The sequence below is a fragment of the Rosenbergiella sp. YN46 genome, assembly GCF_036620675.1.
Lineage (GTDB): Bacteria > Pseudomonadota > Gammaproteobacteria > Enterobacterales > Enterobacteriaceae > Jejubacter.
In genome coordinates this window covers 1-42,467 of sequence record NZ_JAZHEE010000035.1, presented here as the reverse complement: position 1 = coordinate 42,467, position 42,467 = coordinate 1, and the positions used below count along the sequence as shown (strand labels likewise).

Genomic DNA, 42,467 nt, shown 5'->3' with positions numbered 1-42,467 from the left:
ATCTCCTTCGTTGGCAGAATTGAGTATGCCGGAAGATCTCTAAATGTGAATGGTTCGATTATGCGGGATACTTACAGGACGAAGGACGTCAGGCGCAGGCGGCGCTGATTGCGCTGGCGACTTACCCGGAACTGAAAAATATTATCCTGGTCGATGAGGATGTCGATATTTTCGACAGCGACGATATTCTGTGGGCTATGACCACCCGAATGCAGGGCGACGTCAGCATCACCAATATTCCGGGAGTCAGGGGCCATCAGTTGGATCCCTCCCAGATGCCGGATTACAGCCCGTCGATTCGCGGGCAGGGCATCACCAGCAAAACGATTTTCGACTGCACGGTTCCCTGGGCGCTGAAATCCCGGTTTGAGCGGGCGCCGTTTATGGAGGTCGATCCCCGCCCCTGGGCGCCGGAATACTTTAAAAAATAACCGCCGCCGTTAATACAAAGAGCCCGCATGTATCAGATCATGCGGGCTTTTTTATCTCTGGCTCAGGCAGAGGTCAGATCTTTAATCTTCTCGCTGCCGCCATTATTCTTCACCGAGGCAATCCCCGTCTCCCGGGACTGAGCCGAGGCGTACATCTGGCTGGTGCCAATCACCTGATGGTTGGCGGCTTTCAGGTTAAAGTAGAATTTGCCGTTGCTGGCTTCTTTCTTCTCGTAACGCTCATCCTGCGGGCTGTTGGTCTGAACGGATTTAATCCCGTTTTCAGCCGCGCTTTTGGTGGTGTACAGCTCGCTGGTTAGAATGATTTCGCCGTTGCCCGCTTTTAAAACAAACCGGAACTGATCGTTGCTGCTTTTACTTAATTCAAACCATCCAGACATGTGAACTCCTTGATATAAGCCAATGACGCAAACAGTTTGCGATTGTCCTTAACCAGTATGCACAGAAAACGACCCGCTTCCACTGTCATCATATCCTTAACTGTCTGAAAAACATCGGCCACAGCTATAATGCGCCTTCTGCGGCTTTCCATCCTTCATCCCGGGTCAGGATTAGCCTCAGGCACGTTGTGATGCAGCAGTAGCTCCCCAACCTCAAAGCGCTCCCCAGATCAACGCGGCGATACCGCCAAACAGCAGCCACTTAATCAGATAATAGACAGGCTTGTTCCACTTCTTAAGGCGCTTGCCCACCCGTCGTATCGAATAGATATATTTAAAGGCTCGATTAATACCACCCACCCGGTCACTATCGCTGTTGGGCGCCGCTGCTGCGCTCATCAGATGACGCCCCAGCCAGTGGTTAACAGCCTGGGCCCAGCGGTAGCGCATAGGACGCTCGATATCGCAGAACAGAATCAGGCGATTTTCCCCGCTGTTGTTTTCCGCATAATGGATGTAGGTTTCATCAAACAGCACGCTTTCCCCGTCACGCCAGCTATAGCGCTTGCCGTCTACCTCAATAAAACAGCGTTCGTCATTGGGCGTCGCCAGCCCCAGGTGGTAACGCAGGGAACCGGCGTACGGATCGCGGTGGCGCGGCAGACGGCTGCCGTCCGGCAGCGACGCGAACATAGCGGCTTTAATGGAAGGAATCGTCTTCAGCAGCGCCGTAGTTTTCGGGCACAGTTCATGCGCAGACGGATGCGCCTCTTCATACCATTTCAGATAGAAGCGTTTCCAGCCGGTTTTAAAGAATGAGTTAAATCCGGCATCGTTATATTTATCGGATGCTTTAATCTCCTGAAGAGCCATCAGATGTTGACCTTCCTCACGAATTTCCCGCCAGTTATCCTGCAATACTTTAAGTTGCGGAAAGGTTTCCAGCGGTAGATAAGGCGTGGTCGGCACCCGGGAGAAAAGATACATAAACCCATTCAGCGGTGCGGTAAATGTGGAGTGATCGGATAGCTGGCGCCAGAATTTATAACGGACGCGCCCCCGATAGTGCACATACAGAACAGAGACTATAAAGATAAGCAGGATGACATACTTCATTGTTAATTCGCCAAAGTCATTCAGTTACAAGCCAGCGTTATAATCCATGCAGACGAGCTCTTAATGGCCCGATTAAGCGCAAATATCATAGCGTCAAAAACCTTTCTGTAACATACGCGTAGCATTTATACCGCACTAACGGCATAAATGAAGATAAGCAAATGGCGCCAGTCGCGCTATACCAGGAGGGTGGCGTTATCACAAAACAGAGGAGAACAATGATGTATCAGATTGGCGATATAGTGCAGCCGCGCACCGGCGGACCAAAACTAAAAATCATCGAGATTCATGACGATCAGGTAGTCGGCGTCGCAACCACCGATGAAAACGCAGAAAAAATTACCCTGAAGGCCGCCGATGTCACCCCCTATACAGAAGAGGGTGATTTCGGCGTCTGTTAAATAAGCGGCTCCTCTCCCGGTAAGGGAGAGGAATGCTTTCAAATCAGGAAGTCGTCCAGAGACTTGCCTGATTCAATAGCCTGAGCGATAGCTTTCGGCGTACGGCCCTGACCGGTCCAGGTTTTTTCGCTGCCGTCCAGGTCGGTATAACGATATTTCGCCGGACGCGCGGCACGTTTTTTACGCGGCGCGTTATCGAGCTCTTTAATCAACTCATTCGGATCAATACCGTCAGCCTGCATCAGCTCAACCCAGGTCTTTAACTTCTCTTCACGTTCCGCAATCTCCTGCTGGCGAGCGCTCTCTTCCTCGCGGCGTTCTTCAGTCACCATGCGGAATTTTTCCAGGATCTCTTCGAGAAGCTCAATAGAGAATTCACGCGCCATTGCACGTAGCGTACGGATGTTATTGAGGTTTTGTAATGTTAAAGACATATATCTCCCACAGTATCAGGCAAGGATTGAAAATAAACGGCGCCATAAGGTACTGGATTGGAATTTATATTGCCAGTCACAGCTACTCAACCGCATAAACTTTCAGCAGTGACGCCGCTATATCGATATATATAGTAACCTAACTGAATATTATTTAAACCCCAATGGGATTCATCTGTCATATTAACCTGCCTGTAACTCTGGTTATTCTGTGAATTTCGCATCATTCCGGCATCGTTAAAAGTGGCTGAAAACACCGATAAAACAACTCCCGACATCAGAAACAATATCATTTCCGGTGCAGCAAAAATGCGCTCAACAATAATAAATTGCAGGCGATGTACATGTGGGGAATAATGCCCGAAGAAACCTGAATAGCGTCTTTAACTCGATGACATGAGCGGCTCTGGGATTAACCTGGTATTTACAACAAATCTACATTTACGACGGCATTGTCGCCGATTTATGCGCCCTTACGGATAAACCAGCTCACAGTCCCTGAAAACCCAACAGGTTGATATTGAAGAAATTATATCTATCAGGCCGTCAAAAATGGCGAAAACAGCACCTTTTGATCCGTCGTAAAAAACTTTGTACCTCAAAGCCTCGCAAATAAAAACTTCCACCTGGTTATCAGGCCAAAAATTAGTGATATATTCCATTCAAATGGCACAAAAGCAACAGATAAAGCCATTAAAAAACCAATCAGGCAGAAATTAACGCTACAAAGAGAGGCCAGCGTGATATTTAAAACGTCGCACCTGCGCCATGCAGCCGCAGACACCTTCGCGATGGTGGTCTGGTGCTTCTTTACAGGGATGCTTATTGAGATCTTTATTTCAGGAATGGCCTTCGAGCAGTCGCTGTCGTCCAGGCTGGTATCGATTCCGGTCAATATCATTATCGCCTGGCCCTACGGACTTTGGCGCGATGCGGCAATCCGCTTATCCCGCCGGTTTACTGCCGCCCGCTGGGGGAAAACCCTGGCCGATGTGCTGGCTTACGTCAGCTTCCAGTCGCCAGTGTATGCCGCTATTCTCTGGTCAGTTGGCGCACAGCCCGCGCAGATCCTTGCAGCGGTCAGTTCCAATATCATGGTTTCCATGCTGATGGGCGCCGCCTACGGTATTTTTCTGGATTACTGTCGGCGCCTGTTTCGGGTTTCTGGCAACGAGCGCATCGGAGCCAACGCCTGATCGCTGAAGAGAGTTTTCGGCCTTAACCAAACAATCCGGCCAGATAGCGTTCCAGCGCGATGCGGGAACTAAAACCGTGAGGAATACCGTAGTGTTCTTCCGCATCGCCGCCCAGCCACAGCGGGAATTCATGGTAGTGGTTGCAGGTTTTGATTTCCGAGGACGGATCGGCAAGCGCCAGGCTGCGTTCTTTCAGAGCCGGATGGATAACCAGCGCGGTACGCCCCATACGCGCCTCGCGATTGACATAAACATAGTTGTCGCCGCGGCGATAACCATAGGCCTTATTAGTGACAGCCTCCATGGTAAATCCCGCTTTTTCCAGTACGCGCGCTACCTCATCGGGTCGTAAATACATAGTTTTTCCTCGTCATCTTTGTACCGCAGCGCAACCTTACATGATGCTCCCGGCATACGCTTTCGGAATAATCCATAACAGCCCTCTCCACGGGAAAAATGCAATTTGGGGCGTTTTTCTCGGGAATCGAACCGGGGGATTTACCAAGTTTAGCAGAAAAAATCGCCGCTGACGGGCAAAGCGCGGCCAGCCAGGGTAACAGAATTTTTCAGCAACAACGTTTCGGGAGATCCGGCTACGCATCCGGGCCTGTCTGGCGAGAGACGATAATAAAGAGAAACGAAATGCCCCACCAAAATCAGGACAAATGCCGTCTCTTTCATCAAGCCGTCCGCTGAGCCGGATTTTCTACAACAAAGCCTGGCGCAGTCGCGTCGCCAGCTCTTCCGCCTGGCGGGCGTCAGTAATATTGGTAAAACTCAGTATCAGACCGCCTTTACCCCTGCTTTCCAGGCGCCAGGTGCCCAGGGCCTCTACCGCCAGTCCGGCCTCCCGCGCTCTGGCTGCCGCTCGCCGATCGTCCCCCGCTACTGGCACCAACAACTGAATTCCCCCGGCCTGCGGTGCGACCTGGAAGCCCTCGCCAGTCAGTGCCCGCTCCAGCCAGCGACGACGGCAGGCATAGAGCTGGCGCATCTTTTTCAGATGGCGCCAGAAATGCCCTTCTCTCATAAAGTCGCTGATGGTCTGTTGAATCAGCGGCGCAACGGTGCAGGGTGTCAATGCGCACTGTTCAGCAAAAGCCTCCGCCACCTCTTCCGGCACCACCAGCCAGGCGCAGCGCAGAGCCGGAAACAGGGTTTTACTGAAAGTTCCGGCGTAGATGACGCGACAAGGCGCGTCCAGGCTTTTCAGCGGCGGTAACGGCCGTCCCAGATAGCGAAACTCGCTGTCGTAATCATCTTCGATGATCCAGCTTTTCCGCTGTGCGGCATGGGCCAGCAGCCGTCGGCGACGATCCGCGCCCAGGGCCACGCCCAGCGGGCTTTGATGAGCAGGCGTCAGCAACGCGAAACGGGCATCCGGATAGCGAAGAATGGCTTCATCAACGTTCATTCCATTACCGTCCACCGGCACCGGATTCAGCCTCAATCCGGCCTGCTTCAACACGGGATGGATAAAAGGATAGCCGGGATCCTCCACCCATATTGCGTCCCCGGGCCGCGCCAGCGTACGCAACAGCAGGCTCATAACCGCAGGATACCCGGCAGCGACGAACACCTGCTCCGGGCGGCAGTCAATACTGCGCGAAAAACGCAGCCAGTCGGCAATAGCCTGACGCAGCGCGCGTTCTCCGGCCGGATCCGGCAGTGCCAGATCGAAGCGGCTCTGCTGGCGCAGGCGTCTGCCCATCACTCTGGCCCATAGCCCTCTGGGAAATGCGTCCAATGCCGGAAGACCGGGCTGGAATGGCAACGGTGCCTGATGTCGATTCCCCTGCCCGGCAGGGGAACGCCCGACAGGTCGGCTGGAAAGCGCTGCGCTGACAAAGGTACCCGAACGGCTACGACGTTCCAGCCAGCCCTGAGCCACCAGCTCCCCGAGCGCATTTTCCACTGTGCCCCGGGAAACGCCCTGCTCCTGAGCCAGCACGCGGCTGGATGGCAAACGGGCGCCGGGAAGCAGCTCGCCGTTTTCAATAGATTGCCGAAGCTGTCCAGCCAGCCGCCGGTAGCGCGGCACGAATGGCAAGGAAGAACTGGTCTGCATTTATACTCTCTTTCTGGCCCTCTTTTACAGACCATTATAGTGCTACCTTCTTCCGACCACATAAGGAGGAAAAGATGAGCACACTACGCCAGCCCTACCGCGAACTTTCACCAGAAGTGAACAAACAGATGGTTGCTGCGCTGATGGCACTGGAGAAAGGCCCGCTTGACGGCCGTCTTATCGATCTGATCTTTCTTCGGGTATCGCAGATTAACGGCTGCGCATACTGCCTTGAATTACACAGCAGCGCGCTACGCAAACGCGGCGAACAACAGACCAGGCTCGATGCGCTGGCTGGCTGGCGGGTCAGCCAGCGTTTTAGTGAAAAAGAGCAGGCGGCGCTGGCATGGGCCGAAGCGGTCACTCATATTGCGCAAAGCGGCACCGGCGACGAGCTCTATCATCCGCTGGAGCGACATTTCAGCCCCCAGGAAATCAGCGAGCTGACCCACGCTATCGCCCTGATGAACGCCTTTAACCGCCTGGCCGTCAGCATGAGAATGTAGTCGCTGCGCCAGTTTCAGACACTGATACAACCACGCCCCTGATGGGGCGTTCTTTATGGCTAAAACACCATATATTGAGCGGTTGAAAGTTTTAATATCTACATCTAGTATTTAATCATCAGACAACAGACGATCCTGACGACCTAAAGGTCGCCGCTTTGTCACTTTAAACGGAAATACGAATCATGCGCATTACTATTTACACTCGTAATAACTGCGTGCAGTGCCATGCCACGAAGCGCGCCATGGAAAGCCGCGGTTTCGACTTTGAGCTGATTAATATCGACCAGCATCCAGAAGTAGCGGACGGCCTGCGCGACCTGGGATATCGCCAGTTGCCGGTGGTGGTCACCGACAGCGCAAGCTGGTGTGGATTTCGCCCCGATATGATAAACCGGTTGCGTATGCCGATAAGCAGCACGGCGGGCGCATGACTTGCCTGGTGTACTTCTCCAGCCTTTCGGAGAACACCCACCGCTTTATCCAGCGCCTTGGGTTACCGGCGCTGCGCATACCAGCAGATGAAAACCAGCGCCTGCACGTCAGCGAGCCCTATATCCTGGTCACCCCGACATACGGCGGCGGCGGCGCCAAAGGCGCCGTGCCCCGCCAGGTAATTCTGTTCCTGAATGACGAACGCAATCGCGCGCTGCTGCGCGGCGTTATCGCCGCCGGTAACCGCAACTTTGGCGCAGCATATTGCCTGGCAGGCGACGTCATCGCCCAAAAATGCCGCGTTCCCCTGCTCTACCGCTTTGAGCTGCTGGGAACCCCACAAGATATCGACAACGTGCGTAAGGGAGTAACCCAATTTTGGCTACCACAGACCTCCTCTCTATAACCCCGGAAATGCCTGACTACCATGCCCTTAACGCCATGCTCAATCTCTATGATGAGCAGGGGCGTATCCAGTTCGACAAAGACCGCCTGGCGGTAGAGAGCTACATGCGCCAGCATGTTGAACCGAACAGCCGCCACTTTCCGGATACCGATGCCCGGCTGACCGCCCTGGTGGAAGAAGGCTATTACGAAGCCCGGGTGATGGAGCGCTATTCGCGCGCTTTTATAGTTGAACTGCTGGAACAGGCCCACGCCAGCGGCTACCGATTCAGCACTTTTCTGGGCGCCTGGAAGTTCTATAACAGCTACGCGCTGAAGAGCTTTGACGGCAGCCAGTATCTGGAACACTTTGCCGATCGGGTCTGCATGGTCGCCCTGGCCCTGGCCCAGGGGGACGAGGCGCTGGCGCGCCAGCTGACGGATGAAATTCTGAGCGGCCGCTTCCAGCCTGCGACCCCCACCTTTCTGAATGCCGGCAAACAGCAGCGCGGCGAGATGGTCTCCTGCTTCCTGCTGCGTATTGAAGACAATATGGAATCCATTGGTCGCGCCGTGAACTCGGCGCTCCAGCTTTCTAAACGCGGCGGCGGCGTGGCGTTCCTGCTGTCGAACCTGCGCGAATCCGGCGCCCCCATTAAGCGTATAGAGAACCAGTCATCGGGCGTAATTCCGGTAATGAAGATGCTGGAAGATGCCTTCTCCTATGCTAATCAGCTTGGCGCCCGCCAGGGCGCGGGAGCCGTCTGGCTTCACGCCCATCACCCGGATATTCTGCGTTTTCTGGATACCAAACGCGAAAACGCCGATGAGAAGATCCGGATCAAGACTCTGTCGCTGGGGGTGGTGATTCCCGATATCACCTTCCGTCTGGCGAAGGAAAACCAGCAGATGGCGCTGTTTTCGCCTTACGATGTGGAGCGTCTGTACGGTAAGGCGTTCGGGGATATCAGCATCTCGGCGATGTACGACCAGCTACTGGCGGACAGCCGGGTGCGCCGCAAAACCATCAGCGCCCGCGCCTTCTTCCGAACCCTGGCGGAGATCCAGTTCGAATCCGGCTATCCCTACATCATGTATGAGGATACGGTAAACCGCGCCAGTCCCATTCCCGGTCACATTAATATGAGCAACCTCTGCTCGGAGATTCTGCAGGTTAACGTCGCCAGCGAATATCATGACGATCTCAGTTACAGCAAGGTGGGGCGCGATATCTCCTGCAATCTGGGGTCGTTAAATATCGCCCACGCCATGGATTCGCCGGATTTCGCTCTGACGGTAGAAACGGCAGTGCGTGGCCTGAGCGCGGTTTCCGATATGAGCCATATCGACTCAGTCCCCTCTATCGCAGCGGGCAACGCGGCTTCCCATGCCATTGGTCTGGGGCAGATGAACCTGCACGGCTATCTGGCGCGGGAAGGTATCGCCTATGGTTCAGAAGAAGGGCTGGATTTCACCAATATCTACTTCTACACCGTTACCTGGCACGCGCTACGGGCTTCTAACCAACTGGCCAGAGAGCGCAATGAACGCTTCGCCGGTTTTGAGGCTTCCCGCTATGCCAGCGGCGACTGGTTCCGCCCCTATCTGGAACAGCGCTGGCGGCCAAAGACCGATAAGGTGGCGGCGCTGTTCAACCGGGCCGGTATCACCATTCCCACTCAGGAGATGTGGCGGCAGTTGCGCGACGACGTGATGGAATGGGGGCTGTATAACCAGAACCTTCAGGCGATTCCGCCCACCGGCTCTATCTCTTATATCAATCATGCGACCTCCAGCATTCATCCTATTGTGTCGCGCATTGAGATTCGTAAAGAGGGCAAGACCGGGCGCGTCTACTACCCCGCCCCCTTTATGACCAATGAAAACCAGGCCCTGTGGCAGGATGCCTGGGAAATCGGCCCGGAAAAAATTATCGACACCTATGCCGAAGCCACCCGCCACGTGGATCAGGGGCTGTCGCTGACGCTGTTCTTCCCGGATACCGCCACCACCCGCGATATCAACCGGGCGCAGATCTACGCCTGGAAGAAAGGCATTAAAACGCTGTACTACATCCGCCTGCGCCAGATGGCGCTGGAGGGCACAGAAGTCGAAGGCTGCGTCTCCTGCGCGCTGTGAGGAATCAACAATGAGACATTTAACCCGGGTTTCCGCCGTCAACTGGAACAAAATTCAGGACAGTAAGGATCTTGAAGTCTGGAACCGGCTGACCAGTAACTTCTGGCTGCCGGAAAAGGTGCCACTGTCCAACGATATCGCCGCCTGGCAGGGCCTGACACCGGCCGAGCAGCAGCTAACGATCCGGGTCTTTACCGGCCTGACGCTACTGGACACCATTCAGAATACCATCGGCGCCCCGACGCTGATGGAAGACGCGATTACCCCTCATGAAGAGGCGGTTTTTTCCAATATCAGCTTTATGGAAGCGGTTCACGCCCGCTCATACAGCTCTATCTTTTCCACCCTGTGCCAGAGCCGGGAGGTGGATGCCGCTTATGCCTGGAGCGAAGAGAACGAAGCGCTGCAAAATAAAGCGCGCCTTATCCTGGAACAGTATGCGAGCCCACACCCGTTGAAGAAAAAAATTGCCAGCGTGTTTCTGGAGTCATTCCTGTTCTACTCCGGCTTCTGGCTGCCAATGTACTGGTCAAGCCGCGGCAAACTCACTAACACCGCCGATCTCATTCGTCTTATCATTCGCGACGAAGCCGTGCACGGTTACTATATCGGCTACAAATATCAGAAGGGGCTGGAGAGCACAACGCCAGAGCAGCGCGATGAACTGCGCGACTTCGCTCTGGAATTCATGATGGCGCTGTATGAAAACGAGCTGACCTATACCGAAACGCTGTACAGCGAGCTGGGCTGGGGGGACGAGGTGAAATCCTTCCTGTGCTACAACGCCAACAAAGCGCTGATGAATCTGGGCTACGAAGCGCTGTTTCCGCCGGAGATGGCGGAGGTGAATCCGGCGATTATGGCCGCTCTTTCCCCGAATGCTGACGAAAACCACGACTTTTTCTCTGGTTCAGGCTCTTCATACGTGATGGGAAAAGCGGTCGCCACCGAGGATGAAGACTGGGATTTCTGATTCATTTTTGTTTTTTATTGAATAACCAATTAATAAAAAACAGCGCCCGGATTATTTCATCCGGGCCATTAAAAACCATGCCAAAAGTATTTATTTACCACTCTAAATATCGCAAAAAATTATGCCTTTTCCATCATCAATAAATTGGCAATTTCCTGCTCCACATCACAAAAAATTCCTTCTCGATTATCCATCACAAAGCCTTATCCCACGGCAAATCCCCACCAATAAGCGCATTCTTATTCATAAAATCCGCATGGCTTGAGGGTTGCCACAGAATCTGAGTATGTTAGGGTATAGTCTGAGTTTTATTTCACCAGGAATTTCAATATATTCAAATAAGAAACAGGAACACGCTATTGCATGGCAATTAAATTAGAAGTCAAGAATCTATACAAGGTATTTGGGGAACATCCCCAACGAGCCTTCAAATATATAGACCAGGGTTTCTCAAAAGAGCAACTTTTAGAGAAAACGGGGCTTTCACTGGGCGTTAAGGACGCCAATCTGACCATTGAAGAAGGCGAGATCTTCGTCGTTATGGGGCTTTCCGGCTCGGGAAAATCCACCATGGTACGCCTTCTCAATCGCCTGATAGAACCTACCCGCGGCCAGGTGCTGATCGATGGCGTCGATATCGCCAGAATATCGGAATCTGAACTTCGTGAGGTGCGCAGAAAAAAAATCGCGATGGTCTTTCAGTCCTTTGCGTTAATGCCTCATATGAATGTCCTTAATAATACGGCATTTGGTATGGAACTAGCCGGCATTCCCCAGCAGGAACGTCAGGAAAAAGCCCTGGACGCCCTGCGTCAGGTCGGGCTGGAAAATTATGCCCACGCTTATCCGGATGAACTTTCCGGCGGTATGCGTCAGCGTGTCGGTCTGGCCCGCGCCCTGGCGATTAATCCCGACATTCTGTTGATGGATGAGGCATTCTCGGCGCTCGATCCCCTGATTCGCAGCGAAATGCAGGATGAATTAGTTAAACTTCAGTCCAGACATCAACGCACCGTGGTCTTTATTTCCCACGATCTTGATGAAGCGATGCGTATTGGCGATCGCATCGCCATTATGCAAAACGGCGAGGTGGTTCAGGTCGGGACGCCGGATGAAATTCTGAACAACCCGGCTAACGATTACGTGCGCACCTTCTTTCGCGGCGTGGATATCAGCCAGGTCTTTAGCGCCAAAGATATCGCCCGCCGGACGCCGCGTGGCCTGCTGCGCAAGACCACCGGCTTTGGCCCGCGCTCGGCGCTAAAGCTGCTCCAGGATGATGCCCTGGAGTTCGGCTACATTATCGAGCGTGGACAAAAATTTCTTGGCACCGTCTCTATCGATTCTCTGAAACGCGCCCTGGCAGCGGGGCAGGGACTGGATGAAGCGCTGCTCGACTCTCCGGAACCCGTGACGGCGGAAACACCGCTCAGCGAGCTGCTTACGCCCGTCGGCCAGGCCCCCTGTGCGGTGCCGGTCGTTGATGAGGCACAGCAGTACATCGGCATCATCTCCAAGGGGATGCTGCTGCAGGCATTAGATCGGGAGGGGGCAAACAATGAGTGAACAAACTAATCCGTGGGGTAGCGCCGGGGCCAGCGAACAGGCCGCAGATGCCGCAAACCAGGCCCCGAATAACGGCGGCGACGCCGGTTCCGCCGCCGATGCCTGGGGCGCCCCGACGCAAACACCACAGGACGGCGGCGGCGCCGACTGGCTGCATAGCGCTCCCGCGCCGCAGCCGGAACACTTCAACATCATGGATCCGTTCCATCATACGCTGATTCCGCTGGACAGCTGGGTCACCACCGCCATCGACTGGGTGGTCGTCCATTTCCGCCCGGTTTTTCAGGGGGTCCGCGTGCCGGTGGACTACATTCTCAACGCCTTTCAGCAGTTGCTGCTGGGTATGCCGGCGCCGGTAGCTATTCTGCTTTTCGCCGCGATCGCCTGGCAGATGTCGAGCCTGAGCATGGGCGTCGCGACCCTGATATCGCTGATCGCCATTGGCGCTATCGGCGCCTGGTCTCAGGCGATGATCACCCTGGCGCTGGTGCTGACCGCGCTGCTGTTCTGCGTGGTGATAGGGCTGCCGCTTGGGATCTGGCTGGCGCGCAGTCCCCGGGCCGCGAAGATCGTACGCCCGATACTCGACGCCATGCAGACGACGCCAGCCTTCGTCTATCTGGTGCCGATCGTCATGCTGTTCGGCATCGGCAACGTGCCGGGGGTGGTGGTGACCATCATCTTCGCCCTGCCCCCTATCGTACGCCTGACGATCCTCGGGATTAATCAGGTGCCTGAAGATCTGATAGAAGCTGCGCGGTCGTTTGGCTCCAGCCCGCGTCAGATGCTGTTCAAGGTTCAGTTGCCGCTGGCAATGCCTACCATTATGGCCGGGGTCAATCAGACGCTGATGCTGGCACTGTCGATGGTGGTGATCGCCTCGATGATTGCGGTCGGCGGCCTGGGCCAGATGGTGCTGCGGGGAATCGGCCGTCTGGATATGGGCCTCGCCTCGGTGGGCGGTGTGGGGATCGTGATCCTCGCGATTATTCTTGACCGTCTGACCCAGTCCATCGGTCGCGATGCCCGTAGCCGCGGCAGCCGTCACTGGTATCACACCGGTCCGGTAGGTCTGCTGCTGCGTCCCTTCAGCAAATAAGCGCCGGGCGGCGTCAGCGCCGCCCGCCCTGCTCCAACAAACAAAAGGAATAACGATGAAACATTCTGTCCTGTTTGCCACAGCCTTCGCTACTCTCGTCTCTACCAGCGCCTTCGCCGCCGATCTGCCAGGCAAAGGCATCACCGTAAAACCGGTGCAGAGCACCATCACCGAAGAGACCTTCCAGACCCTGCTGGTCAGCCGGGCGCTGGAAAAGCTGGGTTACACCGTCGATAAACCGGGCGAAGTAGACTACAACGTCGCCTATACCTCCATCGCCTCCGGCGACGCTACCTTCCTGGCCACCAACTGGCAGCCCCTGCACGACGATATGTACAAGGCCGCGGGTGGAGACAATAAGTTCTATCGCAAAGGTACCTATGTGACCGGCGCGGCCCAGGGGTATCTTATCGACAAAAAGACTGCCGATAAGTACCACATTAAGAGCATCGATCAGCTTAAGGATCCCAAAATTGCCAAACTGTTCGACGCCAACGGCGACGGTAAAGCGGATATGACCGGCTGTAACCCGGGCTGGGGCTGCGAAACGGTGATCAACCACCAGCTTAAAGCCTTCGGTCTGGAAAACACCGTGACCCATAACCAGGGAAACTACGCGGCGATGATGGCCGACACCATCACCCGCTACAAAGAGGGCAAACCGATTCTGTACTACACCTGGACGCCGTACTGGGTGAGCGATGTGCTGAAGCCGGGTAAAGACGTGGTCTGGCTGCAGGTGCCTTTCTCCTCAATGCCCGGCGAGCAGAAAGATATCGACACCAAACTGCCGAACGGCACCAACTATGGCTTCCCGGTAAATGTGATGCATATCGTCGCCAACAAGGCCTGGGCTGAGAAGAACCCGGCCGCCGCGAAGCTGTTCTCGATAATGAAACTGCCGCTGGCCGACATCAACGCCCAGAACGCGCTGATGCATGACGGTAAATCTTCCGAAGCGGATATCCAGAACCACGTCGACGGCTGGATAAAAGCCCACCAGGCGCAGTTCGACGGCTGGATCAAGCAGGCGCTGGCCGCCCAGAAGTAACGGGAGTCCGGGATAAAAAAGCCCCGCGTCGGTGACGATCGCGGGGCTTTTTTATGGTTCATCGCAGATTGTCGTGAAGCTTAAGTTACCGGCGGCGGCCCTGGCTTCCGGGTAAGTATGTCGCGCAGGAGAAGGTTCCGATCACCTGAAGGTGATTTTTTATCTGTCGGTTGCGGAACCGGTGAATTCACAGTGAAGCTGTTGCCTGAAGTGAACGGAACAGCCCGCTGCATCACATATTTTGCCAGGTGGCCTTTCAGATGCAGGCCGGGGCGGCGGTTGTAGTACGTGGTCATGCCGGTTGGGCTATTTTTGCGATTATGCCGTGTGCCGGGGGGAATATGCCGCGCTGGCGAAGGTTCCGTTCACCTGAAGGTGATTTCTCTTATGTCGGTTGCGGAACCGGTGAACGGGCCAGGGGCTCAAATGCCGCCCCTGACAACCCGGCTTTCCGGCGTGAAAATCGCCGCTGTCGCGGGCCCCTGCGTATTCCCGCCAGCCGGACGGGTCGGGCGTGACGGCACCTCCCTGTGCCGCACGCCCTCAGCCCGACGTCCTGTCGGGCTGACCCTGGCCACCGGGAATACTCCGGCGATTTTCAGGCCGGAGAATGTCACCACCTTTTATCATCTGCCTGGATTAATCAGAGCCGGTATCATTTAAAAAAACAGACTGAAGCGATGAGGGGGTTACATCCCGGCTTAAAAAACGCCGTAGCGTTCACGAAGGGCCGGAGGAGCGACAGGATGTCGCGACAGGGCAAGGTCGCCATGGATGGCGACTCTTGCCCGTTCCGAAAAGCCCGGCGTGATAAGCGAAGGGGCCCGCGTCAGCGGCGTTTTTTACCGCCGGGGAGCCCGGGTCGCCAGGGGAGCGGCGACTGAGCCCCCTGGCCCGTTCACCCGCGGTGGATTAACAGAGAAGCAGTGACGCAAAGTGAACGGAACAGCCCACTACATCGTCATATTCTGCCGCTTTTGTTCTGAAACCGGGCGCCGGAGCTGCCTGTCACCCTCACCCCAGTCCTCTCCCTGAAGGGAGAGAGAGTTTCCCTGGCCCACCACATCGTCATATTCTGCCGCTTTTATTTTGAAACCGGGCGCCGGAGCTGCCCGTCACCCTCACCCGGCCCTCTCCCTGGAAGACGAGGGAGTTTCCTGGCGATGAACCTTTTTTATTCTGTCGAACGACATCGTGTTTCACCCTTATCGCGCCAGGTAGCGACACAGATAAGCTACCGGCTCCGCCACCTGCAGGTGGAAACCGCTGCGTGCCGGTATGGTGAATACTGCGCCGGAGCCAAAAGTCTTCCAGGCCGTCTCGCCAGGCAGCAGCACCTTTAACGCGCCGCTGACCACGGTAAACTCTTCCGGCCGGGCGGTATCAAACGTATATTCCCCCACCGACATCACGCCCACGCAGGCTTGTCCGGCGCTGGCGCTGGTAAAGCCGATGGACTTCACTTTCCCCAACAGATAATCATTACTGTCAAGCATAAAGCCTCCTCCGTTGCCCCTGCAAGACTATAGTTGCCAGGGCGATTCCCTGCCACAGCGCTTAAACCAACAGCTCTGAAGCCAGCCGCGCCAGCAGCATATGCGACAGTAGCACCGGCACATCCAGCGCTCGCTGCAACAGGTCGCGATGATGCTGATGAAACCCCAGGCTGTCGAGCACCAGCACATCGGCTCCGCGCTGTACCAGTTCCCTTCCGGCACCGACCAGGGCGCTGTCGTCGCTCAGGGAGGCCGCCGGCGTATACAGCGGCGCATTTCCCAACTCACGCCATTTTTTCTGCTGGAACGACAGCAGCTCTGGCGTTGGCAGCAGGATCCCCACCTGATGCCCTTCAACAATAGAGGCCACCAGCGGCGGAATCAGCCGATCGGGCACCAACAGCATGGCGTTATGCGCGCAGAGGCGGGTATAGCGGCCATTGCCCAGCACCAGAATGACGTCATAGTCCTGATTATCCAGAACCTCGATCACTCCCTGTAGCGCCTGTTCGACCTTATTGAGCGAAAGCTGCACCAGCCCTCCATCCCTGAGCAACGTCAGCACGGTCTCTTCGCCAGGGGCGGCGCCGTAATCCTCCAGCGCTTCCTCGCGGGTCAACCGCCCTAACAGGCTGATATGCGTAATTTGTTGTTCGGTGATATGTTCGGTTAAAAGTGGCGTGACCTCACCCACCGGCACGACGCCGGCGGTGACAATCGCCAGGGATGTGTTCATCTTGCTCGCCTTTATATTGCCAACCACTACTTTTCAGATACGGCCGCCGGCGCGCACCCGCCGACAATCGCTTATAAATTAACCAAAAAGCGTAGCACGCTACGGAAAATGTTTCGTTAAAAAGATTAACGAAATGTCAACCGTTGCGCTTTAAGCACTGAATTCATAAGCAAAAGCAGGTGTACAAAAGGTATGAAAACGTGCGGCACCGGGCCGCACGTGGAAGGTCATAAAAATTAGCAGGCGTCAGCCAACTGCAACGCGCACAGAATCTGCGCCACCACCTGCTGCGGAGGCAGGCTGGCGTCGACGACATGGTGGGCGGCCTCGCGATAGAGCGCATCGCGGGCGGCCAGTACCTCGGCCACTTCATCGCTAATTGCACGGCCAGTCAGGGTCGGGCGCTGCCCCTCTTCCGGGAAGGCTTCCAACCGCCGGGCCAGTTCAGCCACCGGCGCTTCTAAATAGATAACCACGCCGTGCTCACGCATATAGCAGCGGTTTTCTTCAGCCAGCACCATGCCGCCGCCGGTGGCGACCACCAGTCCGGGCGCCGTCACGGCCTGCAGCGCCTGTGATTCCCGACGGCGAAAACCGCCCCACCCTTCAAGCTCCACGATCTGCGTGACGCTCATGCCCGCGTTGTGCTGCAGCCAGTGATCGGTGTCGGCGAAGCGGTAGCCAAGCGTCAGAGCCAGCTCGCTACCCACCGTGGTTTTACCACAGCCGCGTGCGCCGACTAAAAACAGGGGTTGTGTCATGGGGGGGAAATCCTCTCTGCGTCATCTTGTCGGCCCAGGCTGGTGACTGGCGTCAAACAGGGATCATATCAGTTGGCTAGTACAGAGAAAAGTGTAACTCAAAAATTACAGTGCAACCCTATGCGTACACCTTCAGATAAAAGAGAAACCTGGTCAATCTATTATCTGTAAACTTTCTGTACCAAATTGCAGGCCCACCTTACCGAATGTGGGCCCCGCTCTCAACCTTTTCCTGATACAGGAAGATGAGATGACCGTTAACATTTTTCCGCAAACCTTTACCCTGTCACCCGTTTACAGTTCGCTATTTTACGGCACACTGGTAGCCACAGTGTGAATGACAGAGCCAGGAAACTATGCAATCAGAAGAACAACGCCTGATCGATGGGCTTTTTGATCGCCTGCAGCAGGCGCAGAATAACAGCGCTGCGCGTGATGGCGCGGCAGAGTCCCGGATTAACGAGCATCTGCAGCGTCAGCCTGCCGCCCCCTACTATATGGCCCAGACAATCCTGATTCAGGAAGCGGCGGTAAAGCAGCTCAACGCCAGGATTCAGGAGCTGGAGTCGAAAGTGAGCGAGCTTGAGCAGGCCAGGCCGGCCAGTGGCGGTTTCCTGGCTGGTTTGTTTGGTGGCGGCCAGCAGAGCGCTCCGGCACGCCAGAGCGCCAGCGCTCGTCCCTACGACGGCAGCGCCCCCATTCCCGGCGCCAGCCACTATCAGAGCGCCGCACCGGGTGGCTATTCCCAGCCGGCGGCGCCTCAGCCCCAGGCAGCACGCGGCGGCGGCTTTATGGCCGGCGCTCTGCAAACTGCCGCAGGCGTGGCGGGCGGCGTGGTGCTGGGCAATATGCTGACTGGCATGTTCCAGCATTCCCGGCCGCAGGAGATAGTGAATATCATTAACGAACCTGACCCGACGCAACAGACCAGCGACGCAGCCAGTACGGCGGCCGATAGCCTTGCAGGCGACAACGCTCAGAGCGACGACGCATTCCAGGACGCCAGCTTTACCCAGGATGACGGCGGCGGCTGGATGGACTTCGGCGGCGATGATTTCGGCGCTGACGGTGACTTCGGCGGCGACGACGATAGCTGGATCTAACGCCCCCTGGCCGCCAGTAACCATTTGTCCAGTTCAGCGGCAAACAGCTGGCGGTCACGCGGGCTGAGCGTTGCCGGCCCGCCGGTCTGTACGCCGCTGCTGCGCAGCGTTTCCATAAAATCGCGCATCGTCAGACGTTCGCGAATGGTCGCCGGGCTGTAGCGTTCACCACGCGGATTAAGCGCCGCAGCCCCCTTTTCCAGCACCTCAGCGGCCAGCGGAATATCCGCAGTAATCACCAGATCCCCCCTGGCGCAGCGGCGTACAATCTCGTTATCCGCCACGTCAAATCCCGAAGCCACCTGCAAAGTACGAATCAGCGGTGAAGCCGGTACTCTGAGAGCCTGGTTCGCCACCAGCGTCACGGGGATTTTCGTCCGCGTCGCCGCGCGATACAGCACCTCTTTAATCACATTCGGACAGGCATCCGCATCCACCCAAATTTGCATCTTATTCTCCAGGTTCCGCTGATATAACTCTTCATTGTGTCTATTATGCGCCCTCCCCCTACATCGTCGGAGCAAGCTGCGATACTCTATCACTACTTGAGAGACAAATGACGGAGTGATGCTGTGGATAAGAAAATCGGTTTTATTGGTTGCGGCAACATGGGCAAGGCTATTCTGGGAGGCATTATCGCCAGCGGTCAGGTCTCCGCTGGTCAGATCTGGGTCTATACGCCAACGCAGGAAAAAGTTGATGCCCTACGCGAGCAGTTCGGTATCAACGGGGCGCAGAGCGCACAGGAGGTGGCTCAGATCGCCGATATCGTTTTCGCCGCCGTCAAACCCAATATCATGCAGAAGATGCTGACCGATATTGCTTCCAGCCTGAATAAGGACTCTCTGGTTATCTCCGTCGCCGCAGGCGTCACGCTCGATCAGTTGGCGATGACGCTGGGTCACGATCGCAAGATTATTCGCGCAATGCCGAATACCCCGGCCCTGGTCAATGCCGGCATGACCTCCGTGACGCCAAACGCGCTGGTGACGCCGGAAGATACCGCCGATGCGGTAAACCTGTTCCGCAGCTTCGGCCAGGCGGAAGTAATTCCGGAAGAGATGATTCACCCGGTGGTGGGCGTCAGCGGTTCAGCGCCGGCCTACGTGTTTATGTTTATTGAAGCCATGGCCGATGCCGCAGTGCTTGGCGGCATGCCCCGCACCCAGGCCTATAAGTTTGCCGCACAGGCGGTGATGGGATCGGCGCGTATGGTCATGGAAACCGGAGAGCACCCGGGCGTGCTGAAAGATATGGTATGTTCGCCAGGGGGCACCACCATTGAGGCAGTTCGCGTGCTGGAGCAAAAAGGGCTGCGCTCCGCCGTCATCGAAGCGATGGAGCAGTGCATGGAAAAATCCCGTCAGATGAGCAAATCCTGACAGAATAGCGATTTTCCAGACAAAAACGCCCCGGCAATGGCCAGGGCGTTTTATTATCACACGCGTATTACGCTTTTTTCAGGCAGTTGCTCATAAAGCTCTTACGCGCATCGCCGCTCAGCGATTTTTTTGCCGCATCGGCATTACAGCGCTTCATTTTTTCCTGCTGCGGCGTGAGTTTTTTCCCCGTCGTCGCGTCTTTCTTCAGGCACTGGCTCATAAAGCTTTTACGCTCGTCGCCCTTAAGACTTTTCGCGCCCGCCTGCTGATTGCAAACCGTCATCCGCTGCTGCTGCGACATGGGCTGTTTTTCCGCAGCCTGAGCGCTTACGCCACAGGCCATACCAATAACCATCATTGCCATAAACAGTTTCTTCATAACGCGATCCTTTTTTATTGTGCGCGTTAAATAGTGGCCTGACATTAAGAAAAAAGCCAGCGAAAAGAGATTACCGGGCAGGCCGTTTGGTATCCTGGCATTATCCGACTCGCGCCAGCAATAACGGCCACGCCACTTTCCCCGGAGCGCTCTTTGTGAAATAAGAGCGTACCATGATAGAAATAGCGAATGACGTTATTATGACAGCTGGAAACGATTAATTAGGCTGGTTCAGGATGCCTGGCTGAGGAGTCTCTGCAAGTGATGCTGCAATAATTCCGGTGTGTAAGCGTTTGCATTCATGTTTTTCCGGTAACGCTCGACCTCTGTCTCAACATTATCGACGAGCGTCTGACGCTCCGGCGCTTCAAGGCCCCCCAGCAGCGCCATAATAACCACTTCAATAGCCCCAAGACGGGCGGCGATATCGTTTGTCTGCGCCTCTTTCTCGGCCAGATTAACTAATAGCTCGGCAATTAAGTTTTTCATGAGATGATTCCCACGAGGATTCTTTAACACCAACTTAACACTCATACAGGATAAATCCCAGAGGCTGATAGCATATTTTTTTCAGGTCACTGAGAGAATGTGCGAGACTGCAAAGAATTCGTGACAGCGAAACGTTTTCACTGTCGTTTTCCACAATTACTGACCATTTTTGTCAGGAAATAAAAGTGCAATTTATATATCAGTTAGTCATCGCCTTATATTGTTTTTGACGCCACCCTCTGCTGTTTCAGGGCTCGTCCCAGCGGCCACAGATTAACTAACACTACCAGCGCCGTGGCAATAAAGACCCAGCGATAGCCCGCCAGCGCGGAAACACCGGCGCCCATTAGCGGCCCGGCGACGTTGCCCAAATACATAAAGGACTGGTTGTAACCGAAAATACGTCCTGTCACCTGCTCACTAACATTTCTGACCAGCAGCGTCTGCACCGCGGGCAGCATTGCCCCATCGGCAAAGCCAAGCAGAAAACGCAGCGTCGCCAGTTGAACAGGCGAGGTGACAAAGGACATCGCAAAAAACAGTACCACCGCCACACTCAGAGTCGCCACCAGAATATGCGCACTACCGATGCGGTCCCCCAGCCGCCCCAGGCGCGGCGCGGAAATCAGCGCCGAAATACCGGGCACGGCGGCAATCAGGCCGCTCATAAAGGCGATATTGTTACTGTCCGGCGCCATATCCTTAATAAACAGCGCCAGAATCGGCCCCACCGAGCCATTGCACAGCTGAATCACCATGGTGGTGACAAACAGGCTGATAATCAGCTTCGGATAAGGCAGCGTGGCAAACACCGCCTTGCCGTTCAAACGTTCGCTTTTCTCCCGGGTCGGACGCGCGCCTTCGTGAATCAGCAGCAGCGTCACCGTAAAACTCACCAGCAGCAGCCCGGCCGTCACCAGAAAAACGGTGCGCAGACCCAGATGATCCGCCATAAAGCCCCCCAGCAGGGGGCCTGCTATCACACCGCTAATCTGGGCTGTGGACAGCGTACTTAACGCCCAACCGCTACGGTCGCGCGGTACCTGCGATGCCACCAGCGCCATGGCATTGGGAATATAGCCGGACGTCAATCCCATCAGCCCACGCAGCAGGAATAGCTGCCAGACATTGCTGGCGAAGGCCTGGAGTAAAATCGCCACCGCCATACCGGCGGACGCACGCAGCAGCATCAGCTTACGCCCTTTGCGATCCGCAAGGCTGCCCCACATGGGCGAGACGATGGCCGAAACGAGGAAAGTGATGCTGAACGTCAGACCAGACCAGAGCGAAAGCGCTTCATGGGAAGTCACCCCCAGTTGAGCGACGTAAAGTGGCAGAAACGGCAGAATCTGGCTGATGGCCAGGCCGGTAAAGAAACAGCCGAACCAGACCGAAATAAGGTTGATCTTCCACTTTTCCATCTAAGGGGGCTACTCAGCAAGTCAAACGTCAATCAGGGAGAGAGGAAAGCGTAACAGAAATCGGATAGCCGGATGGCGCACCCAATGCCCTGCCCTCACTCCATCCGGGGTCAGGCGATTTTATCATACAAACCGATTAACGGCATAAACCGAAGCCGCGAACCCCAAGGTGAAAGTGGTCGGCATGGGCAGCGTTAAACTCCGGCCCCAGAGAATTACCGAAATACGGACAGCCCTGATAAAACAGTTCCCGCAGTACCTTGCCGCGTCGCTCACCTTCCGACCAGTGCTTCAGAATTGTGAGACGTTGCCCGTCGGCAAAACGAAAGCCACGCACGTCCAGCGCATCGGCGCTGGCATGTTCGCTGCGTCGCCCTTCGCTGCGATGATAGATATTGCGGCAGGCGTAACTGCCGATGTGATCGATACGCGTCAGAGCGCTGCCCTGTAACCGACGGGCCAGCGCCGCTCCCCGCTGATGCCAGAACATGGCGCTGCGCAGTGCCAGCGAACAGCTGGCCAGAAAAGGGCCGCTTAACGAGACAGGGCCGAAATTCGCCACTCTGACCCGGTCGCGTAGCGGACATTCGCCGCCGCCGTCCGGCTGGTGGCGCCAGCTAATGATGCCACTGGCGCGCGCCCTCTTCAGCAGCGCAAAACAGCGCTGCGGCTGTGATTCCAGCCCGCGCAGCTTATAACGGGTCACCATGGTGGGAGGGGAATCCAGCGTCAGCGGCGCCCATGGATTGTAATGTGCAGGGATCGCACCGATGCCCCACCAGGCGAACGTCGCCGCCAGCAACATAAAAATCAGGAAGCCTCCCCATTTTGCCATGGCATAACCTGGCTCTTCGCATAGAGAATAATCAGTATAGAAGCTTAAAGCAGGAAGCTGATGAAGCCCTGCGGGGAGCATGCTATTTTGTCTGCTTTGCACCACTTTCTTATAGGGTTTCTGACATGGCAAAACTGCGAGTGGGTATCGTGTTCGGCGGTAAATCGTCTGAACATGAAGTGTCGCTACAGTCGGCAAAAAATATTGTCGACGCACTGGATAAAACGCGCTTTGAACCGGTTCTGTTAGGAATGGATAAAACAGGCCGCTGGCAGTTAAATACGCCCGACAGCTGGCTGAATCACGCCAACGATCCCAGGCATATCGCCCTGAATCCTTCGGATCGCCGTCTGGCCCTGCTGCCCGGGAGCGAAGCGCCTGCGCTTATCGATACGCACAGCGGCGAAACGCTGCCGGTGGACGTTATTTTCCCGATAGTACACGGTACGCTCGGAGAAGACGGTTCCCTGCAGGGGATGCTGCGTATGGCGAATCTGCCGTTCGTCGGCTCCGATGTGCTCGGTTCCGCGGCCAGTATGGATAAAGATGTGACCAAGCGTCTGCTGCGCGACGCCGGCATCAAAGTGGCCCCCTTCGTGACCCTGAAACCCGGAACCCGGGGCAGCGTCGACTTCGCCGCGCTCAGCCAGCGCCTTGGGCTGCCCATGTTCGTCAAACCCGCCAGCCAGGGCTCCTCGGTTGGCGTCAGCCGCGTCACCTGTGAAGCAGAGTACCTGCCAGCGCTGGATCTGGCGTTCCGCTTCGATACCAAAGTGATTGTCGAACAGGGGATTCAGGGACGTGAGATTGAGTGTGCCGTGCTCGGCAATGACCAGCCCCAGGCCAGCACCTGCGGCGAAATCGTCGTCAGCGCTCAGTTTTACAGCTACGATGCCAAATATATCAGCGACAGCCAGGCCGATGTGGTGGTACCCGCCGAGCTGACGCCGGAAATCAATGACCGCATTCGTGCGATCGCCGTCCAGGCCTATCAGGCGCTGGAGTGCTGCGGCATGGCCCGGGTGGACGTTTTCCTGACCCCGGATAACGAGGTTGTCGTTAATGAGATCAACACGCTGCCGGGTTTTACCAACATCAGCATGTATCCCAAGCTGTGGCAGGCAAGCGGCATAAGTTACCGTGATTTAATCAGCCGCCTTATAGATCTGGCGCTGGAGCGCCACGCTCAGCACAGCATGCTGGAAAGCGCTGTAACCCCCTGACCGCAATCGGCTGACGGGGGCCCCCGTTAGTCGTTAGCCAACGCGCGCCACATGGTTTCAAAACCGATGCTTTTCACTTCGCTGGCTCGTTCAGGATCGCGGCTGGCGAAGGCGATGGTGGTTTCCGCCAGCGCCATAAACAGCCGATCGCCAAAGGTACGGTAGGTGTCGCTGCGAAAAACCGGCCTTATCTGCTGTTCGCACAGATCGTTAAGTTCCGGGAACAGTTCATCGGCCTGGCGGCGGATAACATCGTCTATCTTATCACTCACTTCCAGCTGGCAGATGGTTCGGTATGCGTCCGGGCACTGCATCCCCCAGTCGATATAGCTGTTCCAGATATTGTTCAGCAGGACTTTAGGGTGCGAATTCTGAAGATCCAACTCGCCCAGGATCCGCCGACACAGCAGCTGCTTCAAATGCAGATAGAGGGCCCGCAGCAGTTCGTCCTTGGTGGCAAAGTAGCGAAACAAGGTCCCCTCAGCCACCCGGGCGCCGCGCGCTATTGTGGCCGTCGAGGCGCCGATGCCGGAATGGGCAATAGCAACGGTCGCCGCCTCCAGCAATGCCTGTTTCTTATCTTCACTTTTTGGACGAGCCACCCGATTTACCTCCTGTGGATTTGAAATGTCGCGAATTGAAGCACGGCTGATGACCAGACCGCAACCACAACCCGTGCCTGTTAAAATGTCCTTGACGAGAAATCACTCGCCAATATAATGAGTGTTTACTCACTCATATTCAACTTATTACCAACACAGGATAAAAATCTGTGAATAGTCTGGCAGTTGGTAATGAAAGTTTTCACAATTAGCGCGGTGATTATGATGTCGATAGCAACAACAGCTGGAATGACACTCAGCTTCGCCCCCGGTTTTGGTCGGGCGCCCGACGGCGCCCATCAGGCGCTACTGGCTCGTTCACCGAATTTTTATGATGGCCAGTTCCATAACGCCCTGCCGACACCGATGCTGACCGGCGATAAAAGCCGACTCCGCCTGCTGCTGGAAATGCTGTTGCGCACAAAAGATGGGCTGCGCCCCGATACCCCGCTTCCTTATATCCATACCGATCTTCAGCGCCTGGATCCCCGGCACGATCTTATCGTCTGGCTGGGCCACTCCTCCTGGTATCTGCAACTGGGCGGTAAACGTATTCTTATCGATCCGGTATTCAGCGACTACGCCGCCCCGTTCTCTTTCGTGAACAGGGCATTTTCCCGCGCCCTGCCATGGCAGGCGGAAACCATGCCCGATATCGATACGCTGATTATCTCTCACGATCATTACGATCATCTGGACTACGCCACCATTAAAGCGCTGTTGCCGAAGATCCGTCAGGCGCTGGTGCCGCTCGGCGTGGGTTCACACCTGCGTCACTGGGGCATGGCCCCTGCCAGAATTATAGAGTCCGACTGGCAGCAGAACTGGGCTTTGTCCGATTCGCTAAGCGTACACGTGCTGCCCGCACGCCACTTTTCCGGTCGCGGCCTGAAGAGCAACCAGACGCTGTGGGCCAGCTTTCTGTTCGCTACGCCGGATCGCACCGTTTACTACAGCGGCGACAGCGGTTACGGACCGCACTTTAAAGAGATCGGCGAACGCTTTGGCGCTATCGACATCGCCATTATGGAAAACGGTCAGTACGACCCGAGCTGGAAACATATCCATATGATGCCGGAAGAAGCGGCACAGGCCGCCAGCGACCTGAACGCCCGCGCAGTAATTCCCGCCCACGCCGGTCGCTTCGTGCTGGCAAATCACGAATGGAACGATCCGTGGCGGCGCCTGGCCGCCGCCGCCGCAGAACACCCCTGGATGCTGCTGACGCCGCTGATGGGGGAAATCATCCGGGCTGACCACCAGCAGCCGTTCACCACCTGGTGGCAAAAATAATAACGTCGCACCTGCCGCAAAAAAGGGAGAGAAACTATGTCCATTCCGCATCAGGTCATTGAAACGCTGATCGACTGGATCGATGACAACCTGCACCAGCCGTTACGCATTGATGACATCGCCCGCCACGCAGGTTATTCCAAGTGGCACCTCCAGCGTCTGTTCCTTCACTACACCGGGCAGAGTCTGGGTCGCTATATCCGCGAAAGAAAACTGAAAATGGCGGCTCGCGATCTGCGCACTACCGATGAGAAGGTGTTTGATATCAGTCTTAAATATGGCTACGAGTCGCAGCAGACCTTTACCCGTATCTTCACCAAGACCTTCCATCAGCCGCCGGGAGAATACCGGAAACAGGCCCCGGTTCAGCGCTGCCAGCGCTGAACCGGGGCCTGAATGCGGAAAATCTCAAATATCACTGTCGGGAAGGAAAAGTTAAAAAAATGTGAATTGGAGCGAGATTCGATATTCCAGGAGCATTCTGTACTGCAAATTACCAGCAATCCGATATTGACAATCCTTATGACCTGCCACACTGACCAGTACGGGTTACATCCCACTTTCAGGATAGTTCCCCCGGAGGTTATATGGCAGACTTTACTTTATCGAAACCGGCGGCGGTGACCGGTACGAAAGGGAAAGGATCTCCCCTGGGCAACGTTGCCTACGCGCTCTTTGTGCTGTTTGTTTTCTGGGTCGGCTCACTGCTGCTCGATGCGCTTATCCAGGCGCCAGGCGTTTTTGAACATCTGATGCAAAACAGCGATACCGCTCGCCCGCAGATCGAAATGGGGCTGGGCGTTGGTAGCCTGTTCGGTATCGGGGTGTTCGCCCTCGGCGCCCTGATCGTAGGCGCCTCGGTTACGGCTCTGCGCCTGCGGCGTCGGCATCTGCGTCGTTAGCGCGCCATGCAGCGAGCCCGACGCTCGTCCACCCGTTTAGCAAACCACGCCGTGGTCAGATTACGGGTAATCTTCGGGCTTTCCAGCGCAATTCCCGGCAAAATAGCCCGCGGCAGTTTTCTGCCGCTGCGCTTTTCAGCCAAAGCAAATACCTTGCCGTAAAGCGCTTCCTCCTCAAATTCCAGTGTATTCCCCCGCTTCAGCGCCCGATGGATTTCGCTGTTACTCATCTCCAGCTGCGACGCCAGTCGACGCACCGCCAGCTCGGTTTTACCCGGCTCATCGCTGTCATAGCGAATCAAATCCCCATCCAGCGCCAGCTTAACGCCGGTAGCTTTACTCACCGCCTGCTGGAAAGCGGCATTGCGGCTGGCGTACCAGCCGGCATTAAAGTCGGCGAAACGATAGAGCGGTTTGTCATAATTGGCCGGATAGTTTAGCAGGTGGTAAGTACCGAACCACAGGCCGCCGCGTCGGGTAAACACCTCCTGGCGCACGGTACCGGCTATCTTCCACGGATAGCCGTCCTGATGCTGCTCAGCGAAAGCGATGCTGACCTGCATCGGGCCGCCGGTATGTACCGGGTTCAGACTCCCGAACAGCTTCTGCCCCAGCGGCACCATATCGATAAAATCATCAAATATCGCGCTCAGTTCCCCTTCGCTCTTCACGCGATCCAGGCGTTCGGCGTAGCTCTTTCCGCTCGGAGACTTCACCGACAGCGCCGCCCGCACCATAAACTCCGGCACGTAAAGCTTGCCGGCGCGCCGATAGATCTCCTGCCAGGCTATCTTGCTGAGATTCGGCACGCTGGGATCGCTTTGATACGTGGATTCCTGCGCCGCTACCGCCAGCACTGAACAGACGTTCTCTTCCGTGGGCGCCAGCCCCTGACTGGAAAAGGCGGTGGCAATATCCTGCGCCCAGCCGTCGCGATCTTGTACGCTGGCTGGCATTTTCTGGCGCACGGTAGCGGCAACATCCACCGGTTTTACCCCTTCCGGCAGCGGTTGCGCGCTTTTATTGCTACAGCCCGCCAGCGCCAGCGCGACCAGTACACCAATGGCGGGCAGGGCCTGACGTCGATGATTTCCCATAAACTTCCTTCCCAATTACGGCTTCGCTGCCAGGAGCCTGCCATCATGCCGCTGCGTCGTCAACGTTAGCGCACTCAGGCTTCCTGAATCATCTGCGACTGCGGCACATCCAGATGGTGCTCGAAGCTACGCAGACGCTTGTAGATAGACATCAGTTCCACAAGGGTAGTCCAGGAAAGAATCAGGTACTGAAACGCCTCCCGAACCTGGCCGAATACGTTGAGGATCTGGGTCATCAACCCCAGCGTAATAGCCCCCGCGGCAATCGACGGAAACAGCACGATCAGGCCGAAGACGTTATCCAACTGCATATAGAGAATGCGGGCGATATTAAAGTACATATAGTGGAAATAGAGCCGAAAGTAGTTACGCCGCACCGAATGGAACAGTTCCCCCAGGGTCGGCGGCGTGGCGCGCGTGGGATCGTCCTCGCCATAGACCAGCTCCTTACGGTAGGCCGCTTCCACCCGCTGGTTATTGAATTCCAGACCGGGCAGTTTGATCCCCACCAGTGCCAGCAGCGCGGTGCCTACCAGAGCCCAGAGCACGCCTGCAACCACCAGCGGATAGGGAATCTGTCCTACTATCGGCAATTCTTTAATGTGCGCAGAGAGCGCCACCAGCACCGGCAAAAAAGCGAACAGCGTCACTACCGCCTTCAGCAACTGGCTGCCAACATTTTCCAGCGTGGTGGCGAAACGCATGGTGTCTTCCTGGACACGCTGGGCCGCCCCTTCGATATGACGCAGCCGCTGCCAGTGCGCGGTATAGTACTGGTTCATGGCGGTACGCCAGCGAAAAACGTAATGGCTGACAAAGAAGTTATTCAGCACCGAAACCACGACGGCTATCAGCGCAATTCCCAGGAAAACGCCAATCTCACTGTAAAACTGGTTAATCCGCACCTTACCCGGCGAGGTCAGCGCCTGCTGGATGAGATCGTAAAATGGCGCATACCAGGCATTCACCGCCAGCCCCACCTCCACCAGAAACCAGGTGACGAAGACGATAAGCGAACTTCCCGTTATCGACCAGTACTGCCAGCGATGCGGCGCCCGGATAAACCAGAATCCGGCAAACAGCGCAGTACACGCCCAGTAATAGCCGTAAAACAGCAGATAGCTGCCCGACCAGAAACGGGCAGCGCTAACAGGAACCTGTTCGCTGGCGCCAACAGCGTGATTAAGCCAGTGTTCGCCTCCCAACTGCCAGAACAGGATGGTGAGTAGCATCCAGACAAGCGCTGAAGAGAAGAACAGCGCCGGACGCGGAAAAAAGGATTTAAACATCAACAAGACTCCAGCATAAACGCAAATTGCCTTATCGGCAGCGCAGGCGTCCCGCCTGCACGAGCGACCAGACTGACAAAAGATAACGTGAAGTCAGTCACAATAATGCCAGAATCTTGTATCAAACCATGAAGCAGGTTGACGATAAACAGAAGTACAGTTTAAGTCCTTCCCTGTAAAAGGGGCCCGACGGCCATACCTGACCTGTAAAGTCCCTTCCAGGGCATCTTTTCGCCAGTAACACCGATGCAGGCCACATCCTGCCATGCGCAGGAAAAAAAGTTACCCGTGAAATGCCAGGTTACGTTTTTTTTTCACGCGATAACACGTGCCATCGCTGGCAGAGCCCTGCATCATGGTATAAACACCAATAGCCTTACCGTAAAAATTGCATACACAATGGATGAATCGCGTGAAACATCGTTTTCTCACTTTCGCCGCCATCACTTTAGCGGCACTCCCCATTATTAGCCGGGCGGCACAGGCGCCGGATCCGCTGTTCACCGCCGATATTGCCGAACGCTATGCCAACCATATCTTCTATGGCAGCGGTGCCACTGGCATGGCGATGGTGGTGATTAACGGCAATCAGCGCGTTTTTCAGAGTCTGGGCGAGACCCGCCCCGGCAATAATATAAAGCCGCAGCTCGATTCAGTTATCCGCATCGCCTCGCTGACCAAACTCATGACCAGTGAAGTGATGGTCAAACTGCTCGACCAGGGCGTGGTGCGGCTCGACGATCCGCTCAGTAAATATGCGCCGCCGGGCGCACGGGTGCCCACTTATCACGGCGAGCCCATCAGACTGGTCAATCTGGCGACCCACACCAGCGCCCTGCCCCGCGAGCAGCCTGGGGGCGTTTCGCCGCGCCCGGTGTTTATCTGGCCCACCCGCCAGCAGCGCTGGAACTGGCTGGAATCGGCCAGCCTGAAACACGCTCCCGGCAGCCAGGCCGCATACTCCAACCTGGCCTACGATCTCCTGGCCGATGCCCTGGCGCGGGCGTCAGGCAAGCCGTATCCCAGACTGTTCAACGAGCAGATAGCCCGCCCACTCGGGATGAAGGACACCACCTTTACCCCTTCGCCGGATCAGTGCGCGCGTCTGATGATTCCTGAACGCGGCGCCAGCCCCTGCAACAATACGCTGGCGGCCATCGGCAGCGGGGGGATCTACTCCACTCCGGACGACATGATGCGCTGGATGCAGCAGTTTCTGTCCTCTGACGTCCATTCCAGAAGCAGTCAGGCGGATCGTATGCAGACGCTTATCTACCAGCGCAGCCAGTTTGCTAAAGTCATTGGTATGGACGTGCCAGGGCGCGCCGATGCACTGGGGCTGGGCTGGGTCTATATGAAGCCGAAAGACGGCAGGCCGGGGATTATTCAAAAGACCGGAGGAGCCGGTGGCTTTATCACCTATATGGCGATGGTGCCGGAAAAAAACGTCGGTGCCTTTGTGGTAGTGACCCGCTCTCCCCTGACCCGTTTTGTGAATATGAGCGACGGGATTAACTCTCTGGTCAGCGAACTCAGTGGCGGTGATACATCGCAGCCGCAGCCGGTACTGACCCGTACCGAAATTAATCCCGCAGGTGCGGTTAGTCAGAGCGCATCGCGCTAATCCTGTAACCGGCGCCTCAGGGTGCCGGTTACGCGCGGGAAAGCATCTGGCGACAAATTCTGCGGCGGTTTAACCGCAAGTTATGTTCTCATACGGATAATGTGGTCACTTATAATCATTGCCGCATTATCAAACTGCGCGGAGTCACTATGAACCAATGCGATGAACAGGTCCTGCTGCTGGACGACAACCTGCGCATCATCGGCACCGAAGCAAAATCCCGGGTGCACACCAACCACACCCCGCTGCACCTGGCCTTTTCCAGCTACGTTTTTAATCAGCGCAATGAACTGCTGTTGACTCGCCGCGCCCTGGGCAAAAAAGCCTGGCCCGGCGTATGGACCAATTCGGCCTGCGGCCACCCCATGCCGGGCGAAGCGATGAGCGACGCCGTCAGGCGCCGCTGTCACCAGGAGCTGGGGTTGGCCATTTCAGCGCCGCTGCTTATCGATAACGATTTCCGTTATTTCGCCGTCGACGCCAGCGGTATTATCGAAAACGAATACTGCCCGGTCTGGTTTGTCCGCACTGAAGCCGAGCCGCAACCCCGCCCTGATGAGGTGATGGATTACTGCTGGCTACCCGTCGATCGCCTGCTGGCTGGCGTTAGCGCCATTCCCGCTGCCTACAGCCCCTGGATGGTCGAGCAACTGGCGCGCCCGGCCATCCTCAATGCCCTGGCCTCTCTCTCTTTCTGACTCCCTTCTCCCCGACTGACGGCACAATCCGACACCAGAAAGCCGCAAGACGGGGTGGCGCTGGCGCGAATAATCACTATCATTGTGCGCTCCATAACCCGTTGAACGTGAAAGTCCAATGACCCAGAAAGATCGAGGTATCAGCCCCTCGCTGACGCTGCTTATGTCTGTCGCGACCGGCCTTGCCGTCGCCAGCAACTATTATGCGCAACCGCTGCTGGACACCATCGCTAACGCTTTCTCACTATCGGTCAATCAGGCCGGCTTTATTGTCACCGCCGCCCAGCTCGGTTACGCCGCCGGGCTGCTGTTTCTGGTGCCGCTGGGAGACATGTTCGAACGTCGCGGCCTGATAGTGACGATGACGCTGCTGTCCGCTGGCGGAATGCTGATCACTGCGCTAAGTCAGAGCCTGGGATTGATGATTCTGGGTACTGCACTGACCGGACTGTTTTCCGTGGTGGCACAGATACTGGTGCCCCTTGCCGCAACCCTGGCAGCCCCAGAGCGCCGTGGCCGGGTGGTGGGCACCATTATGAGCGGTCTGCTACTGGGTATACTGCTGGCGCGTACCGTCGCGGGCCTGCTGGCGGGCCTTGGAGGGTGGCGCACCGTCTACTGGGTGGCAAGCTTCCTGATGGCGCTAATGGCGGTCGCTCTGTGGCGTGGTCTGCCGCGGGTGAAGGAGCACAATACCCTGAATTACGGCCAGTTGCTGACCTCTATCTTCAGCCTGTTCGCCCGTAATCGCCTGCTGCGCACCCGGGCCATGCTGGGCTGCCTGACCTTCGCCAACTTCAGTATCCTCTGGACGTCAATGGCCTTTCTGCTGGCGGCGCCGCCATTTAACTATTCCGAAAGCGTTATTGGCCTGTTTGGTCTGGCTGGCGCCGCTGGCGCTTTAGGTGCCAGACCGGTAGGCGGGCTGGCCGATAAGGGTAAAGCCCACCTGACCACCAGCGGCGGCCTGATTCTGCTGCTACTCTCCTGGGGCGCTATCGCGCTGGGACAGTGGTCAATTCCGGCGCTAATTGTGGGGATCATCGTACTGGATCTCACCGTCCAAGGAGTGCATATTACTAACCAGAGCGTGATCTACCACGCCCATCCGCAGGCCCGTAATCGACTGACGGCGGGCTATATGACCAGCTACTTTATCGGCGGTGCCGCCGGTTCGTTGATTTCCGCCAGCGCCTGGCAGCATGCGGGCTGGAACGGGGTCTGTAGCGCTGGTGCAGTGGTTTCAGCACTCGGGTTGCTGGTCTGGTGGCACGGCTATCATCGCCAGGAAAGTGCCGCCTGATATGGCAGGCCGCCGACATTCGCAATCATGGCGACTGTTAAGGCGGCCCGTAGTTTGTTAATGTATTGACTCTATTTTTATTCAGACACAGTGCTTATTGTATTCCGGCAGACATCACGCATGGCTCACCTTTTATTTCAACCTGTTCAGGTTCATGACGTTCTGTATCCTTCAATTGCACCTTTATTCAAACATATTATCGAACCCTCTGATTATTCCTGGTTTTTCCCCTGAGGACTCCCGCTTTTTCCGGGAGTATGATGTGATGAAATTGCTGTATGGCCCGCCACTTGCGGCCTGAGCGATTATTTAAAAGCATCGTTCGTTAACCACACTTAAGAAAATAATACATTTACTTTATTTATCACCGTCGTTACTATATCGGCTGCAATTAATGAGGTTATGCCCAAATGGATAGTTCGTTTTCGCCCATAGAACAGATGCTTAAATTTCGTGCCAGCCGTCACGAAGCTTTCCCTTATCAGGAAATTCTCCTGACCCGTCTATGCATGCATATGCAGGGCAAACTGCTGGAAAACCGCAACAAAATGTTGAAGGCTCAGGGAATCAACGAGACCTTATTCATGGCGCTGATCACGCTGGAATCCCAGGAAAACCACAGCATTCAGCCAAGCGAACTGAGTTGCGCGCTGGGCTCTTCCCGAACCAACGCCACCCGCATTGCCGACGAGCTGGAAAAGCGCGGCTGGATCGAACGCCGCGAAAGCGACAACGATCGCCGCTGTCTGCATCTTCATCTGACGCCCAGGGGCCACGAGTTCCTGAATCAGGTGTTACCGCCTCAGCATAGCTGCCTGCATCACCTCTGGTCTTCGCTTTCCGACAGCGAGAAAACCCAGCTTGAGCAGATCACGCGTAAATTACTCACCCGACTCGATCAGATGGACGAAAAATCCTTTCAGCCTGAAAGCGCGAGTTAAAACCGTAATCGCAGGTACGCTGAACCCTTGTTCAGAATAATAAACAAGCTTTTTACATGCAGGCCAGCACAGCAGTGTGCTGGCCTTTATGACTAAACAGCCCGGCGTTTCGGGCTCCAATAATAAATAGAGTGGAGATAAGCATGAGCGCACATGCGGAAACTCAAACGCCACAGCAGCCGGCTGGCAAAAAAAGTAAGCGTAAAGGTGCGCTTCTTTTGCTGACCCTGCTGTTTGTGGTTTTGGCAGTGGCATATGGTATCTGGTGGTTCCTGGTTCTGCGTCATTATGCAGAGACTGACGATGCTTACGTCGCCGGTAATCAGGTGCAAATCATGTCTCAGGTTTCGGGCAGCGTCACCAAGGTATGGGTGGACGATACCGATTTTGTGAAGAAGGGCGATGTCCTGGTAACGCTCGATCCGACCGACGCCCGGGAAGCCTTTGAAAAAGCGAAAACGGCGCTGGCCAACAGCGTGCGCCAGACTCGCCAGTTGATCATTAACAGCAGGCAATATCAGGCCAATATCTCGGTAAAACGTACCGCGCTGGCCCAGGCGCAGACCGACCTTAACCGCCGGGTTCCGCTGGGTAAAGACAACCTGATAGGCCGTGAAGAGCTGCAACACGCGCGCGATGCGGTTGCCAGCGCCCAGGCGCAACTCGACGCGGCAATAGAGCAGTATAACGCCAATCAGGCGATGATCCTCGACACGCCGCTGGCCGAACAGCCGGCGGTAAAACAGGCGGCGACTGAAGTACGCAACGCCTGGCTGGCGCTGCAGCGTACCCGAATCGTCAGCCCGATGACCGGTTACGTCTCGCGCCGCGCGGTGCAGGTCGGCGCGCAAATAGGCACCAGCACCGCGCTGATGGCTATCGTACCCGCCACCGGCCTGTGGGTGGACGCCAACTTTAAAGAAACCCAGCTTGCCAATATGCGCATCGGCCAGCCGGCGACGGTAGTCAGCGATATCTATGGCGATAAGGTGGAGTACAAAGGCAAGGTAGTCGGGCTGGATATGGGAACAGGCAGCGCTTTCTCCCTGCTGCCGGCGCAGAATGCCACCGGTAACTGGATTAAAGTGGTTCAGCGTCTGCCGGTGCGTATCGAGCTGGATCAGCAGCAGCTTAAGCAGTATCCGCTGCGTATCGGCCTTTCCACCCTGGTAAAAGTGAATACCAGCAATAGCGACGGCCCGATGTTGGCGACCCAGACCCGTAGCAAGCCCGCTTACGAGAGCGACGCCCGCGAGCTGGCGCTGGCCCCCGTCAATCAGTTGATCGACAATATCATCCGCGCAAACGCGGGCTAACGCGGCGGAGGCAGCCATGCAACAACAGAAACCGCTGGAGGGAGCGCCGCTGGCCCTGATGACCATCGCGCTGGCGCTGGCGACCTTCATGCAGGTGCTGGACTCCACCATCGCGAACGTCGCCATCCCGACCATCGCCGGCAACCTTGGCTCGTCGCTGAGCCAGGGCACCTGGGTTATCACCTCCTTCGGGGTAGCGAATGCTATCTCGATTCCGCTGACCGGCTGGCTGGCAAAGCGAGTGGGCGAGGTGAAGCTGTTCCTCTGGTCGACCACCGCTTTCGCCGTGGCCTCCTGGGCCTGCGGCGTGTCCAACAGCCTGGAGATGCTGATCCTGTTCCGCGTCATTCAGGGGGTGGTGGCCGGGCCGCTGATTCCACTATCTCAGAGCCTGCTGCTCAGCAACTATCCGCCCGCGAAGCGTAACGTCGCGCTGGCGCTATGGTCGATGACCGTTATCGTGGCGCCAATCTGCGGCCCGATTCTCGGCGGCTGGATCAGCGATAACTACCACTGGGGCTGGATCTTCTTTATTAACGTCCCCATCGGGATTGTCGTGGTGCTAATGACGCTCCAGACCCTGCGCGGCCGGGAAACTAAAACCGAACGCCGTCCTATCGACAGTATCGGTTTGGGCCTGCTGGTAGTTGGCATCGGCAGCCTGCAGGTGATGCTGGATCGCGGTAAAGAGCTGGACTGGTTTAACTCCACAGAGATTATCGTGCTGACCATCGTCGCGGTAGTGGCGCTCAGTTTCCTGATTGTCTGGGAGTTGACCGACAAGAACCCCATTGTCGATCTGTCGCTATTCAAGAGCCGCAACTTCACCATCGGCTGCCTGTGTATCAGTCTTGCCTATATGCTCTACTTCGGCAGTATCGTTCTGCTGCCACAGCTGCTGCAGGAAGTCTATGGCTATACCGCTACCTGGGCCGGGCTGGCCTCGGCGCCGGTCGGCATTATTCCGGTTATTCTGTCGCCTCTGATTGGGCGCTTCGCCCATAAGCTCGATATGCGTCGACTGGTAACCTTCAGCTTTATTATGTATGCGGTCTGCTTCTACTGGCGCGCATGGACTTTTGAGCCGGGAATGGACTTCGGCGCTTCAGCCTGGCCCCAGTTTATTCAGGGCTTCGCGGTGGCCTGCTTCTTTATGCCGTTGACGACCATTACCCTTTCCGGCCTGCCACCGGAGCGTCTGGCCGCGGCTTCGAGTCTGTCCAACTTTACCCGTACCCTGGCAGGTTCGATTGGGACATCAATCACCACCACGATGTGGACCAATCGCGAATCGATGCACCACGCCCAGCTAACGGAATCGGTAACGCCCTATAATCCGAATGCCCAGGCGATGTATGACCAGTTGCAGGGCATGGGGATGAGCCATCAGCAGGCTTCAGGCTGGATAGCCCAACAGATAACCAATCAGGGGCTGATTATGTCCGCCAATGAGATCTTCTGGGCCTCCGCCGGCATCTTTATGCTGCTGCTGGGGCTGGTGTGGTTCGCCCGACCGCCATTCAGCGCCAGCGGCGACAGCGGCGGCGCCCACTAACCGTCACGAAAAAGGGAGCCTTTATGGCTCCCTCTTTGTGGTTAAGCGGCCGAAAATCAATAAATTGATTTTCCTTGTCTATTTTTCTGGTGATTATGACCGAACGCGTTCGGCCCCGGGTTTGTCATCGGTCTCTGGGAGCCTTAAAGGCTCCCTTTGTTTTGTTACAACAGCGTTAGCTTCGCGCTAGATATGCAGCTCCTGCAGTTTCTCTTTCGGCAGCGCCAGTTCATCGTTACTGTTGACCTGAACATCGCGATCGAGAATATGGCGCGCTATCTCCTGGGCTTCGTCCAGCGAGTGCATCTGGTAAGTGCCGCACTGATAAACGTTGAGCTCCGGAATCTGATTCTGTTCCTTCACTTTCAGAACATCGGCCATAGCCGCTTTCCAGGCATCGGCCACCCGCTGCTCATCCGGTGTGCCAATCAGGCTCATGTAAAAGCCGGTACGGCAGCCCATCGGGGAGATATCGATAATCTCCACCCCATTGCCGTTCAGATGATTACGCATAAAGCCGGCGAACAGGTGCTCCAGGGTATGGATCCCTTTTTCCGGCATCACTTCCTTATTAGGCACGCAAAAGCGCAGGTCAAACACGGTGATGGTATCGCCATGCGGTGTATTCATAGTCTTGGCTACGCGCACCGCCGGCGCCCCCATACGGGTGTGGTCGACTGTGAAGCTATCCAACAACGGCATCTGGTCACCTCCGATTAGTGATTTTTTTTTAAATTAACTGAACTATTCGCTTGGGCTCAAGTCTGACTATATGAAAGACGCGCATTTGTTATCATCATCCCTGTCATCAGAGATGAAAGTTTGGCCACAATGATGTGGCCTTTTTCTTTTCTAACCTTCCTGACGAGCCAGCCAGCTTGCAAACGGCTCATTGTCCGCCGCCTCAATTTCCCGCTGACGACGCCAGGACGCATCGCGTTCCTGCTCGAACTCTTTTTCGCTCAGAACCGACAAGGGTTCCTGAATCAGCATAGTACGATATTGCTCGGCCAGCGCGCGACCGGCGCCGCCAATTCCCTGCTCCAGCATCAGATCCAGGGTGCGGGCCGAGAAGGTCAACGACGGATCTTCAAAGCAGGCCGCCAGGCGATCGCACACCGCACGGTACGCATCGCCACCATCGACGGCATCCAGCGTTTCCGCCACCCGCCGCAGGTCACGGAACAGATTCTTCCCGACCTGCTCCAGCGGGAACTGCGCGGTTTCGCAGCCAATACCCAGCGTCAGCCCCGGGCGGCGCCCTTCCAGAATCACCCGGTTCCAGTTAACCCGGGTACACTGCAGTTCGGCACTGCTCATCTCCGGCGCATCCGCCAGCGCGCACCAGACCATAAACAGATCCAGGAAACGCACCTGCTGCTCGTCAACGCCAATCGGCGAGAAGGGATTTATATCCAGAGAGCGGACTTCAATATACTCAACCCCGCCGCGCAGCAGCGCGTTAGAGGGCGATTCCCCGCTGCGAGTAACTCGCTTGGGGCGGATCGGCGCATAGAGTTCGTTTTCAATCTGCAGCACATTAGTATTGAGCTGTAGCAGCTTGCCGTCTTTTTCCAGACCGATACGGGCGAACTCATCAGAAGGCGTCCTGATGGCCTGTTTCAGGCTGGCGACATAGCTGTCGAGATTGTTAAAGGTGATTCCCAGGCTGCTCTGAGACTTGTTGGTATAGCCCAGATCGCTCAAACGCAGAGAGGTGCCGTACGGCAGATAGAACATTCCGCTGTCGGTCTGCTCAAAAGGCAGCGTCTGCGGCTTGCCCTGCAGAAACGACGAGCAGATAGCCGGCGATGCGCCGAACAGGAACGGAATCACCCAGCCAAAACGGTAGTAGTTGCGAATCAGCCGGAAATAGCCCGCCGAAATCGCCGCCTTGCCGCTCTGTGCATCTTTCACCCCGTCCCGGGCCTGCCAGAAGGCCAGCGGCAGAGAAAAATTATAGTGCACGCCGGAAATGGTCTGCATCAGCGCGCCATAGCGATTCTTCAGCCCTTCACGGTACAGCGTTTTCATTCGACCAATATTCGAGCTGCCAAACTGCGCCAGTTCGATATCCTGACCGTTATCGATAAAACAGGGCATGCTGAACGGCCACATACGCTCATCGCCGATGTTACGCGCCACGTAGCGATGCACGTCGCGCATAAAGGTCAGCATATGATCGATGTCGCCATCGACCGGGGTGATGAACTCCAGGAGGGCTTCCGCGAAATCCGTCGTAATCCACTTATGCGTTAGCGCCGCGCCAAGGTGTTCCGGGTGTCCGGTGGTTGCCAGATGGCCGTCTGGCGTCACGCGCAGCGTTTCGCGCTCCAGACCGCGGTTAATGCCGCGCAGCGCCTGTGGATGGGACTCCAGCCAGGCCAGCGCCTGTGATACGTCCGGGATCAAATCGACCTCCCGCCTGTAGAAAACATTTTTATTAAGCATAATTGTACTGGTTGACGATTCGGTGCGCCGCCTGTGTCGAAGCGTCACCGGGCCTCACTCAAACAACCAATTAGTGCCACCAGTTTATCCCCTGCAGGGTGATCGCTGCCACTAACGCGTAGCGTAACGCCTTGCCGAGACATAAAAAAAAGAGCGCCGGCCCCCAGGCCAGACGCAACCATCCCGCCAGCAGACAGAGCAAATCCCCGACTACCGGAGCCCAACTCAGGAGCAGCGCCGCCGGCCCAAAGCGCTGAAGCCAGCCCAGCGCGCGCTCCCGCCAGCGCGACTGCGTCCTCAAGGGAAACAGCCGCCCTAAAATAAGATTTGTTGCTCCCCCCAGACTATTGCCAAGGGTCGCAACTGCCACCAGCATCAAAGGCGAACTTTTTTCCGCCAGCAGCAGCGCCACCAGCAGCGCTTCTGAATTACCGGACAGCAGCGTGGCGCTCAGAAAGCTGCCGCTAAATAGCGAAAACAGCGCCAGCGCGTCACTCACTGCAGACGAACATCCACCGCATCCATTCCCGCAGCGCCAGCGGCCTGAAGCCCGAAATCGGCGTCTTCGAAGACCACGCACTTCTCTGGCGGAACTCCCATCAGGGAGGCACAGCGCAGAAAGGTATCGGGCGCGGGTTTCGGACGGCTGACGTGATCGACCGCGACCACCGCCACAAAGTACTGCCGCAGACCCAGCCGGGTTAGCAGCATTTCCGCAAGGCTGCTTTCGCTACCGGTGCCGACCGCCATTGGTCGACGCCCATACCACGCTTTCACCACCTCAACCAGCGGCAGCGGGCGCACCGCTTCCGGCAACATCCGGCTAACCAGCGCCGTCTTTTCAGCCGCCAGGCGGTGAGGGTCGAGTTCGGCATGGTTCATCGCAATAATATGTCGGGCTATCTGCCAGGCTGGCGCGCCATTCAGGCTCACAACGGACTGCTCGTCAAAACGCATTCCGTAACCCTTCAGTACCTCCCGCCATGCCAGACGGTGCGTGGGTTCGGAATCCAGGATGGTACCATCCATGTCGAAAATCAGCCCTTCATAGCGATCGTACATCTTGCCCCCGCACCGAAAAATGACAGGCGGTTACTTTATCGTAAACGACCGGGGATGTCGCTAATTGCAGGTGGAATAATAACGGATGTGATGAAAGTTCAGACACGACAAACAGTCGACATACGGCTGGAAAGAGCAGGCGTTCTTGTCAGTAGGACTATGGAGAAAAGGCGAGTCGGGGTCTCGCCATTCAGCGTCAATACGGAAACATCGCCTTCCAGAGCAGCGCCTGACATCTACCGGTAAAGCAGGTGATTTACGCCAATCGCCTTTTCAGCGTTATTCCAGTAACTCAGTACTGACATCTCCCGTGGCTAAGAACTCGCTAAATGCCCGAATGACTAAAGAAAAATCCCGCGTTGTAGAGGTAGCGGCAAAAGGCTCACCCAGCATGGGAATAAATGTATTAGCGCCTGATTTATCATTGAAGGTCCTAATATCAATATCGCCATCCTCCAGATCGGTCGCCAGCAGAACCATGTAAGTCTGCACACTGGAATCATGATTATCTGAGTAAAGCGTCATCTTGTAAGGCCGTAATTCATCTTCGAGATTATTTTTTAGAATTAACTTACCGTTATGGGTTCTTAATTCTTCCAGATGATTTTTCAGGTCATCGGCCTGTGGATTTTCTATTACCAGCAACTGCGTATGCTGCCCATGGCTGAGATAAAACCCACCGAGTATCCATTTAATCATTTTATTTAACCTCTGTTAATTTTTTCATACTCTCGTCCCAGTAATACTTTTTGGGCAATTGAGTGGTTTCATCCACCGCATAAACTGTGACAGATTTTGCTCCCGCAGCTTTAGCCGCAGGAGCAATATCAGACCGGCAATAATCACAGACATCCCTCCCTGTCACGGTAATATTTAAATCCTCTCCTTTTGCCACGCCCGCATCATGAGCCTGCTGTATTACGCCTATCTCAGCATGGGCATTTGCCATATTACTATTCGGCAGTGGCAGATTACCCGTTTTGCCCTTCGCCCTCAATTTCTGCTCTTTAGCGAGAACCCTATCCTGTACCAGAGTCGGCTTATCGGCATCCGTTCTTTCGGCGGGCCTGGCGGTTTGGTTCGTATCTGTGAATGTCCTACCGTTAACCTCTAATTGGGCAGTGACCACAGCTTCATTCTCTACCGATTCCGTCGACGCTGACGTCTGAGCGATATTATTCACCATTCCGGGCGATTCAGGCACGGCATCAGCGACAGGTACTTTGCGATTACCACGGCTTATGGAAGCGATTTCGCTAATCAGCGCATCATCGTTTCTTTCACTGAATACCGGATAGCTCCTGCCTGTTTTGAGCAATCTTGACGATGTTGAACTGGGCTTTCCTCCAGAATGAGAGTAATCACGCTTTTTCACCGCAAGATTAAATGCTGCAACGATCTTTTTCGCGCCATCAAACCGAAAAACACTTTCATCGCGACAAATTAGCGCGCCGTTGTTATTAATGTAGAACAGCTCGGCGGGTAATACGGAGATCTCGTTCAGACACACCACATCACCACGTTCGATCATCGTTCTGAGCTGCGATTTCGCCTGTTCACCCTGCCGGGGTAGCGTGCCTGCAAAGGGGTGCACGGATTTCAGGTCGATATTCACAATATAGCGCTGATTCCACCTATCATCATAGGCGTAGTTCTGTTCGGCATGTCGCCATGCCGCCTGCGGGTCAAGTATTCGTTCAAAGGACTCTGGCGCCAGATCGTCCCGAAGAAGATAGATAAGTCTGTTGCCCGGTAAGCTTAATCCCATATGAACATCCCTGTTCTGTAACATTTAGTTGCATACAGAATAAAGTACAGGGCTGGAATAGTCTTAAGAAAATAACGGGGGATTTTCTGAAACCCTGTTCGAAGTGAACTCGCTAAAATCCCCCGGTTCAGTTATAGCTCCGGGCTTACCCCTTCGTGCATGGTAAGTTCCTGGTGAAGGATGATAGCGGCGTTGGCAGAGATTTTTCTCCAGAGCAAATTCTGGGCTATCAGGCTCTGTTCCGGACAACTTACGATAAGGGAAGAAAAGAGAGGAGATCCCGCTTCAGGGACAACGGATACCCGGGTTTGCCGGCATTCGTTTCGCCATATAAACCGGAATATCATGAGATGCAGCACATACGGAAAGATTACCCGGCTTTGCCTCACCCTGCCGGGCCGTCGCCTGTGGCGACGTTATCTTTCCTTTTGCCTGCGGCGGCTGCCGCGCTTCAGTAATGCCGTCATCGCTGACAGCATTATGCAATATGGTGCATCCGGAAGGATTCGAACCTTCGACCGCTCGGTTCGTAGCCGAGTAC

Annotated in this window: 47 protein-coding genes and 1 pseudogene; 25 read left to right on the top strand and 23 right to left on the bottom strand. The window is 55.9% G+C overall.

The window, feature by feature from the left end; translation table 11 throughout:
* Nucleotides 1–77: 77 nt before the first annotated feature.
* Nucleotides 78–431: pseudogene (locus V3W49_RS18685) on the top strand (UbiD family decarboxylase); the annotation flags it as partial.
* Nucleotides 432–493: 62 nt separating this feature from the next.
* Here the strand turns inward: V3W49_RS18685 and V3W49_RS18680 are convergent.
* Together V3W49_RS18680 and lpxO are read right to left on the bottom strand one after the other, a co-directional pair.
* Nucleotides 494–832, bottom strand: a complete 339-nt coding sequence (locus V3W49_RS18680) for a YegP family protein (protein WP_500147536.1) — start codon at nucleotides 830–832, stop codon at nucleotides 494–496.
* A gap of 213 nt (nucleotides 833–1,045) precedes the next feature.
* A complete protein-coding gene (gene lpxO / locus V3W49_RS18675; RefSeq protein WP_500147534.1) occupies nucleotides 1,046–1,948 on the bottom strand; it encodes a lipid A hydroxylase LpxO in 903 nt (300 codons plus the stop codon).
* A 221-nt stretch (nucleotides 1,949–2,169) separates the two neighbouring features.
* Here lpxO and V3W49_RS18670 point away from each other — a divergent pair, with 221 nt between their 5' ends.
* Nucleotides 2,170–2,349: a GDFGVC terminal motif YodC-like protein gene (locus V3W49_RS18670; protein ID WP_500147539.1), complete on the top strand. Its 180-nt coding sequence runs from the start codon at nucleotides 2,170–2,172 to the stop codon at nucleotides 2,347–2,349.
* Nucleotides 2,350–2,387: 38 nt separating this feature from the next.
* Here the strand turns inward: V3W49_RS18670 and stpA are convergent, their stop codons facing one another.
* The gene (gene stpA, locus V3W49_RS18665) at nucleotides 2,388–2,783 is read right to left on the bottom strand and encodes a DNA-binding protein StpA (RefSeq protein WP_500147533.1); all 396 of its coding nucleotides are present in this window, start codon (nucleotides 2,781–2,783) and stop codon (nucleotides 2,388–2,390) included.
* A 740-nt stretch (nucleotides 2,784–3,523) separates the two neighbouring features.
* Between stpA and V3W49_RS18660 the strand changes: the two genes are divergently transcribed.
* Entirely contained in the window at nucleotides 3,524–3,979 is a 456-nt protein-coding gene (locus V3W49_RS18660) for an L-alanine exporter AlaE (RefSeq protein WP_500147532.1), read from the top strand.
* Between the two features lie 22 nt (nucleotides 3,980–4,001).
* Here the strand turns inward: V3W49_RS18660 and V3W49_RS18655 are convergent, their stop codons facing one another.
* The 3 genes from V3W49_RS18655 to pdxR form a co-directional block, all read right to left on the bottom strand.
* Nucleotides 4,002–4,337 (bottom strand): DUF2002 family protein, encoded by a 336-nt coding sequence (locus V3W49_RS18655; protein ID WP_500147530.1) that lies wholly within the window; start codon nucleotides 4,335–4,337, stop codon nucleotides 4,002–4,004.
* Between the two features lie 149 nt (nucleotides 4,338–4,486).
* Nucleotides 4,487–4,660 (bottom strand): hypothetical protein, encoded by a 174-nt coding sequence (locus V3W49_RS18650; RefSeq protein ID WP_500147528.1) that lies wholly within the window; start codon nucleotides 4,658–4,660, stop codon nucleotides 4,487–4,489.
* Nucleotides 4,661–4,685: 25 nt separating this feature from the next.
* A complete protein-coding gene (gene pdxR, locus V3W49_RS18645; RefSeq protein ID WP_500147527.1) occupies nucleotides 4,686–6,047 on the bottom strand; it encodes a MocR-like pyridoxine biosynthesis transcription factor PdxR in 1,362 nt (453 codons plus the stop codon).
* Nucleotides 6,048–6,121: 74 nt separating this feature from the next.
* Between pdxR and V3W49_RS18640 the strand changes: the two genes are divergently transcribed.
* The 9 genes from V3W49_RS18640 (at nucleotide 6,122) to V3W49_RS18600 (ending at nucleotide 14,863) form a co-directional block, all read left to right on the top strand.
* A complete protein-coding gene (locus tag V3W49_RS18640; RefSeq protein WP_500147526.1) occupies nucleotides 6,122–6,553 on the top strand; it encodes a carboxymuconolactone decarboxylase family protein in 432 nt (143 codons plus the stop codon).
* Nucleotides 6,554–6,738: 185 nt separating this feature from the next.
* Complete coding sequence (gene nrdH / locus V3W49_RS18635; protein WP_500147524.1) at nucleotides 6,739–6,987, top strand: glutaredoxin-like protein NrdH; 249 nt, start codon at nucleotides 6,739–6,741, stop codon at nucleotides 6,985–6,987.
* Nucleotides 6,984–7,394 carry a class Ib ribonucleoside-diphosphate reductase assembly flavoprotein NrdI gene (gene nrdI, locus V3W49_RS18630; protein WP_500147523.1) on the top strand — a complete coding sequence of 137 codons (411 nt, stop codon included), beginning with the start codon at nucleotides 6,984–6,986 and terminating at the stop codon, nucleotides 7,392–7,394. Before nrdH ends, nrdI begins: the two co-directional genes overlap by 4 nt.
* Nucleotides 7,395–7,402: 8 nt before the next feature.
* Entirely contained in the window at nucleotides 7,403–9,511 is a 2,109-nt protein-coding gene (gene nrdE / locus V3W49_RS18625) for a class 1b ribonucleoside-diphosphate reductase subunit alpha (protein WP_500147538.1), read from the top strand.
* Between the two features lie 10 nt (nucleotides 9,512–9,521).
* Nucleotides 9,522–10,484, top strand: a complete 963-nt coding sequence (gene nrdF, locus V3W49_RS18620) for a class 1b ribonucleoside-diphosphate reductase subunit beta (RefSeq protein WP_500147521.1) — start codon at nucleotides 9,522–9,524, stop codon at nucleotides 10,482–10,484.
* Between the two features lie 363 nt (nucleotides 10,485–10,847).
* Nucleotides 10,848–12,050, top strand: coding sequence for a glycine betaine/L-proline ABC transporter ATP-binding protein ProV (proV, locus tag V3W49_RS18615; RefSeq protein WP_500147519.1), 1,203 nt, complete (start codon nucleotides 10,848–10,850; stop codon nucleotides 12,048–12,050).
* The gene (gene proW, locus V3W49_RS18610) at nucleotides 12,043–13,149 is read left to right on the top strand and encodes a glycine betaine/L-proline ABC transporter permease ProW (protein ID WP_500147517.1); all 1,107 of its coding nucleotides are present in this window, start codon (nucleotides 12,043–12,045) and stop codon (nucleotides 13,147–13,149) included. Before proV ends, proW begins: the two co-directional genes overlap by 8 nt.
* Nucleotides 13,150–13,204: 55 nt before the next feature.
* Entirely contained in the window at nucleotides 13,205–14,200 is a 996-nt protein-coding gene (gene proX / locus V3W49_RS18605; protein WP_500147515.1) for a glycine betaine/L-proline ABC transporter substrate-binding protein ProX, read from the top strand.
* A gap of 426 nt (nucleotides 14,201–14,626) precedes the next feature.
* On the top strand, nucleotides 14,627–14,863 hold the full coding sequence (locus tag V3W49_RS18600) for a hypothetical protein (protein ID WP_500147514.1): 237 nt from the start codon (nucleotides 14,627–14,629) through the stop codon (nucleotides 14,861–14,863).
* A gap of 542 nt (nucleotides 14,864–15,405) precedes the next feature.
* Here the strand turns inward: V3W49_RS18600 and ppnP are convergent.
* The 3 genes from ppnP to aroL form a co-directional block, all read right to left on the bottom strand.
* Nucleotides 15,406–15,696 carry a pyrimidine/purine nucleoside phosphorylase gene (gene ppnP, locus V3W49_RS18595; RefSeq protein WP_500147513.1) on the bottom strand — a complete coding sequence of 97 codons (291 nt, stop codon included), beginning with the start codon at nucleotides 15,694–15,696 and terminating at the stop codon, nucleotides 15,406–15,408.
* A 61-nt stretch (nucleotides 15,697–15,757) separates the two neighbouring features.
* Nucleotides 15,758–16,432, bottom strand: coding sequence for an AroM family protein (locus V3W49_RS18590; RefSeq protein WP_500147512.1), 675 nt, complete (start codon nucleotides 16,430–16,432; stop codon nucleotides 15,758–15,760).
* 236 nt (nucleotides 16,433–16,668) lie between these two features.
* Entirely contained in the window at nucleotides 16,669–17,193 is a 525-nt protein-coding gene (gene aroL / locus V3W49_RS18585) for a shikimate kinase AroL (protein WP_500147511.1), read from the bottom strand.
* 356 nt (nucleotides 17,194–17,549) lie between these two features.
* Between aroL and V3W49_RS18580 the strand changes: the two genes are divergently transcribed.
* Nucleotides 17,550–18,296, top strand: a complete 747-nt coding sequence (locus V3W49_RS18580) for a DUF2076 domain-containing protein (RefSeq protein ID WP_500147510.1) — start codon at nucleotides 17,550–17,552, stop codon at nucleotides 18,294–18,296.
* On the opposite strand, the gene V3W49_RS18575 is transcribed toward V3W49_RS18580, so the two are convergent.
* Nucleotides 18,293–18,745: a YaiI/YqxD family protein gene (locus tag V3W49_RS18575; RefSeq protein ID WP_500147509.1), complete on the bottom strand. Its 453-nt coding sequence runs from the start codon at nucleotides 18,743–18,745 to the stop codon at nucleotides 18,293–18,295. The two genes, V3W49_RS18580 and V3W49_RS18575, sit on opposite strands and share 4 nt — an antisense overlap.
* A 123-nt stretch (nucleotides 18,746–18,868) precedes the next feature.
* Here V3W49_RS18575 and proC point away from each other — a divergent pair, with 123 nt between their 5' ends.
* Nucleotides 18,869–19,678 (top strand): pyrroline-5-carboxylate reductase, encoded by an 810-nt coding sequence (proC, locus tag V3W49_RS18570; RefSeq protein WP_500147507.1) that lies wholly within the window; start codon nucleotides 18,869–18,871, stop codon nucleotides 19,676–19,678.
* 67 nt (nucleotides 19,679–19,745) lie between these two features.
* Here the strand turns inward: proC and V3W49_RS18565 are convergent, their stop codons facing one another.
* The 4 genes from V3W49_RS18565 to V3W49_RS18550 all read right to left on the bottom strand — a co-directional run bounded on the left by V3W49_RS18565 (nucleotide 19,746) and on the right by V3W49_RS18550 (nucleotide 22,802).
* Nucleotides 19,746–20,057 carry a PsiF family protein gene (locus V3W49_RS18565; RefSeq protein WP_500147506.1) on the bottom strand — a complete coding sequence of 104 codons (312 nt, stop codon included), beginning with the start codon at nucleotides 20,055–20,057 and terminating at the stop codon, nucleotides 19,746–19,748.
* Between the two features lie 231 nt (nucleotides 20,058–20,288).
* Nucleotides 20,289–20,546, bottom strand: a complete 258-nt coding sequence (locus V3W49_RS18560) for a sigma-S stabilization anti-adapter protein IraP (protein ID WP_500147504.1) — start codon at nucleotides 20,544–20,546, stop codon at nucleotides 20,289–20,291.
* A gap of 215 nt (nucleotides 20,547–20,761) precedes the next feature.
* Entirely contained in the window at nucleotides 20,762–21,967 is a 1,206-nt protein-coding gene (locus V3W49_RS18555) for a multidrug efflux MFS transporter (RefSeq protein WP_500147503.1), read from the bottom strand.
* A gap of 136 nt (nucleotides 21,968–22,103) precedes the next feature.
* Nucleotides 22,104–22,802 carry an extensin-like domain-containing protein gene (locus V3W49_RS18550; RefSeq protein WP_500147501.1) on the bottom strand — a complete coding sequence of 233 codons (699 nt, stop codon included), beginning with the start codon at nucleotides 22,800–22,802 and terminating at the stop codon, nucleotides 22,104–22,106.
* Between the two features lie 125 nt (nucleotides 22,803–22,927).
* On the opposite strand from V3W49_RS18550, the gene ddlA reads away from it, so the two are divergent.
* Nucleotides 22,928–24,025 carry a D-alanine--D-alanine ligase gene (gene ddlA, locus V3W49_RS18545; RefSeq protein ID WP_500147500.1) on the top strand — a complete coding sequence of 366 codons (1,098 nt, stop codon included), beginning with the start codon at nucleotides 22,928–22,930 and terminating at the stop codon, nucleotides 24,023–24,025.
* A 26-nt stretch (nucleotides 24,026–24,051) separates the two neighbouring features.
* Here ddlA and V3W49_RS18540 read toward each other — a convergent pair whose 3' ends face one another.
* Nucleotides 24,052–24,627, bottom strand: a complete 576-nt coding sequence (locus tag V3W49_RS18540) for a TetR/AcrR family transcriptional regulator (protein ID WP_500147499.1) — start codon at nucleotides 24,625–24,627, stop codon at nucleotides 24,052–24,054.
* Between the two features lie 192 nt (nucleotides 24,628–24,819).
* On the opposite strand from V3W49_RS18540, the gene V3W49_RS18535 reads away from it, so the two are divergent.
* The 3 genes from V3W49_RS18535 to V3W49_RS18525 all read left to right on the top strand — a co-directional run bounded on the left by V3W49_RS18535 (nucleotide 24,820) and on the right by V3W49_RS18525 (nucleotide 26,822).
* Nucleotides 24,820–25,920 carry an MBL fold metallo-hydrolase gene (locus V3W49_RS18535; RefSeq protein ID WP_500147497.1) on the top strand — a complete coding sequence of 367 codons (1,101 nt, stop codon included), beginning with the start codon at nucleotides 24,820–24,822 and terminating at the stop codon, nucleotides 25,918–25,920.
* A 36-nt stretch (nucleotides 25,921–25,956) separates the two neighbouring features.
* Entirely contained in the window at nucleotides 25,957–26,304 is a 348-nt protein-coding gene (locus V3W49_RS18530; RefSeq protein WP_500147496.1) for a RamA family antibiotic efflux transcriptional regulator, read from the top strand.
* Between the two features lie 203 nt (nucleotides 26,305–26,507).
* On the top strand, nucleotides 26,508–26,822 hold the full coding sequence (locus V3W49_RS18525) for a DUF2755 family protein (protein ID WP_500147495.1): 315 nt from the start codon (nucleotides 26,508–26,510) through the stop codon (nucleotides 26,820–26,822).
* Here V3W49_RS18525 and V3W49_RS18520 read toward each other — a convergent pair.
* Both V3W49_RS18520 and sbmA read right to left on the bottom strand, forming a co-directional pair.
* A complete protein-coding gene (locus tag V3W49_RS18520) occupies nucleotides 26,819–27,919 on the bottom strand; it encodes a DUF1615 domain-containing protein (RefSeq protein WP_500147494.1) in 1,101 nt (366 codons plus the stop codon). The genes V3W49_RS18525 and V3W49_RS18520 overlap by 4 nt on opposite strands.
* A gap of 74 nt (nucleotides 27,920–27,993) precedes the next feature.
* Complete coding sequence (sbmA, locus tag V3W49_RS18515) at nucleotides 27,994–29,208, bottom strand: peptide antibiotic transporter SbmA (RefSeq protein WP_500147493.1); 1,215 nt, start codon at nucleotides 29,206–29,208, stop codon at nucleotides 27,994–27,996.
* A gap of 442 nt (nucleotides 29,209–29,650) precedes the next feature.
* Between sbmA and ampH the strand changes: the two genes are divergently transcribed.
* The 6 genes from ampH (at nucleotide 29,651) to emrB (ending at nucleotide 36,645) form a co-directional block, all read left to right on the top strand.
* Nucleotides 29,651–30,832, top strand: a complete 1,182-nt coding sequence (gene ampH, locus V3W49_RS18510) for a D-alanyl-D-alanine-carboxypeptidase/endopeptidase AmpH (RefSeq protein WP_500147537.1) — start codon at nucleotides 29,651–29,653, stop codon at nucleotides 30,830–30,832.
* Nucleotides 30,833–30,981: 149 nt separating this feature from the next.
* On the top strand, nucleotides 30,982–31,530 hold the full coding sequence (gene idi / locus V3W49_RS18505) for an isopentenyl-diphosphate Delta-isomerase (RefSeq protein WP_500147492.1): 549 nt from the start codon (nucleotides 30,982–30,984) through the stop codon (nucleotides 31,528–31,530).
* 118 nt (nucleotides 31,531–31,648) lie between these two features.
* Nucleotides 31,649–32,833, top strand: coding sequence for an MFS transporter (locus V3W49_RS18500; RefSeq protein WP_500147491.1), 1,185 nt, complete (start codon nucleotides 31,649–31,651; stop codon nucleotides 32,831–32,833).
* Between the two features lie 410 nt (nucleotides 32,834–33,243).
* Nucleotides 33,244–33,774: a transcriptional repressor MprA gene (gene mprA, locus V3W49_RS18495; RefSeq protein ID WP_500147489.1), complete on the top strand. Its 531-nt coding sequence runs from the start codon at nucleotides 33,244–33,246 to the stop codon at nucleotides 33,772–33,774.
* Between the two features lie 143 nt (nucleotides 33,775–33,917).
* Nucleotides 33,918–35,090 carry a multidrug efflux MFS transporter periplasmic adaptor subunit EmrA gene (gene emrA, locus V3W49_RS18490; protein ID WP_500147488.1) on the top strand — a complete coding sequence of 391 codons (1,173 nt, stop codon included), beginning with the start codon at nucleotides 33,918–33,920 and terminating at the stop codon, nucleotides 35,088–35,090.
* Nucleotides 35,091–35,106: 16 nt separating this feature from the next.
* Entirely contained in the window at nucleotides 35,107–36,645 is a 1,539-nt protein-coding gene (emrB, locus tag V3W49_RS18485) for a multidrug efflux MFS transporter permease subunit EmrB (protein ID WP_500147487.1), read from the top strand.
* Nucleotides 36,646–36,831: 186 nt separating this feature from the next.
* Here the strand turns inward: emrB and luxS are convergent, their stop codons facing one another.
* The 6 genes from luxS to V3W49_RS18455 form a co-directional block, all read right to left on the bottom strand.
* The gene (luxS, locus tag V3W49_RS18480) at nucleotides 36,832–37,347 is read right to left on the bottom strand and encodes an S-ribosylhomocysteine lyase (protein WP_500147485.1); all 516 of its coding nucleotides are present in this window, start codon (nucleotides 37,345–37,347) and stop codon (nucleotides 36,832–36,834) included.
* Nucleotides 37,348–37,497: 150 nt separating this feature from the next.
* Entirely contained in the window at nucleotides 37,498–39,057 is a 1,560-nt protein-coding gene (gene gshA / locus V3W49_RS18475; RefSeq protein ID WP_500147484.1) for a glutamate--cysteine ligase, read from the bottom strand.
* Between the two features lie 109 nt (nucleotides 39,058–39,166).
* Nucleotides 39,167–39,595 (bottom strand): YqaA family protein, encoded by a 429-nt coding sequence (locus tag V3W49_RS18470; protein WP_500147482.1) that lies wholly within the window; start codon nucleotides 39,593–39,595, stop codon nucleotides 39,167–39,169.
* Nucleotides 39,592–40,158 carry a fructose-1-phosphate/6-phosphogluconate phosphatase gene (gene yqaB, locus V3W49_RS18465; protein WP_500147480.1) on the bottom strand — a complete coding sequence of 189 codons (567 nt, stop codon included), beginning with the start codon at nucleotides 40,156–40,158 and terminating at the stop codon, nucleotides 39,592–39,594. Before yqaB ends, V3W49_RS18470 begins: the two co-directional genes overlap by 4 nt.
* 279 nt (nucleotides 40,159–40,437) lie before the next feature.
* The gene (locus V3W49_RS18460) at nucleotides 40,438–40,857 is read right to left on the bottom strand and encodes a DUF6911 family protein (RefSeq protein ID WP_500147479.1); all 420 of its coding nucleotides are present in this window, start codon (nucleotides 40,855–40,857) and stop codon (nucleotides 40,438–40,440) included.
* Nucleotide 40,858: 1 nt separating this feature from the next.
* Nucleotides 40,859–41,926: a cytidine deaminase-like fold-containing protein gene (locus V3W49_RS18455; protein WP_500147478.1), complete on the bottom strand. Its 1,068-nt coding sequence runs from the start codon at nucleotides 41,924–41,926 to the stop codon at nucleotides 40,859–40,861.
* Between the two features lie 345 nt (nucleotides 41,927–42,271).
* On the opposite strand from V3W49_RS18455, the gene V3W49_RS18450 reads away from it, so the two are divergent.
* A partial coding sequence (locus tag V3W49_RS18450) for a hypothetical protein (protein ID WP_500147476.1) occupies nucleotides 42,272–42,467 on the top strand: 196 nt, incomplete at its 3' end.

Excerpts from the sequence above, each read along its gene's own strand:
- V3W49_RS18680 (WP_500147536.1), bottom strand. The coding sequence starts at position 832 with ATGTCTGGATGGTTTGAATTAAGTAAAAGCAGCAACGATCAGTTCCGG.
- lpxO (WP_500147534.1), bottom strand. The coding sequence starts at position 1,948 with ATGAAGTATGTCATCCTGCTTATCTTTATAGTCTCTGTTCTGTATGTG.
- V3W49_RS18670 (WP_500147539.1), top strand. The coding sequence starts at position 2,170 with ATGTATCAGATTGGCGATATAGTGCAGCCGCGCACCGGCGGACCAAAA.
- stpA (WP_500147533.1), bottom strand. The coding sequence starts at position 2,783 with ATGTCTTTAACATTACAAAACCTCAATAACATCCGTACGCTACGTGCA.
- V3W49_RS18655 (WP_500147530.1), bottom strand. The coding sequence starts at position 4,337 with ATGTATTTACGACCCGATGAGGTAGCGCGCGTACTGGAAAAAGCGGGA.
- V3W49_RS18650 (WP_500147528.1), bottom strand. The coding sequence starts at position 4,660 with ATGAAAGAGACGGCATTTGTCCTGATTTTGGTGGGGCATTTCGTTTCT.
- pdxR (WP_500147527.1), bottom strand. The coding sequence starts at position 6,047 with ATGCAGACCAGTTCTTCCTTGCCATTCGTGCCGCGCTACCGGCGGCTG.
- V3W49_RS18640 (WP_500147526.1), top strand. The coding sequence starts at position 6,122 with ATGAGCACACTACGCCAGCCCTACCGCGAACTTTCACCAGAAGTGAAC.
- nrdH (WP_500147524.1), top strand. The coding sequence starts at position 6,739 with ATGCGCATTACTATTTACACTCGTAATAACTGCGTGCAGTGCCATGCC.
- nrdI (WP_500147523.1), top strand. The coding sequence starts at position 6,984 with ATGACTTGCCTGGTGTACTTCTCCAGCCTTTCGGAGAACACCCACCGC.
- nrdE (WP_500147538.1), top strand. The coding sequence starts at position 7,403 with ATGCCTGACTACCATGCCCTTAACGCCATGCTCAATCTCTATGATGAG.
- nrdF (WP_500147521.1), top strand. The coding sequence starts at position 9,522 with ATGAGACATTTAACCCGGGTTTCCGCCGTCAACTGGAACAAAATTCAG.
- proV (WP_500147519.1), top strand. The coding sequence starts at position 10,848 with ATGGCAATTAAATTAGAAGTCAAGAATCTATACAAGGTATTTGGGGAA.
- proW (WP_500147517.1), top strand. The coding sequence starts at position 12,043 with ATGAGTGAACAAACTAATCCGTGGGGTAGCGCCGGGGCCAGCGAACAG.
- proX (WP_500147515.1), top strand. The coding sequence starts at position 13,205 with ATGAAACATTCTGTCCTGTTTGCCACAGCCTTCGCTACTCTCGTCTCT.
- V3W49_RS18600 (WP_500147514.1), top strand. The coding sequence starts at position 14,627 with ATGCCGCCCCTGACAACCCGGCTTTCCGGCGTGAAAATCGCCGCTGTC.
- ppnP (WP_500147513.1), bottom strand. The coding sequence starts at position 15,696 with ATGCTTGACAGTAATGATTATCTGTTGGGGAAAGTGAAGTCCATCGGC.
- V3W49_RS18590 (WP_500147512.1), bottom strand. The coding sequence starts at position 16,432 with ATGAACACATCCCTGGCGATTGTCACCGCCGGCGTCGTGCCGGTGGGT.
- aroL (WP_500147511.1), bottom strand. The coding sequence starts at position 17,193 with ATGACACAACCCCTGTTTTTAGTCGGCGCACGCGGCTGTGGTAAAACC.
- V3W49_RS18580 (WP_500147510.1), top strand. The coding sequence starts at position 17,550 with ATGCAATCAGAAGAACAACGCCTGATCGATGGGCTTTTTGATCGCCTG.
- V3W49_RS18575 (WP_500147509.1), bottom strand. The coding sequence starts at position 18,745 with ATGCAAATTTGGGTGGATGCGGATGCCTGTCCGAATGTGATTAAAGAG.
- V3W49_RS18565 (WP_500147506.1), bottom strand. The coding sequence starts at position 20,057 with ATGAAGAAACTGTTTATGGCAATGATGGTTATTGGTATGGCCTGTGGC.
- V3W49_RS18560 (WP_500147504.1), bottom strand. The coding sequence starts at position 20,546 with ATGAAAAACTTAATTGCCGAGCTATTAGTTAATCTGGCCGAGAAAGAG.
- V3W49_RS18555 (WP_500147503.1), bottom strand. The coding sequence starts at position 21,967 with ATGGAAAAGTGGAAGATCAACCTTATTTCGGTCTGGTTCGGCTGTTTC.
- V3W49_RS18550 (WP_500147501.1), bottom strand. The coding sequence starts at position 22,802 with ATGGCAAAATGGGGAGGCTTCCTGATTTTTATGTTGCTGGCGGCGACG.
- ddlA (WP_500147500.1), top strand. The coding sequence starts at position 22,928 with ATGGCAAAACTGCGAGTGGGTATCGTGTTCGGCGGTAAATCGTCTGAA.
- V3W49_RS18535 (WP_500147497.1), top strand. The coding sequence starts at position 24,820 with ATGAAAGTTTTCACAATTAGCGCGGTGATTATGATGTCGATAGCAACA.
- V3W49_RS18530 (WP_500147496.1), top strand. The coding sequence starts at position 25,957 with ATGTCCATTCCGCATCAGGTCATTGAAACGCTGATCGACTGGATCGAT.
- V3W49_RS18525 (WP_500147495.1), top strand. The coding sequence starts at position 26,508 with ATGGCAGACTTTACTTTATCGAAACCGGCGGCGGTGACCGGTACGAAA.
- V3W49_RS18520 (WP_500147494.1), bottom strand. The coding sequence starts at position 27,919 with ATGGGAAATCATCGACGTCAGGCCCTGCCCGCCATTGGTGTACTGGTC.
- sbmA (WP_500147493.1), bottom strand. The coding sequence starts at position 29,208 with ATGTTTAAATCCTTTTTTCCGCGTCCGGCGCTGTTCTTCTCTTCAGCG.
- idi (WP_500147492.1), top strand. The coding sequence starts at position 30,982 with ATGAACCAATGCGATGAACAGGTCCTGCTGCTGGACGACAACCTGCGC.
- V3W49_RS18500 (WP_500147491.1), top strand. The coding sequence starts at position 31,649 with ATGACCCAGAAAGATCGAGGTATCAGCCCCTCGCTGACGCTGCTTATG.
- mprA (WP_500147489.1), top strand. The coding sequence starts at position 33,244 with ATGGATAGTTCGTTTTCGCCCATAGAACAGATGCTTAAATTTCGTGCC.
- emrA (WP_500147488.1), top strand. The coding sequence starts at position 33,918 with ATGAGCGCACATGCGGAAACTCAAACGCCACAGCAGCCGGCTGGCAAA.
- emrB (WP_500147487.1), top strand. The coding sequence starts at position 35,107 with ATGCAACAACAGAAACCGCTGGAGGGAGCGCCGCTGGCCCTGATGACC.
- luxS (WP_500147485.1), bottom strand. The coding sequence starts at position 37,347 with ATGCCGTTGTTGGATAGCTTCACAGTCGACCACACCCGTATGGGGGCG.
- yqaB (WP_500147480.1), bottom strand. The coding sequence starts at position 40,158 with ATGTACGATCGCTATGAAGGGCTGATTTTCGACATGGATGGTACCATC.
- V3W49_RS18460 (WP_500147479.1), bottom strand. The coding sequence starts at position 40,857 with ATGATTAAATGGATACTCGGTGGGTTTTATCTCAGCCATGGGCAGCAT.
- V3W49_RS18455 (WP_500147478.1), bottom strand. The coding sequence starts at position 41,926 with ATGGGATTAAGCTTACCGGGCAACAGACTTATCTATCTTCTTCGGGAC.